45 protein-coding genes, 1 tRNA gene and 1 pseudogene (1 of these 47 running past the window's edge) are annotated in these 57,671 nt (G+C 67.7%); 30 read left to right on the top strand and 17 right to left on the bottom strand.

Annotated features, from left to right (window positions below; translation table 11 throughout):
- The first annotated feature begins 131 nt into the window (after positions 1-131).
- The 6 genes from FHS55_RS16970 to FHS55_RS16995 all read left to right on the top strand — a co-directional run bounded on the left by FHS55_RS16970 (position 132) and on the right by FHS55_RS16995 (position 4,080).
- Positions 132-554: a tripartite tricarboxylate transporter TctB family protein gene (locus FHS55_RS16970; RefSeq protein ID WP_343056260.1), complete on the top strand. Its 423-nt coding sequence runs from the start codon at positions 132-134 to the stop codon at positions 552-554.
- Between the two features lie 16 nt (positions 555-570).
- Positions 571-2,070 carry a tripartite tricarboxylate transporter permease gene (locus tag FHS55_RS16975; RefSeq protein ID WP_183190981.1) on the top strand — a complete coding sequence of 500 codons (1,500 nt, stop codon included), beginning with the start codon at positions 571-573 and terminating at the stop codon, positions 2,068-2,070.
- Between the two features lie 107 nt (positions 2,071-2,177).
- Positions 2,178-2,253, top strand: a tRNA-Lys gene (locus FHS55_RS16980).
- A 379-nt stretch (positions 2,254-2,632) separates the two neighbouring features.
- A complete protein-coding gene (locus FHS55_RS23755) occupies positions 2,633-2,761 on the top strand; it encodes a hypothetical protein (RefSeq protein ID WP_281379715.1) in 129 nt (42 codons plus the stop codon).
- A 70-nt stretch (positions 2,762-2,831) separates the two neighbouring features.
- Complete coding sequence (locus FHS55_RS16990; RefSeq protein WP_183190982.1) at positions 2,832-3,116, top strand: hypothetical protein; 285 nt, start codon at positions 2,832-2,834, stop codon at positions 3,114-3,116.
- Between the two features lie 73 nt (positions 3,117-3,189).
- Positions 3,190-4,080: a transglutaminase family protein gene (locus tag FHS55_RS16995; protein WP_183190983.1), complete on the top strand. Its 891-nt coding sequence runs from the start codon at positions 3,190-3,192 to the stop codon at positions 4,078-4,080.
- Between the two features lie 69 nt (positions 4,081-4,149).
- Here the strand turns inward: FHS55_RS16995 and FHS55_RS17000 are convergent, their stop codons facing one another.
- Positions 4,150-5,247: an alkene reductase gene (locus tag FHS55_RS17000; protein ID WP_246340227.1), complete on the bottom strand. Its 1,098-nt coding sequence runs from the start codon at positions 5,245-5,247 to the stop codon at positions 4,150-4,152.
- A gap of 315 nt (positions 5,248-5,562) precedes the next feature.
- Between FHS55_RS17000 and FHS55_RS17005 the strand changes: the two genes are divergently transcribed.
- The 8 genes and pseudogenes from FHS55_RS17005 to FHS55_RS17045 all read left to right on the top strand — a co-directional run bounded on the left by FHS55_RS17005 (position 5,563) and on the right by FHS55_RS17045 (position 17,796).
- Positions 5,563-6,855 carry a nicotinate phosphoribosyltransferase gene (locus FHS55_RS17005; protein ID WP_183190985.1) on the top strand — a complete coding sequence of 431 codons (1,293 nt, stop codon included), beginning with the start codon at positions 5,563-5,565 and terminating at the stop codon, positions 6,853-6,855.
- 369 nt (positions 6,856-7,224) lie between these two features.
- On the top strand, positions 7,225-8,721 hold the full coding sequence (locus tag FHS55_RS23845; RefSeq protein WP_183190986.1) for an SH3 domain-containing protein: 1,497 nt from the start codon (positions 7,225-7,227) through the stop codon (positions 8,719-8,721).
- Between the two features lie 133 nt (positions 8,722-8,854).
- Complete coding sequence (locus FHS55_RS17015; RefSeq protein ID WP_183190987.1) at positions 8,855-9,856, top strand: Gfo/Idh/MocA family protein; 1,002 nt, start codon at positions 8,855-8,857, stop codon at positions 9,854-9,856.
- Positions 9,857-9,869: 13 nt separating this feature from the next.
- Positions 9,870-11,039, top strand: a complete 1,170-nt coding sequence (locus tag FHS55_RS17020) for a DegT/DnrJ/EryC1/StrS family aminotransferase (protein WP_183190988.1) — start codon at positions 9,870-9,872, stop codon at positions 11,037-11,039.
- A gap of 79 nt (positions 11,040-11,118) precedes the next feature.
- A pseudogene (locus FHS55_RS23545) lies at positions 11,119-11,688 on the top strand (Uma2 family endonuclease).
- Between the two features lie 33 nt (positions 11,689-11,721).
- Positions 11,722-13,266, top strand: a complete 1,545-nt coding sequence (gene murJ / locus FHS55_RS17035) for a murein biosynthesis integral membrane protein MurJ (RefSeq protein ID WP_183190991.1) — start codon at positions 11,722-11,724, stop codon at positions 13,264-13,266.
- Between the two features lie 139 nt (positions 13,267-13,405).
- Positions 13,406-14,611, top strand: a complete 1,206-nt coding sequence (locus FHS55_RS17040) for an efflux RND transporter periplasmic adaptor subunit (protein WP_183190992.1) — start codon at positions 13,406-13,408, stop codon at positions 14,609-14,611.
- Between the two features lie 17 nt (positions 14,612-14,628).
- Complete coding sequence (locus FHS55_RS17045; RefSeq protein WP_183190993.1) at positions 14,629-17,796, top strand: efflux RND transporter permease subunit; 3,168 nt, start codon at positions 14,629-14,631, stop codon at positions 17,794-17,796.
- Between the two features lie 104 nt (positions 17,797-17,900).
- Here the strand turns inward: FHS55_RS17045 and FHS55_RS17050 are convergent, their stop codons facing one another.
- Positions 17,901-18,521 (bottom strand): helix-turn-helix domain-containing protein, encoded by a 621-nt coding sequence (locus FHS55_RS17050; protein ID WP_183190994.1) that lies wholly within the window; start codon positions 18,519-18,521, stop codon positions 17,901-17,903.
- 151 nt (positions 18,522-18,672) lie between these two features.
- Between FHS55_RS17050 and FHS55_RS17055 the strand changes: the two genes are divergently transcribed.
- Positions 18,673-19,662, top strand: coding sequence for a threonine ammonia-lyase (locus tag FHS55_RS17055; protein ID WP_183190995.1), 990 nt, complete (start codon positions 18,673-18,675; stop codon positions 19,660-19,662).
- Between the two features lie 27 nt (positions 19,663-19,689).
- On the opposite strand, the gene FHS55_RS17060 is transcribed toward FHS55_RS17055, so the two are convergent.
- The 3 genes from FHS55_RS17060 to FHS55_RS17070 form a co-directional block, all read right to left on the bottom strand.
- Complete coding sequence (locus FHS55_RS17060; RefSeq protein WP_183190996.1) at positions 19,690-20,748, bottom strand: glycosyltransferase family 4 protein; 1,059 nt, start codon at positions 20,746-20,748, stop codon at positions 19,690-19,692.
- Positions 20,748-21,554, bottom strand: a complete 807-nt coding sequence (locus FHS55_RS17065) for a metallophosphoesterase (protein WP_183190997.1) — start codon at positions 21,552-21,554, stop codon at positions 20,748-20,750. Before FHS55_RS17065 ends, FHS55_RS17060 begins: the two co-directional genes overlap by 1 nt.
- 323 nt (positions 21,555-21,877) lie before the next feature.
- Positions 21,878-22,693 (bottom strand): universal stress protein, encoded by an 816-nt coding sequence (locus tag FHS55_RS17070; protein WP_183190998.1) that lies wholly within the window; start codon positions 22,691-22,693, stop codon positions 21,878-21,880.
- 233 nt (positions 22,694-22,926) lie between these two features.
- Between FHS55_RS17070 and FHS55_RS17075 the strand changes: the two genes are divergently transcribed.
- The 3 genes from FHS55_RS17075 to FHS55_RS17085 all read left to right on the top strand — a co-directional run bounded on the left by FHS55_RS17075 (position 22,927) and on the right by FHS55_RS17085 (position 25,097).
- Positions 22,927-23,364, top strand: coding sequence for a c-type cytochrome (locus tag FHS55_RS17075; protein ID WP_183190999.1), 438 nt, complete (start codon positions 22,927-22,929; stop codon positions 23,362-23,364).
- Positions 23,365-23,369: 5 nt separating this feature from the next.
- Positions 23,370-24,089, top strand: a complete 720-nt coding sequence (locus tag FHS55_RS17080) for a cytochrome b/b6 domain-containing protein (RefSeq protein ID WP_183191000.1) — start codon at positions 23,370-23,372, stop codon at positions 24,087-24,089.
- Between the two features lie 84 nt (positions 24,090-24,173).
- Positions 24,174-25,097: a DMT family transporter gene (locus FHS55_RS17085; protein WP_183191001.1), complete on the top strand. Its 924-nt coding sequence runs from the start codon at positions 24,174-24,176 to the stop codon at positions 25,095-25,097.
- A 19-nt stretch (positions 25,098-25,116) separates the two neighbouring features.
- Here FHS55_RS17085 and FHS55_RS17090 read toward each other — a convergent pair whose 3' ends face one another.
- Positions 25,117-25,353 carry an Lrp/AsnC ligand binding domain-containing protein gene (locus tag FHS55_RS17090; RefSeq protein ID WP_183191002.1) on the bottom strand — a complete coding sequence of 79 codons (237 nt, stop codon included), beginning with the start codon at positions 25,351-25,353 and terminating at the stop codon, positions 25,117-25,119.
- 285 nt (positions 25,354-25,638) lie between these two features.
- On the opposite strand from FHS55_RS17090, the gene thiD reads away from it, so the two are divergent.
- The gene (gene thiD, locus FHS55_RS17095; RefSeq protein ID WP_183191003.1) at positions 25,639-26,445 is read left to right on the top strand and encodes a bifunctional hydroxymethylpyrimidine kinase/phosphomethylpyrimidine kinase; all 807 of its coding nucleotides are present in this window, start codon (positions 25,639-25,641) and stop codon (positions 26,443-26,445) included.
- Between the two features lie 190 nt (positions 26,446-26,635).
- A complete protein-coding gene (locus FHS55_RS17100; RefSeq protein ID WP_343056226.1) occupies positions 26,636-27,760 on the top strand; it encodes an MFS transporter in 1,125 nt (374 codons plus the stop codon).
- Here the strand turns inward: FHS55_RS17100 and dgcA are convergent, their stop codons facing one another.
- Positions 27,761-28,750: an N-acetyl-D-Glu racemase DgcA gene (gene dgcA, locus FHS55_RS17105; RefSeq protein WP_183191004.1), complete on the bottom strand. Its 990-nt coding sequence runs from the start codon at positions 28,748-28,750 to the stop codon at positions 27,761-27,763. It lies immediately after the preceding gene.
- A 274-nt stretch (positions 28,751-29,024) separates the two neighbouring features.
- On the opposite strand from dgcA, the gene FHS55_RS17110 reads away from it, so the two are divergent.
- From FHS55_RS17110 to FHS55_RS17125, 4 genes are all read left to right on the top strand, one after another.
- Positions 29,025-30,173 carry an MlaE family ABC transporter permease gene (locus FHS55_RS17110; protein WP_183191005.1) on the top strand — a complete coding sequence of 383 codons (1,149 nt, stop codon included), beginning with the start codon at positions 29,025-29,027 and terminating at the stop codon, positions 30,171-30,173.
- Positions 30,174-30,261: 88 nt separating this feature from the next.
- Complete coding sequence (locus FHS55_RS17115; RefSeq protein WP_425485830.1) at positions 30,262-31,053, top strand: ABC transporter ATP-binding protein; 792 nt, start codon at positions 30,262-30,264, stop codon at positions 31,051-31,053.
- A 9-nt stretch (positions 31,054-31,062) separates the two neighbouring features.
- Positions 31,063-32,109, top strand: coding sequence for an MlaD family protein (locus FHS55_RS17120; protein WP_183191007.1), 1,047 nt, complete (start codon positions 31,063-31,065; stop codon positions 32,107-32,109).
- A gap of 126 nt (positions 32,110-32,235) precedes the next feature.
- Entirely contained in the window at positions 32,236-32,841 is a 606-nt protein-coding gene (locus tag FHS55_RS17125; RefSeq protein WP_183191008.1) for an ABC-type transport auxiliary lipoprotein family protein, read from the top strand.
- 738 nt (positions 32,842-33,579) lie between these two features.
- On the opposite strand, the gene FHS55_RS17130 is transcribed toward FHS55_RS17125, so the two are convergent.
- Positions 33,580-39,984 carry an apolipoprotein A-IV repeat region-like domain-containing protein gene (locus FHS55_RS17130; RefSeq protein WP_183191009.1) on the bottom strand — a complete coding sequence of 2,135 codons (6,405 nt, stop codon included), beginning with the start codon at positions 39,982-39,984 and terminating at the stop codon, positions 33,580-33,582.
- A gap of 390 nt (positions 39,985-40,374) precedes the next feature.
- Here FHS55_RS17130 and FHS55_RS17135 point away from each other — a divergent pair, with 390 nt between their 5' ends.
- Positions 40,375-40,695: a 2Fe-2S iron-sulfur cluster-binding protein gene (locus FHS55_RS17135; protein ID WP_183191010.1), complete on the top strand. Its 321-nt coding sequence runs from the start codon at positions 40,375-40,377 to the stop codon at positions 40,693-40,695.
- Between the two features lie 157 nt (positions 40,696-40,852).
- On the opposite strand, the gene FHS55_RS17140 is transcribed toward FHS55_RS17135, so the two are convergent.
- From FHS55_RS17140 to FHS55_RS17150, 3 genes are all read right to left on the bottom strand, one after another.
- Complete coding sequence (locus tag FHS55_RS17140; protein WP_183191011.1) at positions 40,853-41,911, bottom strand: YcjF family protein; 1,059 nt, start codon at positions 41,909-41,911, stop codon at positions 40,853-40,855.
- A gap of 55 nt (positions 41,912-41,966) precedes the next feature.
- Entirely contained in the window at positions 41,967-43,430 is a 1,464-nt protein-coding gene (locus FHS55_RS17145; RefSeq protein ID WP_183191012.1) for a YcjX family GTP-binding protein, read from the bottom strand.
- Positions 43,431-43,491: 61 nt separating this feature from the next.
- Complete coding sequence (locus FHS55_RS17150) at positions 43,492-44,004, bottom strand: SixA phosphatase family protein (RefSeq protein ID WP_183191013.1); 513 nt, start codon at positions 44,002-44,004, stop codon at positions 43,492-43,494.
- Positions 44,005-44,206: 202 nt separating this feature from the next.
- On the opposite strand from FHS55_RS17150, the gene FHS55_RS17155 reads away from it, so the two are divergent.
- Complete coding sequence (locus FHS55_RS17155) at positions 44,207-45,073, top strand: MipA/OmpV family protein (RefSeq protein WP_183191014.1); 867 nt, start codon at positions 44,207-44,209, stop codon at positions 45,071-45,073.
- A gap of 250 nt (positions 45,074-45,323) precedes the next feature.
- A complete protein-coding gene (gene dksA / locus FHS55_RS17160) occupies positions 45,324-45,740 on the top strand; it encodes an RNA polymerase-binding protein DksA (RefSeq protein ID WP_183191015.1) in 417 nt (138 codons plus the stop codon).
- A gap of 539 nt (positions 45,741-46,279) precedes the next feature.
- Here the strand turns inward: dksA and FHS55_RS17165 are convergent.
- Positions 46,280-47,290 carry a hypothetical protein gene (locus FHS55_RS17165; protein WP_183191016.1) on the bottom strand — a complete coding sequence of 337 codons (1,011 nt, stop codon included), beginning with the start codon at positions 47,288-47,290 and terminating at the stop codon, positions 46,280-46,282.
- 470 nt (positions 47,291-47,760) lie between these two features.
- Between FHS55_RS17165 and cckA the strand changes: the two genes are divergently transcribed.
- From cckA to FHS55_RS17180, 3 genes are all read left to right on the top strand, one after another.
- A complete protein-coding gene (gene cckA, locus FHS55_RS17170; RefSeq protein ID WP_183191200.1) occupies positions 47,761-50,274 on the top strand; it encodes a cell cycle histidine kinase CckA in 2,514 nt (837 codons plus the stop codon).
- Positions 50,275-50,306: 32 nt separating this feature from the next.
- A complete protein-coding gene (gene pgi / locus FHS55_RS17175) occupies positions 50,307-51,950 on the top strand; it encodes a glucose-6-phosphate isomerase (RefSeq protein ID WP_183191017.1) in 1,644 nt (547 codons plus the stop codon).
- Positions 51,951-52,073: 123 nt separating this feature from the next.
- Complete coding sequence (locus tag FHS55_RS17180; protein WP_183191018.1) at positions 52,074-53,702, top strand: alpha-D-glucose phosphate-specific phosphoglucomutase; 1,629 nt, start codon at positions 52,074-52,076, stop codon at positions 53,700-53,702.
- Between the two features lie 274 nt (positions 53,703-53,976).
- Here FHS55_RS17180 and FHS55_RS17185 read toward each other — a convergent pair whose 3' ends face one another.
- From FHS55_RS17185 to FHS55_RS17205, 5 genes are all read right to left on the bottom strand, one after another.
- Positions 53,977-54,534, bottom strand: a complete 558-nt coding sequence (locus tag FHS55_RS17185) for a MarR family winged helix-turn-helix transcriptional regulator (RefSeq protein WP_183191019.1) — start codon at positions 54,532-54,534, stop codon at positions 53,977-53,979.
- Between the two features lie 369 nt (positions 54,535-54,903).
- Positions 54,904-55,860: an agmatinase gene (locus tag FHS55_RS17190; protein WP_183191020.1), complete on the bottom strand. Its 957-nt coding sequence runs from the start codon at positions 55,858-55,860 to the stop codon at positions 54,904-54,906.
- The gene (speB, locus tag FHS55_RS17195) at positions 55,860-56,816 is read right to left on the bottom strand and encodes an agmatinase (protein WP_183191021.1); all 957 of its coding nucleotides are present in this window, start codon (positions 56,814-56,816) and stop codon (positions 55,860-55,862) included. Before speB ends, FHS55_RS17190 begins: the two co-directional genes overlap by 1 nt.
- A 19-nt stretch (positions 56,817-56,835) precedes the next feature.
- Positions 56,836-57,612, bottom strand: coding sequence for a creatininase (locus FHS55_RS17200; protein ID WP_183191022.1), 777 nt, complete (start codon positions 57,610-57,612; stop codon positions 56,836-56,838).
- Positions 57,613-57,638: 26 nt separating this feature from the next.
- Positions 57,639-57,671 carry the 3' portion of an SDR family NAD(P)-dependent oxidoreductase gene (locus FHS55_RS17205; RefSeq protein WP_183191023.1) on the bottom strand. It continues 720 nt past the right edge of the window, so the window shows 33 of its 753 coding nt (coding positions 721-753); the start codon falls outside the window, past its right edge; its stop codon occupies positions 57,639-57,641.

Raw genomic sequence — 57,671 nt, forward strand, 5'->3', positions numbered from 1 at the left:
CGGGCCACCCACCCGGCGACGCGCGCGTCGCCGGGTGGGCTTCATTCGTGACGATCTCGGGGAAAGTCCGCGCATGACGCGTTTCGTGAAGAATCCGAAAGGATGTCGCCAGCGGCCTCCTGCTGATCGGGCTGGCCGCATTCTTCGCCTGGCAGGCGATGGACCTGCCAATGGGCCGGGCGATCCGCATGGGGCCAGGCTATTTTCCGATGATCCTGGCCGGCCTGCTGGCGCTGCTCGGCCTCATCGTGCTCATAAGCGGGCTGGCGGTGCCCGCCGGGGAAAGCCACGCGATCAATTTTGCCGGCTGGCCGTGGCGCTCGCTGGCGCTCGTGACGCTGGCGGTGGTCATTTTCGGGCTCGGCATCCGCCCGCTGGGGCTCGGCCCGTCCATGGGGCTGGCGGTTTTCCTCTCCGCGCTGGCGAGCCGCAAGTTCAACCTCCTCACCGGCCTCGCCTCGGCGCTGATCATGGTCGCGTTCTCGTGGGCGGTGTTCATCAAGGGGCTCGGCCTGCCGCTGCCCCTGCTCGGGCCCTGGCTCGGCGGCTATTGAATCGGGAGCGGGTATCTTGGAAATCTTCGATAATCTCGCCCTTGGCTTCTCCGTCGCCTTCACCTTCCAGAACATTTTCTACTGCTTCCTCGGCGTGCTGCTGGGCACGCTGATCGGCGTGCTGCCCGGCCTCGGGCCGGTGCCGACCATCGCCATGCTGCTGCCGATCACCTTCGGCCTGCCGCCGGTGGCGGCGCTCATCATGCTGGCGGGCATCTATTACGGCGCGCAGTATGGCGGCTCGACCACGGCGATCCTCATCAACCTGCCGGGCGAGAGTTCCTCGGTCGTCACCGCCATCGACGGCTACCAGATGGCGCGTCAGGGCCGCGCGGGCGCGGCGCTGGCCACGGCGGCGATCGGCTCGTTCGTCGCCGGCTCGGTGGCGACATTCCTGCTGGCGGTGTTCGTGCCGCCGCTGGCCGACCTCGCCTTGAAATTCGGTCCGCCGGAATATTTCGCGCTGATGGTGCTCGGCCTCGTCGCCTCGGTCGCGCTGGCTTCCGGCTCGGTGGTCAAGGCGCTGGCGATGGTGGTGCTCGGCATCCTGCTCGGCCTCTCCGGCCAGGATGTCTATACCGGAGCGCCGCGTTTTACCTTCGACATGCTCGAACTGGCCGACGGCATCGAGTTCGTGGCGCTCGCCATGGGCGTGTTCGGCATCGGCGAGATCGTGCGCAATCTGGAGGACGAGCATACCCGCACCGTGATGGTGCAGAAGGTGAAGGGCCTGCTGCTGTCGAAGGACGATATCAAGCGAATCATCGGGCCGATCCTGCGCGGCACCTTCCTCGGCTCCTTCCTCGGCATCCTGCCCGGTGGCGGGGCGATTCTCTCCTCCTTCGCCGCCTATTCGATCGAGAAGAAGATCTCGCGCCATCCCGAGCAGTTCGGCCGGGGCGCCATCGAAGGCGTGGCGGCGCCGGAATCGGCCAACAATGCCGGCGCGCAGACCTCGTTCATCCCGATGCTGACGCTGGGCATCCCGTCCAACCCGGTCATGGCGCTGATGATCGGCGCGCTGATCATCCAGGGCATCGTGCCGGGCCCCAATGTGGTGAACGAGCAGCCGAGCCTGTTCTGGGGCATCGTCGTGTCGATGTGGCTGGGCAATCTGATGCTGGTGGTGCTCAACCTGCCGATGATCGGCATATGGGTGCGCCTGCTCACCGTGCCCTACCACATCCTGTTTCCGCTGATCGTCGGCTTCTGCTGCATCGGCGTCTACAGCGTGAACAACAACTCGATCGACGTGTTCACCATGGCCGTGTTCGGCCTCGTGGGCTACGTGCTGGTGAAGCTCGACTGCGAACCCGCGCCGCTGCTGCTCGGCTTCATCATCGGGCCGATGCTGGAGGAATATCTGCGCCGCGCCATGCTGATCTCCCGTGGCGACCCGACCGTGTTCTTCACCCGGCCGATCTCCGCCACCATGCTGGCCCTCGCCATTCTGGCTCTTGTCGTTGTGCTGTTGCCGTCGGTCCGCAAGAAGCGCGAGGAGGCCTTCAAGGAATAGGTATCCACAGGCACGTTGGGGAAAGATGGATCGCCTGGCCGGTCCCTATGGACAGGCCAGAATCCCTTTGCTACATGACCACTCGTTCGCGAGGCCACGGCCCGCGAGGGCGCATAGCTCAGTTGGTAGAGCAGCTGACTCTTAATCAGCGGGTCCTAGGTTCGAGCCCTAGTGCGCCCACCATCATTCGGTTCTCCGGATCTGGTGGATTTTCGGTGGGATGGCATTGCGTCCCATAATTCACTCCCCGAACGAACGTGCTTGCGAATATACAAGCCTTGTCGCGCTGGTGCAGCGAACGGGCCTTCCGTAGCGCCGGGCCTTCCATAGCGCGAGGAAGGCGGGCGCGCCCGCATCGTGGCCGTCGGGACACGCGCACTGCCTTCACGTGCATCCGGGGACCATCGTTCCCATATAGGCAGACGGGCGGCGGCGGACGACGCTCCGGAAAACCCGCCCGCCCCAGGAGGATCGCACCATCAACCATTCTCTTTCGCTGATCTGCGCCCATTGCCACCGCTGCGGCCGTCGCTCGGCATTAGGACAGGGCGACGCGAAGCTGTTGCCTGCCGCCGATACGGCCGAGCCGCCGCCGCGGCTGCGCTGCGACATGTGCGGGGGGCGGCGTGTGACGCTGTTCAACGCCAGCGGCCCGGTGGAGATGCTGGCCTTCCTTTCCGGCCGCATCTGAGCCCGCCGCCGCGAACCAATCCTGCACTGGTGCGTTTAACACCGGATATCCGGGTTCATGGAGCGCGATCATGGCAGACGAAGAAGGCATTCCCAACGGTCTGGGCACGGCATCGGGCGAGACGCCCGAACACCCCGCTCATGTCCCACATTCGGAGCCGGGGCCGGCGCAAGCGGCGAGCCAAGCGGCCAGCAAGGGGCGCGTGAACGCCGTCCGCAGTCTGATCCAGATGTCGCAGCGCTCGCATTCCGCCGCCGGTACGATGGCGGTGGGCACGCAGCGGCGCTATTCCTTCAAGATGATCCTTGCCGCCGCGCTGGCCGGCTATGCCGTCGGCCGCCTGATGACGCGCTGATCGACTCAACCATCCACGACGTCAGCCCGCCCCGATGGCGGGCTTTCGCCTGACTAGACCTAGGAAAACGCGCATGCAGACCCTCGTGGTGCGTCACGTCACGCAGTATAATTACGCCAACCCAGTCGATTTCCAGCGCCATCGCCTGATGCTGCGCCCGCGTGACAGCCATGACCTGCGCCTTGTCGGCGCGGAACTGTCATTGTGGCCGCATGGCAATGTGCACTGGTTGCACGATGTGTTCGGCAATTCCGTCGCCGTGGTCGATTTTCTTGAGCCGTCGAACCAGCTGAAAGTGGAAAGCGTGCTGACGCTGGAGCGCTTCGGGCTCGGCGGGCTTGCCTTCGAAATCGAGCAAAACGCGAAGGAATATCCCTTCGTCTATTCGCCCGATGATCGCATCGATCTCGGCCGCATGCTCGATTGCCACTATCCCGACCCCGGCAACGACCTTGCCGAGTGGGCGAACAGCTTCGTCGCCGCACGCCCGACCGATACGATGGCGCTGCTGAGCGACATGAACACCGGGATCTTCAAGGGGTTCGCCTATCAGCTGCGCCACGAGCAGGGCACCCAGACCCCGCTGGAGACCCTGCGGCTGGGCAGCGGCTCCTGCCGCGATTTCGCGCTGCTGCTGATCGAGGCGGCGCGCGCGCTCGGCTTCGGCGCGCGCTTCGTCACCGGCTATCTCTACGATCCGGCGCTCGACAGCGATGCGCCCTCGGTCGTCGGCGCGGGGGCCACCCATGCCTGGGCCGACATCTACCTGCCGGGCGCGGGCTGGATCGAGTTCGATCCCACCAATGGCACCATCGCGGCCGATAATCTGATCCGCGTCGCGGTGACGCGCGATCCCAGCCAGGCTGTGCCGGTGGCCGGCGGCTTCACCGGCCTGGTCGGCGATTATCTCGGGATGACGGTCGACGTCTCGGTGCGCGCGCATCACGAACCGCTGGCGGCGTGATCCGTCGTCAAGAGCTGCGTTAAAAAGGGCCGCCTCTAAAGGGCGGCCCTTTCCATGTCGGGGCGTGCGTCAGGCGTCGGTCGTCTCAAGGGTGGGGTAATCGACATAGCCCTTGGCGCCGCCGCCATAGAGGTGGTCGCGGTCCAGTTCGTTGAAGGCGACGCCACGGCGCAGGCGCTCCACCGCATCCGGCGAGGAGATGAAGGGCTTGCCGAAGGCCACGAGGTCGGCCTTGCCGGCGGCGATCACTTCCTCCGCGAGCGCCTTGTCGTAGCCGTTATTCACCATCCAGGTTCCGCTGAAGCGTTTGCGCAGAGCCTCGAAGTCGAAGTCCGGCGCAATGTCGCGCGGGCCGCCGGTGGCGCCCTCGATCATGTGCACATAGACCGGGTGGAGGCTCTCCACCACATCCAGCACGTGGTTGAACAGCGGCTGCGGGTCGCTGTCCGACAGGCCGTTCGCCGGGGCGACCGGCGACAGCCGGATACCGGTGCGGGCCGCGCCGATTTCGCCGACCACGGCGGTCAGCACTTCTTTCAGGAAGCGCGTGCGGTTCTCGATCGAGCCGCCATAGGCATCGGTGCGCTTGTTGGCGCCATCGCGCAGGAACTGGTCGATGAGGTAGCCATTCGCGCCGTGGATCTCGACGCCGTCGAAACCGGCGCGGATGGCGTTGGCAGAGGCCGTGCGGAAGTCGTCGACGATGCCGGGAATCTCTTCCAGCGTCAGGGCGCGGGGTTCGTCGACCTCGGCGAAGCCATTATTCACATAGGTCTTCGTCGCGGCGCGGATCGCGGACGGGGCGAGCGGGGCGGCCCCGCCGGGCTGCAGCGAGCTGTGCGACACGCGGCCGACATGCCAGAGCTGCACGAAGATGCGCCCGCCCTTGGCATGGACCGTGTCGGTGATGCGCTTCCAGCCCTCGACCTGAGCTTCGGTGAAAACGCCGGGCGTGTCCTGATAGCCCTGGGCGGTAGCGGAGATCTGCGTCGCCTCGGTGATGATGAGGCCGGCGCTGGCGCGCTGGCCGTAATATTCGACGGCGAGCGAGGAGGGGACGAGCCCGGCTGCCGCGCGGTTGCGGGTGAGCGGGGCCATGACGATGCGGCTCGACAGCGTGATGTCGCCGAGGCGATACGTGTCGAAGAGGGAGGGGGTGGCAACCAAGATCGGCTCCTGTCCGTTGTGCATCTGTTCCGTAGCCCGATACGGGCTTTCCCCCTGCCACTTAAGCACTGACGCCGAGGTTCCAAGGGGCAAACGCACGCTGTCGTGGTGCCGACATGAATGGCGGGTGGCCTGCCCCAGCGGAAGATCGGGTGCGCCGGGCTCCTGTGTGCCGTGGCGGCCGCCCCGCGCCGGAGCGTCGTTTGGAATTATGCTCAATCCATTGAAACGAGAGCATTTTCCTGTCGTCCGGGTGATTTCGCCCGCGCGCAAAAGGTTCTAGAAGGAGTTCTCGGGCAACGGGGCCTTCTGTGCATGATCGACATCGCGACGCGCGTCTATAATCACACGTGGAAGATCGACCCGATCGTGCGTTCGGTGCTCGATACGGATTTCTACAAGCTGCTGATGGCGCAGACCATTTACCGGCGCCACTTCAATACCCGCGTCACATTCGGCATCATCAACCGCACGCAGACCGTGCGCATCGCCGATTTCGTCGACGAGGGCGAGTTGCGCGAGCAGCTCGACCATGTGCGCTCGCTGACGCTGACGCGCGGGGAATCCACCTGGCTGCGCGGCAACATGTTCTACGGCAAGCGGCAGATGTTCTCGCCGGACTTCATCGCCTGGTTCGAGCGCTTCCGCTTTCCCGCCTATCATCTGGAACGGCGTGAGGGGCAGTACGAGCTCACCTTCGAGGGGCCGTGGATCGAGACCACGCTGTGGGAAATCCCGGCGCTCGCCATCATCAACGAGCTGCGCTCGCGTGCCGTGCTGCGCAGCATGGGCCGGTTCGAACTGCAGGTGCTCTATGCCCGGGCGATGACGCGGGTGTGGGAGAAGGTCGAGCGGCTGAAAAGGCTCGGCGAGGTGAATGTCGCCGATTTCGGCACCCGCCGCCGCCACGGCTTCCTGTGGCAGGACTGGTGCGTGCAGGCGATGATGGAGGGATTGGGCGAGCGCTTCATGGGCACGTCCAACTGCCTCATCGCGCTGCGCCGCGAGGTGGAGGCGACCGGCACCAATGCCCATGAGCTGCCGATGGTCTATGGCGCGCTGGCCGATTCGGACGCCGATCTGGCCGAATCACCCTACAAGGTGCTGTCCGACTGGCAGAAGGACTATGAGGGCAATCTGCGCGTCATCCTGCCCGACACATTCGGCACCTCGCATTTTCTCGCCCACGCGCCCGACTGGGTCGCCGGATGGACCGGAATCCGCATCGACAGCAAGGAACCGATCGAGGGTGGCGAGGAGGCGATCGCCTGGTGGCGGGCCCGCGGGCAGGACCCGACGCGCAAGCTGGCGATCTTTTCCGATGCACTCGACATTGGCGACATCGAGCGAATCTATCGCCATTTCGACGGCCGCATGCGCATGGGATTCGGCTGGGGAACGCTGCTGACCAATGATTTCCGCGGCTTCGCGCCGGAAGGCCGGCTCGATCCCATCTCCATCGTCTGCAAGGTGATTTCCGCCGACGGACGCCCGACGGTGAAACTTTCTGACAATCCGACCAAGGCCATGGGACCGGCCGACGAAATCGCCCGCTATCAACGGGTTTTCGAGGCGTCGCCGCAGAACGCCCGCGCCCAGACGGTGTGAATAACACCTTAAACGGGAGGTAACCCGATAAATACCAGGCGGAGGTTGTGCAATCGGGCCCATAGTTGCCGCAATCGGTGGCCAATTTGAAAAATCAGTGTTGTGGCTTTCTTGCATCAAGCCCGGATCTGCCGTTAGTGTGGTGTTCGGAGCGTGCGAGTCAGCAAGGTGAGTATTGGTGAGGGGTTCCGATGCGGCCCGTCCCAGAACCGGAAAGTAACGCATGCGAAGTGTTGATCCGCGCGTGACCGAGAGGGCGATCTTCGGCGCAGCGATGCGTCAGCGGTCGGCAGCCCGATCCGAGGCCGAGACCTTCCAGGCGAAGCGTATGCGTTTCTGCCCAATCGTTTTTTCCGAAACGCCGGTAGAGTGATCAGCGCCATGTCGATGTCGTCGCAGGAGCCGCGCGGTCAGGGTCTTTCGTCATCGCTTGTCAGCGATTTCCGGGCCATTTTGAACTCTCTCGAGCAGGAGAAGGTTTCCCGCTCCACCGAGCCCGCCGCAGAGCCGCCCGCGCCGGAGAGCGGCGAACCGCAAGCCCTCTCCGCACATTCTGCTCCGGCAGAGCCCGCGCCCGCGCTGGCCGCTGAACCCGTTCCGGCCCGGCCGGCTGCCCAGCCGCCGCGTCGTTACGCACCGAGCGAGCGCCCCGCACCGATGGCCTATTCGGAGTTGCGCAGCCGGATTGCCGCGCTGGGCGACGTGAAAGACATGTTCCCGGCCCGCCCCGCCGCCGAGGCCGCGCCCGTCGTGGCGCCCGCCGCGCGAATCACCGAGCCGGCCCCGCGCGTCGTCGAGGAATTGCGCGCGCCCGAGCCGCGGCCGGCGGAAGCCCATCCGCCGGTAGCGCCGGCCCCCCGTGCCGCCCCGTCGGCCCCGCGTGCCGCCCCCGCCGCTGCCCTGTCCGAAGCGTTGGAGCCGCGTCGGCGCGGCTTCGGCGCCGCCCGCCGGAGCGATTGCGACGTACCGGCCCGTCGGCGTCGCAGCGCCAATTCGAGCGAGGCTATCACCTGGCAGCGCGTGGGTGTGCTGGTGGCATGCATGGTGGTCGTCGGCGGCGGTGCCGTCGCGCTTCAATCGGTGGTTGGGCGAGACGAGACGAAAGTCGCCGCCGACGCGATCGGCAATGCCGCCATCGCCAGCGTCGCCCCTTCCAGCGGGGCCAGCCTGATCAGCCCGGCGGTCGCCGCTTTCGATCCGGTGTCGCCGCCGGCCGAGCCGAAACCCGAGCCCGCTATGACGGCGGTGGCTGCCGCACCGGATGTCGAGCCGGAATATGAGCCCGAGACCGATGCGGAGAGCGCCGCCGATGCTCTTGCCTCCGTGCAGAAACCGATGCTGCGCAATGCCCGGCCGGTGTTCAATTCCTCGGATCTTCCCGAATTACCGGCCAGCGTGACCGCCTTCGCCCCCGGCGGGGCCAACATTGCCGGCGCGGCGAGCGAGCCAGCGGACGCCGCCACGATCGCCGCGCCGCCCAAGCGCGCGCCCGTTCCCCCTCCCGCCCCGGTCAAGCACGCCGCTGCCAAGCCTGCCGCGAAGCCGGCCGAGACGGTCGCGGCGGCGGCTGGCGCGCCGGCGGATGCCGCGGGCGAAGAGCCGGATGTATCCGGCGACGCGGCCGACTCTCAATCCGCTTTTGGCGGCGATCCGGTTGGCGTGGTGGCACTGCGCTCGTCCGTCTCCATGCGTACCGCGCCGAAGCGAAACGCTTCGGTGATCTCGAACCTGCCGGCGGGCCAGAAGGTGGAACTGGTGGGCTGCACCAGCTGGTGCGAAGTGATCGTCGAGGGCAAGCGCGGCTACGTCTACAGGAGTTACGTCGACCAGAAGTCACTCCAGCAGGCCGACGCCGCGCCGGAATGAGCGGTTTCGCCGTAACATCTTGAATCATTTATTGAAGCGACGTCGGCGGTGAATGCGCCGCCCGCGCTCGCCTCCCTCCGGACCGCGTGTTAGACCCCGGTCACGGTAAATTACCCACTCAAGGAAACGATTCATGGCTCAAGGCGAGGCTGCGACGAGCGCTCCCATTCGCATCGGCGTCGTCGGTGTCGGCGTCATGGGTTACAACCATGCGCGTGTGCTGAACGACCTTCCCGGCGCGCAGCTCGCCGGCATCGCCGACCCCGATGTGGTCCAGCGCGGCAAGGTCGCGGCGATGCTGGGCTGCCCGGCTGTGGCGGATGTGGACGAGCTGTTCGCCCTCGGCGTGGATGCTCTGGTCGTGGCGGCGCCCACCCATCTGCACCACGATGTCGCGATTGCCGCCATCGCCGCGGGCAAGCATGTGCTGGTGGAAAAGCCGATCGCGCCAACCGTGGCGGAGGCGCGGGCCATTGTCGACGCCGCCGAGCGGCAGGGCGTCGCCCTGATGGTCGGCCATGTGGAGCGCTTCAACCCGGCGGTCGAGGCGATCAAGAACGCCATTCGTGGCGAGGAAATCCTCTCCATCGGCATTACCCGCGTCGGGCCGTTTCCCCCGCGCATGTCGAATGTCGGCGTGGTGATCGACCTCGCCGTGCACGACATCGACCTGATCTGCCATTTCACGGGATCGCAGATCGCCGAGATCCAGCCGCAGGTGAAGGCGGCGGTGGCGGACCGCGAGGATATCGCGCTGCTGCAGTTCCGCACCGCCAACGGTGTGCTGGCGCATATCAACACCAACTGGCTGACGCCGTTCAAGGCGCGCACCGTGCATGTGGCCACGCGCAACAAGTATGTCATCGGCGACCTCTTGACCCGGCAGGTCACGGAGTGCTTCGACTACAAGCCCGATGGCAGCTATTCGATGCGCCATCTTCCCGTCGCCTATGCCGAGCCACTGCGCGTGGAACTGACCCGCTTCCTGGAAGCGGTGCGTGGCGAGCGCGGGCCGGCGGTGTCCGGCGAGGATGGCGTCGCCGCCATCGCCACCGCCATTCGATGCCTGGAAAACTTCCCGACTGCGAAATCGGTCGCCGACCCCACGCCGCTGCGCGTGGTCGCTGCCGGCTGAGCGAGGAACCGACATGAACACGCATGTGAAGACCGAGAGCGCCCCCGTGTCCCTCGCGCCGATTCCCTTCATCGATGTCGCCTCTCAGCGCGCCCGGCTCGGCTCGCGCATCGACGAGGCGGTGACGCGGGTGCTGAACCATTGCCGCTTCGTGAACGGCCCGGAAGTGACCGAGCTGGAGACCAAGCTCGCCGCCTTCGCTGGCGCCAAGCATGCCATTTCCTGCTCCAGCGGCACGGATGCGCTGGCCATGCTGCTCATGGCCTGGGGCGTGAAGGCCGGGGATGCGGTGTTCTGCCCCTCCTTCACCTTCTGCGCCACCGCCGAGGTGGTGCCCTGGGTCGGTGCCACGCCGGTCTTCGTCGACGTGCTTGAAGATACCTTCAACATGGACCCGCGCAGCCTCGAGGCGGCGATCACGGTGGCGAAGGAAAAGGGCCTGACCCCGAAAGTGGTGATCCCGGTCGACCTGTTCGGCCAGCCGGCCGATCTCGACGCCATCGAGGCGATCGCGCGGGAACACGGGCTGAAAATCCTGTGCGACACCGCACAGGGATTCGGCGCCACCTGGAACGGCAAGCGCACCGGATCCTTCGGCGATGCGACGGCCACCAGCTTCTTCCCGGCCAAGCCGCTTGGCTGCTTCGGCGATGGCGGCGCGGTTTTCACCGAGGACGACGACCTCGTGCCGGTGCTCAAGAGTGTGCGCGAGCATGGCCAGGGCGTCGACAAATACGAGAACGTGCGCATCGGCATGACCGGCCGACTGGATACGATCCAGGCCGCTATCCTGCTGGAGAAGCTCAGCATTTTCGAGGACGAGATCATCGCTCGCCAGCGCGTGGCCGCGCGCTACAACGAGGCGCTGGCCGATGTTGCCATCGTCCCGTCGGTGGATCCGCGCGCGACCTCGATCTGGGCGCAGTACACGATCCGCCTGCCGGAAGGTGTGCGCGACGCTCTCGGTGCGGCGCTGCAGAAGGAAGGCGTGCCGACGGCGGTCTATTACCGCATCCCGATGCACCGCCAGCCGGCCTATGCGCACTATCCCTCCGCCGGCAACGGTCTGCCGGTTTCCGAACGCCTGTCGGGCGAGGTGATCAGCCTGCCCATGCACGCCTATCTCGACGAGGCGAGCCAGGACCGGGTGATCGCGGCGGTGCGGCGCGCGCTGGGGAAATAGCTCTTCCCCCCTGCATTTTTGGTACGATGAACCGGAACCCTCCAGGAGCCGGTCGATGGCCCCGCCCGTACTGAAGCGCATGACGCCGGAAGAGTTCTATCGCTGGCCGGGAGAGGAAGGCGTCCGCTATGAATTGGTGGACGGTTTCCCGCTCAAGGTGATGAAGGGCGCCAGTCAGCGCCATGACGCAATCACGCTGAACGTGTTGGCCGCCCTACGTCAAAAACTGCGCGGGTCGCCCTGTCGCGCGAATACGGCCGATATCGCTGTCGTCACTCTGTCGGGCAATATTCGGTGACCCGATGCTCTGGTCGATTGCGGCGTCCGGCTGGACACCGCCTATGAGGCGAGTTCGCCGCGTCTTGTCGTCGAGGTGCTCTCGCCCTCGACGCGGCAGACCGACCTTGGTCGCAAGCTCGAAGAATACAAGGCACTGCCCGCGCTCGCCTATATCCTGCTGGTCGAGCCGGATGTGCCGAGCGTGCTGCTGTGCTGGCGGGCACCCGGCGATGGGTGGGAGCTGGCGGCGGTGGAGGGGCTGGCGGGCGTCGTCGGTCTTCCCGGCATCCGCGCCGAACTGGCCATGGGCGAGATTTACGAGGATGTGAGCTTTCCAGACCCGCTGGCGGGCGAGGGTGGGCTCCGTTAGGTTCCGCCACCTCACAGCGTGGCCGGGCCTTTCATGATTCGCAGCATCTTCTCCGTCGGTGGCTGGACGCTGCTCTCGCGGCTGACCGGCTTCGTGCGCGACATCGTCATGGCGGCCATCCTCGGCGCCGGGCCGGTGGCGGATGCGTTCTACATCGCGTTCCGCCTGCCGAACCATTTTCGCTCGATCTTCGCCGAGGGGGCGTTCAATACCGCCTTCGTGCCCGCCTATGCGCGAGTGAAGACCGTCGAGGGCGAGGCGAATGCGCGGCGCTTCGCCGATGGCATCCTCACCGCCGTCGTCCTCGTGCAACTGGCGATCCTCGCTTTGGCGCTGGTGGCGACCGACTGGGTGGTGCGCATCCTCGCGCCCGGATTGGTGGACGATCCCGAACGTTTCGCGCTCACGGTCGATTTCACCCGCATCACCTTCCCTTATCTCGGGCTGATCGCGGTGGTGACGCTGGTCGGCGGGGTGCTCAATGCCAATGACCGCTTCTGGGCGGCGGCGGCCGCGTCCATTCTGCTGAATGTCGCCATGGTCGGGACGCTGAGCGCGGTCGGCCTGTTTCCCAGCGCCGGGGATGCGGCGGCATGGGGCGTGCTGATCTCGGGATTTCTCCAGCTCGGCCTGCTGGTGTGGGATGCGCAGACGCACGGGCTCGGCCTGCGCTTCGGCCGGCCGCGGCTCGATCCGGAAATGCGCCGTTTCCTCCTTGCGCTGGGGCCGGCGATCATCGGTTCGGCGGGCACGCAGCTGGCCATCTTCGCCGATACCATTATCGCCTCCTATCTGCCGCAGGGGGCGATCGCGGCGCTGTTCTATGCCGACCGGATCAACCAGCTGCCGATCGGCGTGGTGGGCATCGCGGCGGGCATCGTGCTGCTGCCGGAAATGTCCAAGCGCATCGCCGCCGGCGATGTCGATGGCGCCCGCCATGCGCAGGCCCGCGCCATCGAACTGACCATTCTGCTGGTTCTGCCCTTCCTCGCCGCCGCACTGGTCATCCCCGAGATCATCATGCGCGGCCTGTTCCTGCGCGGCGCGTTCACGGACGAGGCGGCGACCGCGGCCGGGGCGACGCTGGCCGCCTATGGTATCGGGCTGTTGCCCTTCGTCGTGATGCGCGCCTTCATGTCGCCCTTCTATGCACGGGGCGACACGCGCACCCCGGTCATGGCGACGCTTGGCGCGGCGGCGGTCAATATCGCGCTCAAGATCTGGCTGATGCACGATCTGCAACAGGTCGGGCTGGCGCTGGCGACCTCGGCCGGCGGCTGGATCACGGTGCTCGTGCTGGCATTCCTGGCGCACCGGCGGGGCTATGAATGCGGCGATGCCGCGCTGGCGCGTGTGCTGCCGCGCCTCGCGATGATCGCGCTGGCCATTGCCGTCACGCTGTATGTAACCGGCATTTACGGGCCGATACTGACTTACCGTCTGACGCGAGGACAGGATATCGCCCTGCTGGCCTTGTGCATTGCAGCGGGCGGGGCCGTCTATGTGGGGCTTACCGGTGTGCTGATCGGGCCTGGCTACCTCAAAGGCTTGTTGCGAGCCCGCCCGACGCGCCCGTAAGGTCTCTGTTTTATTGCTTACGCGTTGCAGCAAAATTTGCTAATCGGTCATCGCCAGTCGTTTCCGTGGCGGATCGGGACGCGGCGCACGACTTCGGAGCGGGACCGGAGTTTTACCTCGCTGTCTCGGAGATGGTCGCATGTCAGGCGCGTTGCCGCGTTTTTCCTTCGTTGCTTTCGCGCTTGGTGCCCTGGCGCTGGCGGGGTGTTCCGAACAGAAGGCGGCGCAGCCGGCGCCGCAGGCTGTGCCGGTCACCGTGGCCAAGCCCTCTACCCGCGAGATCACCGACTATGACGAGTATGTCGGCCGCTTCGCGGCCATCGACTTCGTCCAGGTCTATGCGCGCGTTTCGGGCTATCTTCAGAGCATCAATTTCACGGACGGCCAGCTGGTGAAGCAGGGCGACCTGCTGTTCACCATCGACAAGCGGCCCTTCCAGGTGGCGCTCGACCAGGCGCAGGCCAATCTGCAGAAGGCGCAGGCCGATCTCGACTTCGCCCAGTCCGACCTGCAGCGCGCCCAGACGCTGATCGACGACAAGACCTCCAACGCCATCTCCAAGCAGGCCTACGACCAGCGGCTGCAGACCGAGCGCACCGCCCGCGCCAGCGTGACGGCCGCGGAGGCGGCGGTGCACGCCGCCCAGCTCGATGTCGAGTTCACCGACCTGCGCTCGCCCGTGACCGGGCGCATCGGTGATCGCAAGGTCTCCGTCGGCAATCTCGTCACCGGTGGTGCCGGCGGCGCCAACACCAACACGCTGCTCGCCACCATCGCCTCGCTGGATCCGATCTATTTCGAGTTCACCTATGACGAGGCGTCCTACCTGCGCTACCAGCGCATGGCGAAGGCCATGGGCGATGCCAGCAAGGCGATCCCGGTGCGGCTCGGACTGATCGACGAGAAGGGCTTCCCGCATGAGGGCGCGCTGAACTTCGTCGACAACCAGATCAGCGAGACCACCGGCACGATCCGCGGCCGCGCGCAGTTCGCCAACCCGGACGGCGTGTTCACGCCGGGCATGTTCGGCCGCATCCAGGTGCCGTCCTCGGCGCCGCATGAGGCGGTGCTGGTGCCGGATGTCGCCATCGGCACCGAGCAGACGCGCAAATTCGTCTACGTGATGCAGCCCGGCGACGAGCCGCAGGTGCCGCAGATGAAATACGTCACCCTCGGCCGCGTCTATGACGGCCAGCGGGTCATCGTGAGTGGCATCAGCAAGGATGATCTCATCGTGGTCAACGGCCTGATGCGCATCCGCCCGGGCGCCAAGGTGATCGGCAAGCCCGATCAGCCGGCAGCGGCCGCTGCGGCTGCCCCCGCCGCCGCCAAGCCCGCCAACTGAACGCGGGAGCTTCGGCCATGAAATTCTCGCACTTCTTCATCGACCGACCGATCTTCGCCTCGGTCGTGTCCATCGTGGTGATGATCCTGGGCGGCGTCGCGTTCTTCGCGCTGCCCGTCGCGCAATATCCCGACATCGCCCCGCCGGTGGTCAATGTCAGCGGCCAGTATCCCGGCGCCAGCGCCGAGACGGTGGCCGACACGGTCGTCTCGCCCATCGAGCAGCAGATCAACGGCGTGGAAGGGATGCTCTACATCTCCTCCAACTCCACGGCCGACGGGCGCTTCTCCATCGCCGTGACCTTCGACATCGGCACCGACCTCGATATCGCGCAGGTTCAGGTGCAGAACCGCGTCGCCACCGCCACGCCGCGCCTGCCGCAGGAAGTGCAGCAGATCGGCGTCACGGTGACGAAGTCGTCGCCCGACATCCTGATGGTCGTCAGCCTGTTCTCGCCCGACGATTCGCGCGACTCGCTGTTCATTTCCAACTACGCCAACCTGCAGATCAAGGATCAGCTCCAGCGCGTTCCCGGCGTCGGCTCGATCACCGTGTTCGGCTCGCGCGACTACGCCATGCAGGTGTGGCTCGATCCGCTGAAGCTGCAGGCGCTGAACCTCACCGCCACCGACGTCACCGCCGCGCTGCAGGCGCAGAACCTGCAGGTCGCCTCCGGCGTGCTGAACGCGCCACCCGTGGAAAAGCAGCTCGCCTTCCAGGTCGCGGTGCGCACGCTCGGACGCCTGTCCACGCCCGAGGAGTTCGGCAATGTCGTCGTGCGCCAGGACAGCAACGCCGTGGTGCGGCTGCGCGACGTGGCGCGCATCGACATCGAGGCACAGGACAATTCCTCGATCTCCTATTTCGACTCCAAGCCCTCCGTAGCGCTGGGCATCTTCCAGCTGCCGGGCTCGAACGCGCTGGCCACGGGGCAGGCGATCGAGGCGGCGATACGGGACATCGCCAAGAGCTTCCCGGCGGGCGTCGCCTATTCCACCGCGTATAATCCCACGCAGTTCATCGCGGAATCGGTGCGCGCGGTGGAGCACACGATCCTCGAGGCGATCATTCTGGTCGTGATCGTGGTGATCCTGTTCCTGCAGAGCTGGCGCGCGGCGATCATTCCCATCCTCGCGATCCCGGTCTCGCTGATCGGCACCTTCTTCATCATGAGCCTGTTCGGCTTCTCGCTGAACAACCTCTCGCTGTTCGGCCTCGTGCTGGCCATCGGCATCGTGGTGGACGACGCCATCGTGGTGGTGGAAAGCGTCGAGCACAATATCTCGACCGGTCTCTCGCCACGGGATGCCGCCTACAAGACGATGGACGAGGTGGGCGGCGCGCTGGTGGCGATTTCGCTGGTGCTCGCCTCGGTGTTCATCCCCTCGGCATTCATTACCGGCATATCCGGCCAGTTCTACCGCCAGTTCGCGCTGACCATCGCCGGTTCGACGCTGATCTCGCTGCTGGTCTCGCTCACCCTCTCGCCCGCGATGTGCGCGCTGCTGCTCAAGCCGCACAAGGGGCCGGAGCACAAGCCGGCCTGGTTCCTGCGGCCGATCACCGGCTTCTTCCACTATTTCAACAAGGGCTTCGACGCCGTCTCGCGCGGCTATGGCTGGCTCACCGGCAAGCTGGTGCGCTTTGCCGTCATCGTGCTGCTGGTTTATGCCGCCATCCTTGCCGGCGGCTTCAAGCTGTTCACCGAGACCCCGCAGGGCTTCATCCCGGCGCAGGATCGCGGCTACCTGATTGTCGCGGCGCAGTTGCCCGGCGGCGCGGCGCTGGCGCGCACCAACGAGGTGATGACGCGGGCGGCCAAGATCGCGCTCGCCCAGCCGGGCGTGGCGCATGTGGTGAACATTGTCGGCTTCTCCGGCGCCACCTTCACCAACGCGCCCAATGCCGGCGCGATGTTCGTCATCCTCGGTCCGGCGGATGAACGGGCGCTGCATCCCGGTCAGTCGGCCCCGGCGATCCAGGGGGCGCTGTTCGGCAAGCTGGCCTCGATCGAGGAAGCCTTCATGATCGTCGTCATGCCGCCGCCGGTGAACGGCATCGGCAATGCCGGCGGCTACCGCATGATGATCGAGGATCGCGGCGGGCGCGGCTATGAAGCGCTGCAGGGCGCGGTCTATGCCATGATGGGACGCGCCGCGCAGACGCCGGGGCTCAAACAGGTCTACTCGCTGTTCGAGACCTCGACGCCGCAGCTCTTCCTCGACATCGACCGCACCAAGGCGCAGCTGCTCGGCGTCAACATCGCCGACGTGTTCTCGACGCTTCAGACCTATATCGGCTCGTCCTATGTCAACGACTTCAACCTGTTCGGCCGCACCTACCGCGTGCAGGCACAGGCCGACGCGCCCTATCGCCTGACCTCGGAGGACCTGCTGCGGCTGCGGGTGAAGAACGACAAGGGCGAGACCGTGCCGCTCGGGTCCTTCACCAAGGTGAACGACATTTCCGGGCCCTACCGCGTGCCGCGCTACAATCTCTACCCGGCGGCGGAACTCGACGGCGACGTCAACGGCATCTCGCAGGGGCAGGCCATCCAGCTCATGCAGAACATCGCCGCCGAGACGCTGCCCGACGGCTTCTCCTTCGAGTGGACGACGCTGGCCTTCCAGCAGCAGCGCGCGGGCAACACGGCGATCTTCGCCTTCGCGCTCGGCGTGGTGTTCGTGTTCCTCGTGCTGGCGGCTCAATATGAGAGCCTGACCCTGCCGCTGGCGGTCATTCTCATCGTGCCGATGTGCCTGATCGCCGCCGTGGCCGGCATTCTGTTGCGAGGGCAGGACAACAACATCCTCAGTCAGGTCGGCTTCATCGTGCTGATCGGCCTGGCGGCGAAGAACGCGATCCTGATCGTGGAATTCGCCAAGCAGCTGGAGGATCGCGGCGAGAACCGCTTCATGGCGGCGACGCATGCCGCGCAGCTTCGCCTGCGGCCGATCATCATGACCTCGTTCGCCTTCATCCTCGGCGTGGTGCCGCTGGTGCGGGCGACGGGAGCGGGTTCGGAACTGCGCCAGGCGCTGGGCACGGCGGTGTTCTCCGGCATGATCGGCGTGACCATTTTCGGCCTGCTCTTCACGCCCACCTTCTACGTGGTGAGCCGCTGGATCGCCGGCTTCGGCGAACGCCGGCGGGAGCGGGCGCGCGTGGCCGGCTCTTCGCACTGAGCGGATGGCCGCCGGGCGCGGCCATCCCCCGACAAACCAAACGACCCCACCCAAGGCGCCCCTCGCGGGGCGCCTTCTTTATGGGCGCGGGGAGGCGAGGGACCTCAGTCCAGCACGGCCGCCTTCAACAGGCACACCATGGTCGCGTGCGCCGGGGTACTGCCGAGATTGCGGATGACATGGCGCCGGTCGCAGCGGTAGCGCAGAGTTTCACCGGCGCGGGCGGTCTCGGTCACGTCGCCGCATTCCACCTGCAACTCGCCGGACAGCACGGACAGGCATTCCACCGAGCCGCGCTGATGGCCATCGGAAATCAGCTCGCCGCCGGGTTCGGCGAGGAAGTCGAACCATTGCAGCCATTCCACCGTCTTGATCCAGCCGGTAATGGTGAGGCGGCACTTGCCATCCTCCGAGAGCAGGATCGGCGTGTCGGCGCGGGTGAGGTGCTCGACGAAGGGCTCGTCATCGGTCGCCGACATGAAGCGGTCGATCGACATGTCGAGCGCCTGCGACAGGCGCCAGACGGTGGCCAGCGTCGGATTGGTCTCGTTGCGCTCGATCTGGCTGATGATCGACTTCGCCACGCCCGACTGTTCGGAAAGCTCGGACAGCGAGAGATTATAGGCTTTGCGCAGCCGCTGGATGGTGCGGCCGAGCTGTCCGGTAATGGCCTGCGCTCCGGCTTCCATGCCGTTGCGATCCAGGCTGCGCGTGCGTCCCGACATGGCGTCTCCAACCGAACCAAAGTCGGAATTTAGGTTGCCGGAAGGCGACGGCGCAAGCATGACAGGGGCGGCAGGCCTGCCGATTCACGGCTAAAGCCGCCCCCATCGGATAATGGATGCGCGCCGCGCGCGGCCGCACTAGAGTTTGCCAATGATGCAGACCAACGCTCTCCCGACCATCGACGACATCGCCTCCGCCGCCGAGCGGCTGGCCCCCGTGGCGGTACGCACGCCGCTGATCACCTCTGCCAAGCTCAACGAACTGACGGGCGGGCGGGTGTTCCTGAAGCCGGAGCCGCTGCAGCGCACAGGATCCTTCAAGTTTCGCGGCGCCTATAACCGCATCTCGCGCATTCCGCCGGACCAGCGCGCCGGGGGCGTGGTGGCCTGTTCCTCCGGCAATCACGCGCAGGGCGTCGCGGCGGCCGCGACGCTGATGGGCATGCGCTCGGTGATCGTGATGCCGAAGGACGCGCCGGCGGTGAAGCGCGCCCGCACCATCGCCTTTGGCGGTGAGGTGGTCGAGTATGACCGCGAGACGGATGACCGCGACGCCATTGCCGGCGCCATAGCGCGCGAGCGCGGCGCGGTGTTCGTGCCGCCCTATGACGATTTCTACATCATTGCCGGGCAGGGCACGGTCGGACTGGAAATCGCCCAGGACCTCGCCGCGCTTGGCCTCGCCCCCGATATCGTGGTTGCCAATGCCTCGGGTGGCGGGCTCGTTTCGGGCATCGCGCTGGCGGTGAAGGACCGCTTCCCGGAAGCGCGGGTGATGACGGCGGAGCCGGCCGGCTTCGACGACCATGCCCGTTCGTTCCGCTCCGGCGGGCGCGAGCGCAACAACCAGGTGTCCGGCTCGATCTGCGATGCGCTGCTGGCGGCGACGCCGGGCAAGCTGACCTTCGAGATCACCTCGCGCATGGTGGGCGAGGGGGTCTCGGCCACCGATGAGGAAGTGGCGCGCGCGGTCGCCTTCGCGTTCGAGGAACTGAAGATCGTGGTGGAACCGGGCGGGGCGGTCGCGCTGGCCGCCGTGCTCGCGGGCAAGCTCGACCTCAAGGACAAGGTGGGCGCCATCGTGCTGTCGGGCGGCAATGTCGACGCCCGTGTGTTCGCGCGCTGCCTCGGCATCGCCTGAGACCGGCGCAGACGATGATCGCAGCCGTCAGCCGGCCGCTTGCCGGGGCGGCTGCGAGCGCGCCTGCGCGGTCTCGATATTGGTGAGGAACTGCTCCGTGCAGGCGCGCCAGCTATAGCGCTGGGCATAGGCGCGCGCGGTACCGCGATCGAGATCCACTGCGGCGAGCGCGGCACGTCGCAGGTCGTTGTCCAGCACACCGACCGGCGCGTCGGCCGGCGCGTCGCCGATCACATCCATCGGCCCGGTCACCGGGAAGGCGGCGACCGGCAGGCCGCTCGCCAGCGCTTCCAGCAGCACGATGCCGAACGTGTCGGTAAGGCTGGGGAACACGAAGACATCCGCGGCCGCATAGACCCGCGCCAGTTCCTCGCCCTGCTTCAGGCCGACGAAATGCACGGCCGGATACCGCGCTTCCAGCTCGGCGCGCGCGGGGCCTTCGCCGACCACGACCTTGGAGCCGGGCAGATCGAGCGCCAGGAAGGCGGCGATGTTCTTTTCCACCGCGACGCGCCCGACTGACAGGAAGATCGGGCGGGGCAGGTCGCGCACCAACGCATCCATGTCCGCGCGCTCTCGCGGGCGGAACAGCGTGGCATCCACCCCGCGCGACCAGCGCATGATGTTGTGGAAGCCGCGCCCGCGCAGTTCGGCATCCAGCGTCGGGGTGGAAATCATCACGCCCGCGCCGGCATTGTGAAAGCGGCGCAGCCACGCATAGGACAGCGCCTGCGGCACGGGTGCGCGGGCGGCCAGATATTCCGGAAAGCGGGTGTGGTAGCTGGTGGTGAACACCCGCCCGCGCTTCAGGCAGATGCGCCGGGCCATGATGCCGAGCGGCCCCTCGGTGGCGATGTGCACGAAATCCGCGCCGATCTCGTCCATCCGGCGGCCCACCATGGAAGGCGTCGCGAGGGCGAGCCGGATCTCGGGATAGGTCGGCATCGGCACGGTGCGGAAATCCCCAGGGGTGAGGAAATCGATATGGGCGCCCAGCGTCCGCGCTTCCCGCGCCGTGTTCTGCAGCGAGCGCACGACGCCGTTGACCTGCGGGGTCCAGGCGTCGGTGACGATCAGGATCCGCATCACGCGGCCACCTTGGGCCTTTCGAGGAGCAGCGGGGTCTTCAGCCGCTCACGCGCCTGCCGCGCCCAGTCGATGAGTTCGAGGCGCCCGTCGGCATGCTCGACGATGGCCGTGCAGCTTTCGACCCAGTCGCCGCAATTGACGTAGTCCACGCCGTAGCTCTTGTGCATCACCGCGTGGTGGATATGGCCGCAGATGACGCCATCGACCTTGTGGCGACGCGCCTCGGTCGCCACGGCTTCCTCGAAGCGGCCGATGAAGTTGACCGCGTTCTTCACCTTCATCTTCGCCCACTGGCTGAGCGACCAGTAGGGAAAGCCGAGTTTGCGGCGGATATAGTTGAGATAGGTGTTCACGCCCAGCGCGGCGGTGTAGGCGCCATCGCCCAGGAAGGCGAGCCATTTGGCGTGGCGCACCACCACGTCGAACACGTCGCCATGGATGACGAGATAACGCCGCCCATCGGCGGCCTCGTGGATCGCGGTCTCGACCACCTCGATGCCACCGAAATGGGTGCCGTAATAGTCGCGCAGGAATTCGTCGTGATTGCCGGGGAGATAGACGATGCGCGCGCCCTTGCGGCCCTTGCGCAGCAGCTTCTGCACCACGTCATTATGCGATTGCGGCCAGTACCAGCCGGAGCGCATGCGCCAGCCATCCACGATGTCGCCGACCAGATAAATGGTCTCGGCGTCGTGGTAGCGCAGAAAATCGAGCAGCAGCTCGGCCTGGCAGCCCTTGGTTCCGAGATGGACATCGGAAAGAAAGAGGGAGCGATAGCGGCGCTCCTCAGTCGTGTCGTTCACCGCGGAAGCCCTCCCCGTCAGACCGCAAAGGGTTCATCGATGGGTTTATAGGCGCGAGATAAGCCCGACTCGCATCACCGTTTTATGACGATGCTGCAGTGCAGCGTCACACGAATAGCATGTGAATACTAGCGCCGATGCCGCCGGCCCCGCCGAAATCGCGCGACAGCCGCCGAGGCGGCATCCAACGCTCCGGCAGGTTGTGCCAGATCTGCACGACACCGGGCCCCTGCCGGGCAGGCGCTGCGGACCGTCTCCCTCGCGGGCACCTATGACAAGGCCGGCCTCGGGGGAGGCCGGCCGGGCAGATCCAGGGGGATACGTCAGTGCGCGATGAGGAGCGGCACCGGCGGATTGTCCAGCAGCGAGGCGGTCACGCCACCCAGCACCAGTTCGGCAAGGCGCGAGCGACTATAGGCGCCGAGGACAAGGAGATTCGCACCGAACGCGTCGACTTCCGCGACGATGCCGGCGGCTGCATTCACCTCGGACAGGTGTTTATGCGTGGCCTTGACCCCATGCGAGGCGAGGTACGCCGTCAGGCGCGCGCCCGAGGCGGCCGCCTTCTCCGAGCCCTCGGCGATGGTCAGCACTTCCACCGCGTCGGCACCGGCGAGCACCGGCAATGCGAAGCGCACCGCATGCCCGGCCTCACGGGAGGGCTTCCACGCCACCACGACCCTGCCGATGCGGGCGGGCACCGGCTTGCCGGTCGGCACCACGATCACCGGGCCGTTGGAGGCGAGGGCGAGATGCTCGGGCAGGGTGGCAGCCAGTTCGTCATCCACCGTGCCGTAGCGGGTTTCGCTCACCACGGTGACATCGGCGAAGGTCACGGCGTCGCGCAGCGCGCTCGCCACGTCGCCCTCGATCCTCTCCCAGGCGCCGGAAACGCCGGCGGCTGCGAGCGCCTCGTCGAACCGGGCCTTGAGCGGGGCCTCCTTCTCCTTCGCCTCGCGGACGAGTTCGTTGACATAGATCGAGAGGGCGCGCCCCACGCGCGGAACGCCGGTGGGATAAAGAGTGTAAAGCGCCGTGACGGAGGCCCCGAACTGGCGGGCGAAGGCGACCGCAAAGCTCAGCCGGTCGTTGAATCCGCTATCGGCGGAGGCGTGAAGGAGAACGGTTCGGATAGCCATGGCGTGACGTCTCTCCCCTTATGGGCGGTTTGGATTCGTGTGACCTTAAGTCATCCGGCGGTATCGCAAATCGGGGAAACCACCATGGGTACGCTACAGGGCAGCCGATATTCCGTAAGGTAATATCCGCTTCACAAACGTTTGAGATCGCTGCATCGCCGATTGTACCGCCTCCAAGGTGCCAGCAAGGTGGCGCAGGGGCGGCCATCGCCCCGATGCCGTGGGGAGTTTTGATGCGCCTTCGCCTTGCCGTCTTTGCCGCCTTTGCTTCCGCCCTTGCCGCAACCGCCGTCATGGCCCAATCCGACGTCATCGCCCAGCGCGAGGCGCTGATGAAGGAATTCGGCCGCGCCACCCGCCCCGTCGGCGGCATGCTGCGCGGCGGCACCCCTTTCGACCTGGCGGCCGTGCAATCCGCGCTCGACGTCTATGCCAGGAATGCCAAGGCGCTCGTGCCACTGTTCCCGGAAGGTTCGGGCGGGGGCGAGACCGAGGCCCTGCCGTCGATCTGGCAGAAGAAGGCGGAGTTTGACGGCCTGTTCGACAAGTTCGCCGCCGATGCCACGGCCGCGCGGGCAGCCATTACCGACGAGGCCAGCTTCAAGGCGATCTTTCCGGGCGTGATCCGCACCTGCGGCACCTGCCACGACAGTTTCCGCAAGAAGAGCTGAGTCTCGTGGACGCACCGCTCTCCCGCAGCGCGGCCACGACGCCGCCCGCCACCGTGCTGGCCTGGGATCTGCCGACCCGCATCGCCAAATGGCTGCTCGCGGTTCTGGTGGGGCTGGCCTTTGCCAGCCGCTACTGCGGCGATGGCGCTCTGGTCTGGCACCAGTGGAACGGCCTCGCCATTCTCGTCGTGCTGGTCTTCCGCGTGCTGTGGGGACTCGTCGGCGGCAGTACGGCGCGGTTCTCCCGCTTCCTGCGCGGGCCGGGGGCGGTGCTGTCCTATGGGGTGGCGATGCTGCGGGGCCGGCCGCCGCATTTCCTCGGCCACAATCCCGCCGGCGGGTGGATGGTGATCGCCCTGCTCGGGGTGGTCGGCGCGCAGGCGCTGACGGGGCTGTTCACCACCGATGACATCGCAGTCTACGCGCCGCTGACCAATGTCGTCAGCGACGAGACCATGGCGCGCGCCTCCGCCTGGCACCAGCAGATCTATCCGATCCTGCTGCTACTGCTCGGGCTGCATGTCGCCGCCAACCTGGCGCACTCGTTTCTGGGCAGCGACAACCTCATCGCCGCGATGATCACCGGACGCAAGCCGCGCGGCACCTTCGCCGACCGCGACCCAGCCACGCCGGGGTCGGTGGCGCGGGCGGTGGGGTGCCTTGTCGTCGCGATCGCCACCGTGTTCGGCGGCATAGCGCTGGCGGGGGGCAACCCCTTCCCCTGAGGCGGCGGCGCGGGGCGATCCCTGCCGTGCAATTGAGCACCCGGCCGGCTTGCGGGCGGGCCAGACTCATGATCCAAGGCGCGCATGAACGCGCTCAAGGGCATCGCGCTGCAGATCGGCGCGACGTTCCTCTTCACCATCATGTCCGCCATGGTGCGCATGGTCTCGGAACATGTTCCGACCGGCGAGGTGGTCTTCGCGCGCTCGTTTTTCGCGCTGTTTCCGCTGCTGGCCATGCTGACATGGCGCGGAGAGATCAGCGCGGCGGTGCGCACGGCCCATCCGGTGGGGCATATCGTGCGCGGCACCATCGGGGTGGTGTCGATGATCCTCAGCTTCTCGGCGCTCGCCCGCATCCCGCTGGCGGACGCCACGGCGATCGGCTTCACCGCGCCGCTGCTCACCGTGGTGCTCGCGGCGCTGGTGCTGGGCGAGCGGGTGCAGATCTATCGCTGGATCGCGGTGCTGATCGGCCTGTGCGGCGTGGTGGTGATGCTCTGGCCGCACCTCACCGGCAATTTCGACACGGTCGAGCACAAGCTGGGGGCCATCATGGCGCTGGCGGCGGCCGGCTTCACCGCCGGGGCGATGATCCAGGTGCGCCGCCTCACCGGCACGGAGACCACGGCCGCGATCGTGTTCTATTTCCAGGCGCTGGCGGCGGTCGCGGGCCTTGCCACGGCGGCGTGGGGCTGGGTGGTGCCGAGCCCGCGCGAGGCGATCATGCTGCTGGCCATCGGCATCCTGGGCGGCATCGCGCAGATCCTGCTGACCGAGAGCTATCGCTGGGCGCCGGCTTCCGTTGTCGCGCCCTTCACCTATTCGGCGATGCTGTGGTCGCTTCTGCTCGGCTTCGCGCTGTTTTCCGAGGTGCCGCCGCTGCTGGTGCTGCTCGGCGCCGCCATCGTCATCGGCGCCGGCCTGTTCGTCATCTGGCGCGAGCGCCGTTCAGGCATCGAGCGGCGGCTGGAGGAGGCCGCCATCACGCCGCCGGGGCCTTCCGCCTGAGCGCGGAACGGGCGCGCGGTCAGAATGCCTTGAAGGTGATGATGGTGCGGGTGTCCTGGATGCCGGCGATCTGCTGCACCTTCTCGTTCACGAAATGGCCGATATCGGTGCTCTCGGGCACGTAGAACTTGACCAGAAGGTCGAACTCGCCGGCGGTCGAGTAGATTTCCGAGGCGATCTCGGCATCGGCGAGGGCGTTGGCCACCTCATACGAGCGGCCGAGCTGGCATTTGATCTGGACGAAGAAGGGGACCATGTCTGGCCTTCCGGGCACGGGACGGGAGCGCCAAAGGACCAGAACCGGCGCACGCGCGCAACCCCCGCTTCGGGTGTGGCGGCACGCGCTGCCTTGAAAGCGCGTCGCGCATCGCCTATTCCCCATGCTGTCGATCACGTTGGGGTGCCGCAAGGCTGAGAGGCGACGAGCCAACCCACGAACCTGATCCGGGTCATGCCGGCGGAGGAAACGGGTCGCGCGCGCCGGGCCAGCCACGTCCGGCGGAGAACGCGCCCGCTCTCGCCGGCCAGGGAGGCGAAGAGAATGGCGGCATCCACGGCGATTGCGGTGACCATTGCGGGCTCGGATTCCGGCGGCGGCGCCGGTATCCAGGCGGATCTCAAGACCTTTTCCGCCCTCGGCGTCTATGGCGCCTCGGTGATCACCGCCCTGACCGCGCAAAATACACGCGGCGTCAGCGGCATCCAGGACGTGCCGCCCGCCTTCATCGCCGCGCAGATGGACGCGGTGTTCGCCGATCTCGCGGTGAACGCCGTGAAGATCGGCATGCTGTCCCGCCCCGAGGTCATCGAGGTGGTGGCGGAGGGGCTCGACCGGCACGGGCTGTCCACCGTGGTGCTCGATCCCGTGATGGTGGCGGCCTCCGGCGATCGGCTGCTCGTGCCGGAGGCGATCGAGCAGCTGCGCGCGCGCCTGCTGCGACGGGCCCTGCTGATCACCCCGAACCTGCCGGAGGCGGCCGCGCTGCTGGACGAGGCGCCGGCGACCAGCCTTGAGGCGATGCGCCGGCAGGCGAGCGCGCTGCGCGCCTTCGGGCCGCGCGCGGTGCTTATCAAGGGCGGGCATGGGGAGGGGCCTTCGAGCATCGACGTGCTGCTCGACGATGAGGGCTTCCTTGAACTCTCGGCGCCGCGTGTGGCCACGCAGAACACCCATGGCACCGGCTGCACGCTCTCCTCCGCCATCGCCGCCGGCCTCGCGCGGGGGCAGAGCCTGCGGGCGGCGGTGAGCGGCGCCAAGGCCTATCTCACGCTGGCGATCGAGGCGGCGGACGGGCTCACCATCGGCCATGGCCACGGGCCGGTGCATCATTTCCACGCCTGGTGGTGAGCCGGAGCGTTTTGCGCGAAAGGTGATCCACTTTCGCGGTTCGAAAACGCTCCAGCTTGTTGAATCGAGAGCCCTTTCTTTCCGATCGGGTTGTTCTGCCTGATGGATAGGGGCTCTGGCGGCTCGCCGTGGGCGAGCGGGGCTGCTATCGAAGCGGCGCACCGACCTCCAGCCCCGCAGCGTCGCCGCCGTGCCCGTCCTCGCCCCCCGCCATGCCATCTCGCTCGCCTATGCCGGGCTGTTCTTCGGCATCGGCATCTATCTGCCGTTCTTTCCGGTCTGGCTGGAGGGGCGCGGTTTCGACGCGGCGATGATCGCCTATGCGCTGGCGGTGCCGTTCGGCGTGCGGCTGTTCACCATGCCGCTCGGCGGGCTGGCGGCCGATCGCAGCGGGCGGCCGCGGGCGACGCTCATCGTCTACGCGCTGATGACGGCTCTGGCCTTCTGCGCCGTCGCGCTGGCGCCGAGCGCCGCTCTCATGCTGGTGGCGCTCGCGGTGGCGGCGAGCTTCTGGCAACCCAGCCTGCCGGTGCTCGACGCCTATACGGTCGCGCGGCGCGCGGAGGGGCTAGTGGATTACGGCCGGGTTCGGGTGTGGGGATCGCTGTCCTTCATCGTCGGCAATTTTGCCGGCGGCTTCCTGCTCGGCGGCCTGCCCGGGGATGCCGTGGTGTGGTTCATCGTGGCGGGCAGCCTGATGGCGGCGCTGGCCGCGCTGGCGCTGGACGAGGTGGAGCCGGCGCCCCGCACGGCGGCGGCGCGCGGCTGGCCGAAGGTCTCCGCCGTGCTCGCGGTCGCCATCATCGCGGCGGCGCTGGTGCAATCCTCGCACGCGACGCTCTATGCCTTCGCCTCGCTCAGCTGGCGCGCGCAGGGCCTGTCGGATGCGATGATCGGCACGATGTGGGCGACCGGCGTGATCGCCGAGGTGGTGCTGTTTCGTTATGCCACCCGCGTGACACGCGCGTTCGGCCCGGCGCTGCTGCTCGCCATTGGCGGGCTTGGCGGGGTCATCCGCTTCGGCGCGATGAGCCTCGACGCGCCGCTCGTTCTGCTGCCGGTGCTGCAGGTGCTGCATGCCGCCACCTTCGGCTGCACCTATCTGGGCACGGTGGAAATGGTGGCGCGCCATGCGCCGGCCGGGCGCGGCACGGCGGTGCAGGCACTGGCGGCGTGGGCGACCACCATCGCCATGGCGCTGGCGACGCTGGCCTCGGGCCCGCTCTGGCAGGCCTATGGCGCGCACGCCTTCCTGTTTTCGGCCGCGCTTGCCGGTGCCGGCGGCATCATCGCGCTCCTCGCGGCGCGGCGCTGATCAGCCCCAGAGTTCCGGCCCGGCCGGATGGACGCGGCTGCCGGCATAGACCAGCCCCGGCTCGCGGTCGCGGGCCAGCAGCAGCGGCCCGTCGAGATCGACGAAACGTGCCTGTGCGGCCAGCAGCAGGGCGGGCGCCATGGCGAGCGAGGTGCCGACCATGCAGCCGACCATGATGTCGAGCCCGGCGGCGCGCGCATCCGCGGCGAGCGCCAGCGCCTCGGTGAGCCCGCCGGTCTTGTCCAGCTTGATGTTGATGGCGTCGTAGCGCCCCACCAGCCGGTGCAGCGTGTCGCGCCCATGCGCGCTCTCGTCGGCGCAGACGGCAATCGGCCGCGTCATGTCGCCCAGCAGCGCGTCCGCGCTGGCCGGCAGCGGCTGCTCGACGAGCTCGACGCCGGCCTTCGCGCAGGCATCGAGATGGGCGGCGAGGTTATCGGGCGTCCATCCTTCATTGGCGTCGACGATGAGGCGCACCTGCGGCGCGGCGGCGCGGATCGCCCGCAGCCGCTCCATGTCACCCTCCGCGCCGAGCTTGAGTTTGAGCAATTCGTGACCCGCTTGCCCGGTGGCCTCGGCCGCCGCCCGCGCCATCGCCTCGGGCGTGCCGAGGCTGAGCGTATAGGCGGTGACGACCGGCTCGGGCGCGGCCAGCCCGGCCAGCGCGAAGGCGCGCCGCCCGCTGCGCTTGGCCTCAAGGTCCCACAAGGCGCAGTCGAGCGCGTTGCGTGCCGCGCCGGCCGGCATCCGCGCCTGCAGCGCGGCGCGGTCGAGACCGTCCGCCACCGCATCCGCCTGCTGGGCGATCGCCGCGGCGACGCCATCCACGCTCTCGCCATAGCGGGCATAGGGCACGCATTCCCCGCGTCCGATCGCCGTTCCGTCGCGGATCGTGGCGGTCACCACCACCGCCTCGGTCTTGGAGCCGCGGGCGATGGTGAAGGCGCCACGGATGGGGAAGCGTTCGATGCTGGCGGTCAGCTGGGGCATACGGAAGAACGGGTCCATCCTGGTGGGCGGGTCGCGCGAATCGGTCGGTGAGTTTACGATCACCGGCGGGCGAGGGCGAGGCCGCCCGCGTCACAAGGAAAGCACAGTGCGCGACGGAGCATTGTATAAGTGTAACATGGTACCCCTATAGAGGGCTGCCCGCTCGACAGAGCTTGAGGCGTAGGGGTATGAAATAAAACGATGAAACGTTTCCGCCTGCCATAATCCATTGGGCCGGCGGGTCCGCACGCGGACGGGAGAGGGAGAGCCGGTCTTGGGAGTTGCTGAGGCGCCGCTTCTGGCGACGGCACGCAACGGGCGGGAACTGGTGTTTGTCGGCAATGGCCGGTGGGCGGCGGTGCAGGCCCGCGCGCTGGAAGGCGCCGTCGAAGCGGGCCTTGCCGAACTGGGCAACGGCCCCGTCGAGACCGCGCGGCTCGATTTTTCCGGTGTGCGCCGTATCGATACGGTCGGCGCCGTGATGGTCGACCGGCTGCAGCGCGGGCTGGAGGCGGCGGGCGTGCGCTACCAGATGGTCGGACTCGATCGCCGCTTCCAGCCTCTTCTGGACGAGGTGGCGCGCGGCTGCCATCAGGTGCCGCCGGTGCGGCGACATGACAACGCGTTGACGGGCGGGCTCATCGTGGTCGGCCGCACGGTGGCGGATACCGGCCAGGACGCGCTGTTCTTCCTCTCCTTCATCGGCGCGGTCGCGAGTTCGCTGGCGCGCGTGACCCTGCGCCCGCACACGTTCCGGTGGACCTCCATGGTCTATCACCTGGAGCGCACCTGCCTGCGGGCCGTGCCGATCATCGCGCTGATCACCTTCCTCATCGGCTGCATCATCGCCCAGCAGGGCATTTTCCATTTCCGCAAGTTCGGCGCCACGACCTATGTGGTGGACATGGTCGGCATCCTCACGCTGCGCGAACTCGGCGTGCTGATCGTCTCGATCATGGTAGCCGGCCGCTCGGGCAGTGCCTTCACCGCCGAGCTCGGCTCCATGCGCATGCGCGAGGAAGTGGACGCGCTGCGCGTGATGGGGTTCGATCCCAACGAGGTATTGGTGCTGCCGCGCCTCGTCGCGCTGGTCATCGCGGTGCCGCTGCTCACCTTCATCGGCAATATGTGCGCGCTGTTCGGCGGCGGACTGGTGGCGTGGATCTATGGCAGCATTTCGCCGGAAATCTTCATCAGCCGGCTGCAGGAGGCGATTTCGCTGTCGACCTTCGAGGTCGGCATGATCAAGGCGCCGTTCATGGCGGCGATCATCGGCCTCATCGCCTGCATGGAGGGCATGCGGGTCGGCGGCAGCGCCGAATCGCTGGGTGCCCACACCACGGCGGCGGTGGTGAAGGCGATCTTCCTGGTCATCGTGGTGGACGGCCTGTTCGCCATGTTCTTCGCCGCGATCGACATGTGAGGCGGCTCCGGTGACCCAACCCCAACCCGTTCAGAGCCCATCGCCGGGCCGCCCTCCGGTCGCCGCCGCGATTGAGCCGATCATTCGCGTGCGCGACATCGTCGTCGCGTTCGGCGAGCGCACCGTGCTGAAGGGCCTGTCGCTGGACGTGATGCCGGGCGAGATCATGGGTTTTGTCGGCGCCTCGGGCGGCGGCAAGTCGGTGCTCACCCGCACGATTCTCGGCCTGGTGCCCAAGCGCTCGGGCACGGTGGAGGTGTTCGGACAGAATCTCGACGGGCTGTCCTTCTCGCAGCGCCGGGAACTTGAGCAGCGTTGGGGCGTCTTGTTCCAGCAGGGCGCGCTGTTCTCCTCGCTCAGCGTCCGGCAGAACATCCAGTTCCCGATGCGGGAATATCTCGATATCTCGCAGGGGCTGATGGACGAAATCACCGTCGCCAAGATCGAGATGGTCGGCCTGCAGCCGGACGTCATCGAGAAGATGCCCTCGGAGCTTTCCGGCGGCATGATCAAGCGCGTCGCGCTGGCGCGGGCTCTGGCGCTCGATCCGGAGATCCTGTTCCTCGACGAGCCGACCTCGGGTCTGGACCCGATCGGCGCGGGCGAGTTCGACGAGCTTATCGCCACCCTTCAGCAGACTTTGGGCCTGACCGTATTCATGGTAACGCACGATCTCGACAGCCTTCACACGGTTTGCGACCGCATCGCCGCGCTCGCGGACGGGAAGGTCGTTGCCGTTGGGCCGATAGAAACCATGCTTGAATCGAAGCATGCCTGGGTTTCCGCCTATTTCCACGGAAAGCGGGCGCGGGCTGCGGGATTTGGACCGGCCGCGGGTATTGGACCGGCGGGCGGGCACGGACGGGAAGGGGCGCGCTAAGGCCGGATCATGGAAACACGCGCCAATTACATCATTATCGGCCTTTTCACGCTCGCCGTCATCGCCGCGGGCTTCGGCTTCGTGTGGTGGTTCAACGGCTCGAACAGCCGTGGGCCGCGCGCCTCCTATGACGTGGTGTTCAGCGGCCCGGTAAGCGGGTTGCAGACCGGCTCCGCCGTCACGTTCAACGGCATTCCCGTGGGCGAAGTGACGCGGCTGCGGCTCGACAAGGAAGACCCGCGCAAGGTTGTCGCCACGGTGGCGGTGCAGCCGGATACGCCGGTCAAGTCCGACACCCGCGCCGAGCTTGACGCCCAGGTGCTGACCGGTCTCGCCTCGGTTGGGCTGATCGGCGGTTCCGCCACCGCCACACCGCTGCCGACGCCGACCGAGGGCCAGCTGCCGCGCATCGAGGCGGATGCCAGCGCGGTGCAGGACCTGATGCAGGGCGCCCGGCAGGTGATGGGGCGGGTGGACGACATTGCCCGCCGCGTCGACGATCTGTTGCGCGACAATGAGGGCAAGATTTCCTCGGTCATCGACAATGTCGACAAGTTCACCACCGTGCTCGGCAATAATGCCGATACGATCAACGGGCTGATCACCGATGTCGGCGCGGCGGCCCGGCGCATCGACCAGCTCGCCGGCAATCTCGACAAGACGGTCACGTCCGTCGAGCCGGACAAGGTGCGGGCCATTGTCGACAACGTCGCCCAGTTTTCCACGCAGCTGGAGGGCATGACCAGCAAGGTGAACGCCATTCTGGACAACGTGAACGGCCTGACCTCGGGCGAGGAGGGCAAGGGCATGTTCAACGAGATCGCCGCGGCGGCGGCCGAGGTGCGCAAGCTGGCGGCCAATCTCGACACGCGCACCGCCGAGCTGACCGCCAACCTGAACGAATTCACCGGGCCGGGGCTGCGCCAATACCAGGCGCTGGCCGTGGACGGGCGGCGCACGCTCGCCGAAATCGAGCGCGTGTTCCGCAAGCTGGAGAGCAACCCGCGGCAGTTCCTCTTTGGGGGCTCTTCGGTTCCCGGCTACACTGGCCGGTAGGACCATGAAGGGCCGGTGAGAACATGCGCCGATAAGAAAATGGGCCGCTAAGAACAGGCGGGCGCGGGGGCATCGGGCGCCTGGGTTGATATCGACGACGGGGGTGCGTGCGTGAAGGGCAAGCAAATGGGGTTCAGGCTCGTCGGCGTGGCGGCTGCCATGGCGATCGCCGTGGGGACGAGCGGCTGCGCGCAACTGCTCGGCGGCGGTGACAAGGCGGTTCCCACTTTCGACCTGACGGCGCCGTCCGATTTTAAGGCGCCGCGCTCCAGCACCGCGCAACTCGTGGTCGCCGCGCCGAGCGCGCTGCAGGTGCTCGACACCGAGCGTATCGTGGTCGAGCCGAAGCCGGGGCAGGTTGCCTATCTCGAAAAGGCGCAGTGGAGCGACCGGTTGCCGGCGCTGTTCCAGGCGCGGCTGATCCAGTCCTTCGAGAATGGCAGCCGCGGCCGTGCGGTGGGCCGTGCGGGCGATGCGATCACGCCCGACTACACGCTGCTGACCGACATCCGCACCTTCGGCATCCAGGCCTTCGATGGCTCTCCCGAAGCGGTGGTCGAGGTCTATGCGCGCATTGTCGGAAGCGCGTCCGGCCGGATCGTCGCCGGTCGCCTGTTCACCGCCCGTGTCGCCGCCGCCGGCACGGCCGGCCCCGACGCCACACAAGCCCTCGACACGGCCTCCGACAAGATCTTCGTCGAGATCGTCGACTGGGCTTCCGGCCGCTACTGACCTGTTCGCGGAGCCGGCAGGCGCCCGCTTTGCCGACCCTTGACATATGGATCGGCAAGAGCAAATCGCGCTGGTGTCGACGACCGCACCGATGTTCCGGAGCGCGCGACACGCCATGAACTTGCCCGAGCCGGCGTGGGGAAGGCGCTTCCTCACGGCGGATCCGCGGATGGTCACGCTCCGTTCGCTGCTGGAGGAAGGTTACCCACCGGCGCACAGCCGGTAGGATCCGGCTATACGGCCTGGCGGAGGTCAGCGGGGGCAACGCCCCGGACGATATTGGAATTTGCAGTGTCTTTCCGGCGGAAGATGGCCGCCAAAAGCCGGGGTCGGCCGGCGGGGTGAGGGATGGTCGTCGATGGCGGCATCCCCCGCAGCCGCATCGTCCTCCGCCCGAGGTGCCGCCGCAGCGACAGGCCGATCTCCTTTGTGCGGCCGGAATGCAGGCTCTCTCGCTACGGCGCGGTCGTGTCGCCTTGCGCTGTTGATCGGATCGTCCCCGCTACCGCGCCGGTTTGGAAACTGTCTCGCCCGCAGCATGGCGGACAGACCGAAGACCCTTTGCGAAGTGGTGACCCTACCATGGTGGACGATCCCAACTGGGCCCCCGCTTCGGCCGGGCTGACAGTCTTCCGAAGGATCATTCCAACAGACGGTTGGCGCGCAAAAGCAAACGGGCGCCACTGGGGCGCCCGATGCGAAACATTTCCGATGCCGCGTTGAGCGCAGCCCGGTCGGTCAGTCGAGGCGGCCGGCCGCGTGGGCGAGCAGCGTGTAGACCTTGCCGGTGTCCGATGTCAGGTAGGTGTTGGTCATGGCCTGGCCCCGCTCATCACGCCCGACCTGCTCCAGCAGCCGCTCGAATTCGGTGATGTAACGGTCCACCGTATCGCGGAATTCGAGATCGCGCCGGTACTTGCGGCGGATTTCCTCGAAGGTCTGCTGCCCCTGCATCGTGTAGAGGCGGCGCGTGAACACATTGCGCTCGCCGCGCTTGTAGCGATCCCACAGCTCCACCGCGGCTTCGTGGTCGATCATCCGGGCGATGTCCACCGAGAGCGAGTCGAGCGATTCGATCGCATGGTGAACCGGGCGCTCAGGCTGCGTCGGCCGGCTGGCAGCGTTGCGTGCCCGCGGTGTGCCGGGAGCGGGCGCCTCACTGTCGGCGCGAGCCAGCAGGTCGGTAAGCCAGCCCCCCTGGCCTTCCTGCCCATTGCCATTGCGAGGGGCGGGCGGCGCCGTCTCGCGGCGGGCAGCCGAAGGCGAGGCGGAGGCTGAAGGCGGGGTGCCAGCGGCCGGACGGGTGGTGCCCGCCGCACGCGGCTCGTAGCGCGGCGTCTCCTGGCGAGGCGTCTCCTGGCGAGGCACCTCCTGACGCGGCGCATCCGGCCGGGCCACCGGGGCGCGGGGCAGCTCGGTGCGAACCGGCTCGCGGCGCGGCGTGAGGCCGGGACGCGCGAACTCGGTGCGCTGCGGCGTGGCACTTGCCGGCCGCGTGGTGCCGGCCTGAACCGGCGCGACCTCGTCGGAAGTCTCCGACTCCGGCGCGGGGAGGGCATCGGGCGTCACGGCAGCGACCGGGGCGGGAGCCACCGGCGGGGCAACGGGAGCGGCGGCGCGGTTGCGGGTGCCGGCATCCACGTCCAGCGCGCGGCCATGGCGACCGACAATCTCGTTCAGCTCGGCCAGCGCCTTGATCTGGTCGGCGATGGTGCGGCGCATGACCGCGGCGTTCGCCTCGGCCTCCTCGGGCAGTTCCATCACCCCGCGGCGCAGTTCCTCGCGGGTGGTATCGAGCATCGTCTTGATGTCGGCCACCGAGCTGCGCAGTTCCTGCGCGGTACCCACGAGGCCCTTGTTCGCCTCGCCCATGAGGGCGTTCACTTCGCGGACCGCCTGCTCATACGTGTCGCGCAGCATGGCCAGCGTCTGCTCGCGGCCTTCCTCGGTCGCGACGCGGATCTTTTCCTGCTGGGTGATGATCGTCTCGGCCGACTGGTTGGCCGTGTCGAGGATCGAACGCGACAGCTCGCTCGCGCGCTGTTCCGCCGTGTCGAGCGTCTGCTGCAGCGACTGGGTATACTGCGCCAGGCGCGTGTCCAGCTCGGTCGTGCGGCTGCCGATCTGCTCGGTGAGCGCGAGCAGTTCCTCGTGGCGACCGCCGAGCGTCTCGTCGAGATTCTCGTGCGCCGCACCCAGTGCCGTGGCGACGCTGCTGATGATGCCAGCCTGCTCGCCGAAGCTCTGGCCGAGCGAGGTGACGTCCTGCAGCACGCTGGTCGAAACCGTGCGCAGTTCGCGGATCTGCTCGTCCATGTGGCTGGAGGCGAGGCGGCCGGCCTGCTCGACATTCTCGACCAGCCCGTCAAAGGCGGCGAGGCGATCGCTGATGGCCTGCTCGATCGCGCCGAGACTTGCGGAGGAGCCGGACAGCACGTCCTGCAGCTGGACGTTCATGTCGCCCAGGCGTTCCAGCAGGGTAGCGACGTCGCCTTGCAGGGCCTCGTTGGTGGCGGCGATTTCCGCCGCCGCGCCGCGCCCGCTCTCGGCGATCGAGTCGATGAGCCCGGCACCGCGTCCGTCCAGTGCCTGCACGAAATCCTCGGTGAGGCGGGACAGTTCCGTCGAGGCGAACTCGGTCGTCTGCCGCGCCGCATCGACAATGTTACCGCTCCGTCCTTCGAGCGTGTCGACGAATTCCTGGGTGAGCCGGTTGAGTTCGCCCGCGGTAAGCTCGGCGGATTCACGGGCGGCGTCGACGATGGTGCTGCCACGCCCTTCGAGCGCGCCGACGAATTCCTGCGCGAGCCGGGTAAGCTCGGCCGCGGTAAGTTCGGCGGATTCGCGGGCGGCATCGACGATGCTGCCACCGCGTCCATCAAGCGCGCCGATGAATTCCTGCGTGAGGCGCGTCAGTTCGCTCGAGGTGAACTCGGCGGTCTGGCGGGCGGCGTCGACAATATTGCCGCCGCGCCCTTCCAGCGTGCCGACGAATTCCTCGGTAAGCCGCGCGAGCTCGCTGGCGGTGATTTCGGCGGATTCGCGGGCGGCGTCGACAATGCTGCTGCCGCGTCCGTCGAGCGCACCGATGAATTCCTGCGTGAGGCGGGAGAGCTCGGTGGAGGTGTAGTCGGCGGTCTGGCGGGCGGCGTCGATGATGCTGCCGCCACGGCCTTCCAGCGTGCCGACGAACTCCTCGGTGAGCCGCGACAGCTCGCCCGAGGTAAGCTCGGCACTTTCGCGCGCCGCGTTGACGATGTCGCTGCCGCGACCTTCGATCGAACCGACGAATTCCTGCGTCAGGCGCGACAGTTCGGTCGAGGCGAATTCGGTCGTCTGGCGGGCGGCGTCGACAATGTTGCCGCCGCGGCCTTCCAGCGTGCCGATGAACTCCTCGCCGACGCGCGACAGTTCCGTCGAGGCATATTCGGCGGTCTGGCGGGCGGCGTCGATCAGCGTCGAGCCGCGCTCGTCGAGCGTGCGGACGAAGTCCTCGGTCAGGCGGGTGAATTCGGCGGACGTCACATCCCCGGTGTTCCGCACCGTATCGACGAGGCGCGAGCCACGGCCGTCGAACTCGGCGACCAGCGCGTCGCTGGCGCGGGAGATTTCCTCCACCACCTGCCCGCTAACATGGCGGACGGTCTCGACCAGGTTGGAACCGCGCCCGTCGAACTCGCCGAGCAGGGCATCACCGGCGCGGGCGATCTCCCCCGTCACCTGCGTGCTGAGCTGCTGCAGCGCGGTGACGACATCGCCACTCTGGTTGTTGAGGTTGGCCAGAAGGTCGTCGCTGACGCGCGCCATCTCGCCGGCCGTGCTCTGGCTGGAGCGCTGGAAGGCTTCCAGCATGCCGCTTGTGCGCTGCTCGACGCCGTTCAGCACCTCGTCGCTGATCTGCATGATCTGCTCGGCGCGCCCGCTCGTCGACTGCTCGAAGGCGGAGACGATCGCATCCGTGCGCGAGGTCAGCGTATGGAGCAGGTCCTCGCTGGCACGCAGAACATCTTCCACCGCGCCGACCCGGGTATTGTCGATGGCGCGGACCAGGCTGTCGCGGTGATCGTCGATGGAGGCGAGCAGGCTGGCGCTGGTGCGCGACAGTTCCGTGGCGATGCCGACGCTGCGGTCTTCCAGGGCCGAAACCAGCCCGTTGCCGCGCTCGTCGAACATCCGCGCCAGTTCCTCGGTGCGGGCGTCGAACAGCACGGTGACTTCGTCCGCCCGGTCGGCCAGCGTGCGGCTGACATTGTCGGCCAGCGAGGTGAGCGAGTGCTCGATATCGCCGGCTTCGCTGCGCAGCTGGCCGGCGACGGCACCTATGCGCTCGCCGATGAGCTCGGCCAGCGCGGTGCCGCGAACCTCGACGGCCGCGGCGACATGGTCCATCCGCCCGACCACCGTCTCCTCGAAGCGGTTCACCCGCAGGTCGAGGATCTCGGCGATTTCCAGCGCGCGGGAGGCGAGGGCCCGGTCGGCCTGCTCCAGCCGCTCGGTGAGCTGCTCGGTCACGCCTGCCGCGCGGTCGTCGAAGAACTTGCCGAGAACGTCGACGGAGCGGCTCATCGAGTCGTTGGCCTTCTGCGCGCCGTCTGTCAGCGCGCGGGCGGCACGGTCGATATGGTCGCTCAGGTCGGCGGTAACGCTCTGCGCGTGCTGGGTGAAGAAGCCATCCAGCACGACCAGCGACTTGTCCATCGCCTCGGTGGCGAGGCGGGCGCCGTCGGTCATGGTGACGGCGAATTCCTGCGTGCGCCCGGCCAGCGTCTCGTTGAGGCCTTCGACGCCACGGTCGAGCACGCCCTCGATATTGGCGATGCGCAGGTCGAGCGAGGCGGCGATCTGCTCGGACTTGGCGGTCACCTGATCGTCGAAGCCGGACATGTTGTCGTGCATCGCGCGGGTAATGGCGTCGACGCGCTCGGTGATGCGCTGCACGATATCGCCGCCCTGCACCTGCAGAACGTTGTCGAAATCGTTCAGGCCGTCGCTGATCTGGCGGGCGAGAAGGTTGGAATCGGTCGAGATGCGGTTGGCCAGCTCGCCGCCATTGACCGAAATGGTCTCGTCCAGCGCCTTCAGCCGGGAATTGAGCATCTCGCGCACGGATTCGGCGCGGGTGCCGAGGGTGGCGGTGAGTTGCTCGGCCGTCTCGCGGAACTGGTCCGTGACCTTGACGCCACGGGCGGCGATCGATTGCGCGACCTCCGCGCCGACATGGGCGAACTGCTCGCTCAGCGCCGTGCTGCGATAGCCGATATCCTGCGACAGCCGCTCGGCGGCCTCGGCGAGCGTGTCGTGCACGCCGGCCCCGGCCTGCGACAATTCGTGGACAACGCGCTGGCCGGTCTCGCCCAGCAGACGCTCCAGCTCGCCGCCGCGCACCGCGATCGTGTCATAAATGCGGTTGCCGGTGTCGTCGATGCGGTAGGCGAGGTCATCGCCGCGCACGGTGATGGTCTCGGCGACGCGGTTGCCGGTTTCCTCGAGCTTACGCACCACTTCGCCGCCACGGGCGGAGAGGTCGAGCACCAGCGAATCGCCGGTGGACTTCAGCGTGCGATTGACCTCGTCGGCGCGGATGGCGATCTCGTCGGCCAGGCGCGTGCCGGTGCCGACCAGGGCATCGGTGATCTCGTTCGAGCGGGCCGAGAGCGTCTCGGTGAGGTTGAGCGTGGTCGCGGTCAGCCGCTCACCCATCTCCTGGGTGCGGGACGTCACGACATCCGACAGATCGGACGCGGTCTTGAGCAGCCGATGGCCGATCTCGTCGGTGCGGCTCGCCAGCGTCTCCGTCAGCTCGGTGGTGACACCCGACAGGCGCTGGGTGATTTCCTCGGTCTGCGAGGTGAGGGTGGTGATGAGGTGGTTGCTGGCGTCCGACAGGTTGGTGTTGACGTCGGTGCCGGTGGCCTGCAGGCGGTCGATCAGGTCGCCGCCCTTCTCGGTCAGCGCGTCGATGATGGTGTCGCCCACCCGGCCGAGCGCCAGGGTGATGTGCTCGCCCTTGTCGGACAGCGTGTTGGTAACGCGGTCGGCCGCCTCGGTGACGGTGTTGGCGATGCGATCGCTGACCCCGTCGACCTCGGAGGAGAAGGAGAATTGCGCGCCGGCGATTGCCTCGCGGATGTGCTCCGCGTGCGACATGATCACCTCACGCTCGGCCTGAAGCCGATCGATGAGATGGCGCATGCGCGTTTCGTTTTCCTCATAGGCACTTTCGAGCGAGGAAATCTCGGTGCGGACCATGGCTTCAAGCTCGCCGGCGCGGGCAATGGTGCGCTCCACGCCATCGCCCATCGCGGCGACCTCGCGGCGCACGACCTGCCCGACATTGCCCACGGCGTCGGTCGCGGAATGATCCGGTTCTGCCAGACGGATGGCGACCTGTGCCATCGAATGGGCGACGATCCGCATCTCCTGCATGCGCGCGACCATGGCCGCCAGCACGCCGAACAGCATCGGCGGCAGGATAAGGCCGCCAGCCGCCGCCATCAGCGCGGAGGGCGATACGCTGCTGAGGCCGATCTGGCTGAAGTTGAAATAGGTGAGCATGCCGCCGAGGCCGAGCCAGGCGCCCGAGCCGATGGCCGCGAGGTAATAGGGCGTGGGCGAGGGCCGGCGCTGCAGAGCGCCGAGCAACTGCCCGATGGTCTGGCGGTCATCATTGGCGGCGCGGCGGTTCTGGGGCAGCGCGCCGGCCGGGGCCTTGGAGCGGCGCGGTTCGGCCGGAGCCGCGGAGGGGGCGGCCGACGCCGTGGCGACCACATCGGGGGCGGGGGCGCCCTTGGGATCCGCGTGGCCGGCGGACGAATGGGCCGGCGCGACGCTGGGCGGCGGGATGGCGGGCGGCAGGTCGAAGGCGGGCTCGTCGAAATGAAGCGCGGAATCCGCGTCGCGCGCTATCTGCTTGTCGCCGATGAAGGACGCGTCATCGTCCAGCGGCTCGTCAAAGCCGCCATGCGCCCGCTCCTCGATGCGCGGAGCCAGAGGCTCGCGCGGAGGCGGCAGGTCGAACGCGTCGGCCCCGGACGGGGCGGCGTTGCCGTCATCGTGCGTCAAGTCAAGGCTCAGAGCCTCCTCGATGGCCGACAGCGCGGCCTCGGTGGGATCCTCGTGAACCTTCTTCGTATTCGTCGACATAGGCGCCTGCCTCCGGTCCGTACGCTACTCCGACCGGCTTGCGCCGTCGGGCCGGGGTTCCACGGGTGGCTGACGCATCCCGTGCCGGGGACACCAAAGGGATTAACCGCTCGAGGCGCCACCCCACCGCACTCTTATCCTACGCTCTTGGGGGCGAAAAATGGAACTGGGGTTAACGTATTGATTGAGGATATCGTTAACGACCTGTTCACCATGTCCGTTAGGTGACAGTTGACGCATGGTTCGGGCCGCCCCCGGCGGAGGCGAGGCTGCGCGGCCCGAGGCGGAATTCTCGTCGGCCGATGCTGCACCGCGCTGGCGTTCGCGGGCGGCCTTGTCTATCTAGTTCCCGCCTCCCTGTAATCCTTCCACATCATTGAAGCCGCCGCCATGCCCAGGATCACCTATATCGACGCCGCCGGAACCGAACGCACCGTGGAGGCCCAGGCCGGCGCCACCGTCATGGAAGCGGCGATCCGCAATGGCGTGCCGGGCATCGACGCGGAATGCGGCGGCGCCTGTGCCTGCGCGACCTGCCATGTCTATGTCGACGAGGCGTGGGTGGCGCGGGTCGGCGAGCCGGGGCCGATGGAGGAGGACATGCTGGATTTCGCTTCCGAGGTGAAGCCCAACTCGCGCCTGTCCTGCCAGATCAAGCTGAGCGACGCGCTGGACGGGTTGATCGTCCGCACGCCCGCGCATCAGGGCTGAGGCGTCGCCGGATCCTCCGGCTGCCTGGAAGATTACCGAGTCCGCTCAGGTCGTTACCGGGATGAGCTGATAAGCTTGCTCATCTTCTCCGTCGGTGGGCCCGGCATGTTCGGCGCAGGCCGGGCCATCCGGTCGCCGCGCCATTTCAGACGTCGAGTCACGTTCCCGGCATAGTCGGTTGTTTCAGCGGCGTTTTCGGCTCCTCTTCCTCGCCACGGCTGATGAGGCCCGAGGCGACATCCCTCAGCGCCGGGGCTGGCAGGGCGGCGAAGGGCAGCGGGCGCGTCACCTCGATGGCGGCGAGGCCGAGCCGGGCGGTGAGCAGGCCGTTCACCACGCCCTCGCCGAGCCGGGCGGAGAGCTTGGCGGCGAGGCCATGGCCGACCACCTGCTGGATCAGCGAATCGCCCGCCGCCATGCCGCCGGTGACGGCGAGATGGGCCAGAACCTGCCGGAACAGCCGCAGCATTCCGAGCGCGCCGGGCCGCCCGCCATAAAGCTCGGCCAGCCGCCGCACCAGCCCGATGGCCGTAATCAGCACGAAGATGAGATCCACCGCCGCGCGTGGTGAGACGGCGGTGACGACCGAGACGCGCTTGGCCGCGCCGGACACCAGACGCGTCGCCTCCGCGTCGAGCGGCGCCATCAGCTGGCGCTCGGTCAGCCGCACGAGATCCGCTCCGTCGATGATGGCGTCGAGGTGGGCACCGAGCTCCGTGCGGGCGCGAAACAGCCGCGGCGAGGATTTGGTCAGCGCCAGCAGTTCCTGCGTCACCGCGGCGGCGAGGGCGCGATCGTCCTTGAGGATCGCCAGCGCCGCCTTCTCGCGCACGCGGTTCAGCGTGTTCAGCCGCAGCAGCCCGAACAATTCGCGGCCCAGTATGGCGAGCGTGGCAACCGCCAGCGCGGCGGCGAAGGCGAGGCCGGTATAGCCGAGCCAGTCGGCCCGGGTGAACAGGTCCTCGATCAGCTTCGACACGGCAAGGCCAAGCCCGAGGCTCACCAGCCCGCCGAGCCCGCCCCAGAACAGCTTGCCCCAGACGGAACTGCGCGGCGGCGGCGTGGGCAGCGGCACATCCTCCGCCGCCTCCGGTATCGCGGGCGCGGGGGTGACGACGATGGCCCCGCGCGGCGCGGCGCGGCCTTCTTCGGCCAGCACGACGCCGGGATCGTCGAGGCGGAAGGCCTGGGGGCGGCGAGAGGTGCGGTCGGTCATGGCATGTCCGGTGTGGGGGCGCGGCGCGGGGGTCGCGGCAAAGGGACAGGGTGGCTCATGTCAGCCGGTCGCCGAGAAGGAATTCCAACGCGCGATCGAGACGAATGTGCGGCAGCGCCAGCGCCTCGCCCTCGCCATTGCGCAGGACCGGCGGCGGGCGGAAGCGCAGGAAGCGGAAATCGCCGCCCGCCGCATCCGACAGGCCCTTGAAGCCGAGCGCGGGGTCGAACAGCGCCGCCGGGTTTTCCGGCAGGTCGCCGGGGAAGACCGCGGCTTCCGCCAGCCCGTCAAATGCATCGGCGCCGTGCTGGCCAGCTTCCGGCACGCCGACAATGGCCGGCAGGTGGGCGCGGCCGCGCTTGACCATGGCCTCGCGCGTGGCGCGCACGGCGGCCAGCGCGACGACGTCGATCTCCGCGCCGGCGCCCTCGGCGCGGGACAATGCCCGCTCCACGAGGCGGCGCAGGATCGCTTCCAGCGGATCATGGCTCGTGTGGTGCAGGTGGTCCGCCTTGGTGGCGGCGAACAGCACCTTGCCGATGCGGTGGCGGAAGAGGGCGGACAGCCACGAATTTCGGCCGATGCGGAAGGCCCGCAGAATGCCGTCCAGCGCGGATTCCAGGTCGGCCAGCGCGGCCGGCCCGGCATTGAGCGCGGCCAGCACGTCGATCAGCACGATCTGCCGGTCGAGCCGGGCGAAATGATCGCGGAAGAAGGGCCGGACGATGGTGTCCTTGTAGGCCTCATAGCGGCGCTGCATCATCGCGTGCAGCGAGCCCGGCGCGGGTTCCCCGGCGCCGGCAATGTCGAGCGGGGCGAAGGTGAGGGCGGGCGAGCCCTCGAGATCGCCGGGCATCAGGAAGCGGCCGGGCGGCAGCAGGCTCATCGACACCGCCTCGGCGCGGCAGGCGGCGAGATAATCGGTGAACAGGCCGGCGAGCTGGCGCGCCTTGGCCTCCTCGGCCGGCGCGCGCGGATCGGTGGCCGCCAGCGCCGCGAGGAAGGGAGCGGCCAGCGGCAGCCGTGCCGGCGCGCGGGCGAGCGCGAGGCTCGCGCTGGCAAACGCGGTGTAGTCCTGGTCGAGCAGCGGCAGGTCCAGCAGCCATTCGCCGGGATAGTCGACAATGTCGAGAATGAGCGTGCGCCGCCCGCCACGAGCCGGGGCATAGTCGATGGCCAGCCGCAATTCGCTGATGCGGCGCGTCGATTCCGGCCAGCGGCGATCATCGACCAGCGTCGCCAGATGGCCCTCATAGTCGAAGCGAGGCACGTCGTCATCGGGCTGCGGCTCCAGCCGCGCGCCGGCAATGCGCCCCTCATGCATGGCGCGGAAAACGGGCAGGCGCCCGCCGCGGATCAGCGCGTGCACGAGCGCGGTGGTGAACACCGTCTTGCCCGCGCGCGACAGGCCGGTGATGCCGAGGCGCAAGGTCGGGTTGGCGAGGTCCTCGGCCCGGTCGAGCAGCGTCTGCGCCGTCAGCCGGGCCTCGTCGATCAGGTCTGCGTACCAGGAGGGCAACGCCAAATCCTTCTATGATTTCAGCCCGCTACGATTTTCATCTCGTCTCGTGGGGCGGCCCTCAATCCTTGGCGACGCCGAGCGCGCGGGGCGTGACGAAGCGCTCCAGGTTGCCTTCGCCGGTCGCTACCTGGCTCCAGTCATCGACCGGCAGGTCGATCACGGCGAGGGCCCCGGTCGGGTATTTCGGCAGCACCTTGGCCCGGTGGGCGCGCTTCAGCAGCAGCGCGGCGAGGCCTTCCAGCCCGGGATTGTGGCCAAGCAGCAGCAGCGGCGAGCGGGCGCTCTGGCCACGGATGACACGGAGCAGGGCATCGGATGAGGCCTCATAGATGGCGTCCTCGAAGGCCGGCGGCTGGTGGACGGGCCAGTCCCGCGTCGCAATGTCCCAGGTCTCCAGGGTGCGCCGCGCCGGAGACACCAGCGCATGGGCGGGAATGAGGCCCTGCTCGGCCATGTAGGCACCCATCGCCGCAGCGCCGCGCTCGCCGCGCGGGGCCAGCGGGCGGTCACGATCGCGGACACCCTCGGGCCAGGCGGATTTGGCATGGCGGAGCAGCAGGAGGCGAAGCATCGGTTACTCACGGTCGGCGAGAGGAGGGCGGATATCGTCCCCTATATGGTGAGTGGGACCTAGATCGGCGAGGTGGGATGATGAGGCGCACGCGATTTGAACGCGGGGGATGCATGCACTGAACGAAAGTGACTTTTCGGCAACCAATGATGCGTCATCCTCATGTAAGAAATGGGCGATGGGAATTCACGGGGTCTGGACCATGCGATCGCTGAATGTATCGAGTGTTGTGACGATCGCGGGCCTGATCGGTTTTTCGGTGGCGGCGCAGGCGGCCGACGTGGGCTCCGCGCCCATGGTCACGAAGGCGCCGGTCGAAGCCTCGACCGACCAGGAATGGACCGTCACGGTCGGCGCGTACATGTTCGCCCAGCCCAATTATTACGGCTCCGACGATTACGAGTTCGCGGCCCGGCCGCTGTTCAGCATCGCGCGCGCCAACAAGCTGAGCGAGTTCAACAGCTTCAAGGACAACCCCAGCATCGCGCTGTGGGATACCGGCCCGGTCGAGCTGGGTATTGTCGGCTCGATGAACTGGAAGCGCGACGCCTCCGATTCGGTGAACCTGCGCGGCCTCAAGGATATCGACTACGCCTACCAGATCGGTGGCTACGGCCAGTGGTATCCGGTGGACTGGCTGCGCCTGCGCGGCGAGGTGCTGTACGGCTTCGGCGGGTTCGAGGGCGTGGTGGCGAATCTGGCCGCTGACGGAATCTACTTCAGTGATTCGCTGGGCGGGGCCACCTTCTCGGCCGGCCCGCGCATGACGCTGGCGAGCTCCGGTTTCATCGACACCTATTACGGCGTCACCGCGGGCGAGGCCGCTATTGCCCAGCAACTCGGCAACAACCTCACGCCCTACAAGGCCGGCGGCGGCATCTATTCGGTCGGCTTCGGGGGGCAGATTTCCAAGCGCTTCACCCAGAACATCACCGGCTCGGTGTTCGGCGAGTACTCCTATCTCCTCGACGATGCCGGCAACAGCCCGATCGTCGCGGTGAACGGCGACCGCAACCAGTTCCAGGCCGGCGTGTCGCTCTCCTACACCTTCTTCCTCGGCTTCCAGTGAGGCGCGGCGCGTTGCCGCGCCGTTGAGGCGCAAGGCAGCGCGCATCTGCGGTTGTGCGGCGCGGAGCCACGGACGGATCCGCGCTCGGGCACCGTCCCGCTCTCCTCTGCTCGTTTTCGGCGCGCAAGATGCTGAAAAATCCAGCATTTCATGTCGTGGTGATGACGAGGAGAAATGTTGTACGGGGGCTTGGGTGACGCTATAAGCACCGCCCAAGGCGGGTACCCCCCGAACACGAGGACGAGGGCCGATGTCGGTAGAGATCGACCAGGAATATCGCCCCCGCGAGGACGAGCCTTTCATGAATGAGCGGCAGCGGGAATATTTCCGCCAGAAGCTGCTGCATTGGAAGGACGACATCCTGCGCGAGGCTCGCGAGACGCTTCAGCACCTGCAGGACGAAAACCAGAACCACCCGGATATCGCCGATCGCGCATCGTCTGAAACCGATCGCGCCATCGAATTGCGGGCCCGCGACCGGCAGCGCAAGCTGATCGCCAAGATCGATTCCGCGCTCGAGCGCATCGACGATGGCAGCTACGGCTATTGCGAGGAGACGGGCGAGCCGATCACGCTCAAGCGGCTGGAAGCCCGCCCGATCGCCACGCTCTCGATCGAGGCGCAGGAGCGGCACGAGCGGCGCGAGCGGGTCTACCGCGACGATTGATATCGTCCGGCCGGCACGCGTTCGCGGATGTATCGACGATGTATCGACATGGCGGCCCGCTCCAGCGGGTCGCCATTTTCTTTGCGCGACGCCGCAGGCGGGACGGGGGAGCCTTGGCGCGGAACGTCGGTCCGTGTGGCAGGCCCCATCTTTTCCAGGCCCTATCTTGGCCAGGCCCCATGCTGTGCAGAGTGCCGCCGGCCGGCCGGGCAGGTGTGACGGGCCCGCGCGGCCCCGCCATCGGGTGCGGTCGGTCGGCCGGCTAGTCACCGGGGCGCGTTGGCTTCATGGCGCGCGGGACGTGGCACAGCCGTGGCCGGGAAGCCCGATGGAAATCGTCAGGCGGGTGTGGCGGGCCGGTCGGGCCGGGATCTAGTCCCGCATCCCGGCGTAGCGACGCGACTCGCACGCGGGGCGGCTCGGGCCGAGTGGCCCGCGTCGAGTGGGCCGCCGTTGGCGCAAGCCAGCGTCGCGCGATAGAGCGCGGCCGGCGGGAGCGGCGGATCGCTCCGTCCCGAACAGTTGAGAGCGCCGAGGCCTCAGGTGCCGCGACGGGCGCGGCCGAGGAGACTGGCCATCTCGGCTTCGAACGAATCGTCGATCGGGCCGGCCGGGCGGTCGATCGCCGAGGGGGACAGCACCTCGGGCGTGCGGCTTTCCGGCAGGCCGGCGGCCGCCGGCGGCAGCACTTCCGGGATCGGCGCGCCATCGCCCTCCGGCCCGGCCGTGATTGGCGGGATTTCCGGCGCGACCCGCGCCTGCGTCACGGGCGCGGCCGCGGCTCCGGCCGCGGCCAGTCCACGGAGCGGGTTGGGCAGGTTGGTCGGACGGCGCAGCGCCTCTTCCAGTTGCTCGGCCATGCCGCCAGACTGGGGATCAACCTTGATGGCGACGCGCACCACCTGATCGGCTGGCGGGGGCGGAGGAGCCTCCAGGGCCGGTTCGCCACGCGTGGCCGGTTCCGGTCGCGCCTGAGGGGTCGCGCGCTGGCGCACGATATCCGGCCCCGAGGGGGCGCGCGGGGCGGCCGGTGTCGCCGAGGCGGGGACGAGCGGCATGGGCATCACGTCGAGCGGCCGGGCGGCTGGCTCGGCAGAGCCAGCCCGTGGCGGAGCGGGGCGGACGGGCGCGGGCCGCGCAAATTCGGGCGTAGGATCGACAGGGGTGACCGCCGGGATCGGGGCAGGCGGCTGGGCAACCGGCTGGGCAGGCGGCTGGGCATGAGCCGGGGCGGCTGGATGGCCCGCATCATGGATCCGTGCCGCTGCATGGGTGCGGGCGGTGGGAATGCCGCTTTCCACCAGAAAATCGCTGCCGCCACCCAGAATGACGAGGTGCTGGATGTCGTCGCGCTGGATCAACACCAGACGGCGGGTCTCATCGATGGGAACCTGGTCGACAATGGCCAGGCGATGACCCACCGCCAGCGTGTGGGCCTGCCGCCGCTTGCGCCGGCCGAGCAGCACCACGAGCAGGATCAGCAGCAGCACGCCGCCGGCCACCAGCAGCAGCCCGCTATTGCTGTTCGCCGTCATCAGGGAGTCCAACATCAACGCGCTCTCCTGCCCGAGCCCTCTCCGTCCGGACAGATCCTGCCGAACGACGCAAAAGCGCTCTCAAACCCTACGCCCGACACATCTTCCTGGAACGCCATAGGCCTGCGGAGGACTTGCTTGCCCGATCCGCTGGCGCTCCACGCGGCGGAGGCGCCTGCGCGCATTCCCCACCAAACTCCTTTGTCTCCCGGATGGTCGCGCACGGCAAGTGCGCACGGCAATCGCGCCGGCGATGGGCATCGGGCTCGGGGCGTCCATGTTGAGGCGCGCGGGGTTCGGGCGCGCCGGGATTGCGTGGATGCACGGGCGCGGCGGTCGGGTGCGCGATCCTTCCGCCGTTCCCGCATTTCCGGGCATGCCGGCCGAATCGCCCCTTGCCCCGCTGTTCCGCCTCGGGCACCAAGAAGGGTAGTTGAATCGTTCCGCGCAGGCGGCGTTGCCGGGCGAAGCCGGCCGGCATGGATATGGCGCACAGCGGACCCGACGATCCCACGATCAACCGGCTGGAAATCGGCGGCAGCATAAGGCTGGTGCTGGTGGTCGCGCTGGCGCTGGTCGGGGCGGTCGCCTCGCTGCTGGTGCTCGGGCGCGGCAAGGCGGACCCCTGGATCATCGGCCTTCTCACCGGGTTCGCGGTGATCGGCGTGTTCGCGCTGTTCGCCTATGCCACCGGCCTGCTGCGCTTTGGCGCGCCGGATTCGCGGGACGAACTGGCCCGACGCATCGTCGACAGCGCCGGCGAGGGTATGAGCCTTGTCGACCCGCTGGGGCGCGTGCTCTATGCCAATCCGCGCTATTGCGAGATCACCGGCGCCGCCGAGGCGCAGGAGGCGCGGCCGGTCGAGCGGCTGTTCACCAGCGATCCCGATGCCTCCGAGGCGGTCTATCGGCTGTCGCAGGGCATTCGCGAGGGCAAGGCGCTCTCCGAGGAGGTGCGCATCGCCGTGCCCGGCCAGCCGGTGCGCTGGCTCCGGCTCTCCGCCCGCCCCGCCGTGGCGGACCCGCGCGGGGGCAAGGCCACGGTGTGGACGATGAGCGACCTGACGCGCGAGCGCGAGCGGCAGGAGACGGCCTTCCTGGAATTGCAGCACGCCATCGATTATCTCGATCATGCGCCGGCCGGCTTCTTCTCCGCCGCCGGCGGGGCGATCCACTATATCAACGCCACGCTGGTCGACTGGCTGGGCTACGATCTCGCCGAATTCGGTCCCGGCGGGCTCACCGTTGCCGATCTCGTACCGGGGCCGGCGGCCGCGCTCCTGACCAACATCGCGCCGGCGCCCGGCGGGGTGCGTACCGAGGTGCTCGATCTCGACCTCAAGCGCCGCAACGGCCAGACGCTGCCGGCGCGCATCTGGCACCGCGTCGCCTTCGCCTCCGACGGCACGCCGGGCGCGTCGCGCACGCTGGTGGTGAGCCGCACCCGCGAGGACAATGCGGCCGACCCGGCGCGCGCCGCCGAGGTGCGCTTCGCGCGCTTCTTCCACAATTCGCCCATCGCCATCGCCACGGTGGACGGCGAGGGGCGCATCGTGCGCGCCAATGCCGAATTCGCGCGCCATTTCGGCGGGCGCGAGGGCGAGCGGCGGCGCATTTCCGACGTGGTGACGGGCGCCTCGCGCGTCGCGCTGGAAGCGGCTGTCGCCAGCGCCGTCACCGGTCTTGCTCCGGAGGCGCCGGTGGACACGACGGACGGGCGCGAGGGCGGCCGTTCGGTGCGCTTCTATCTTTCGCCGGTGCAGGACGGCGAATCCGGCAGCGAGGCGGCGATCGTCTACGCCATCGACACGACCGAACAGCGGGCGCTGGAAGCGCAGTTCGCGCAGTCGCAGAAGATGCAGGCGGTCGGCCAGCTGGCGGGCGGCGTGGCGCATGACTTCAACAACGTGCTCACGGCCATTATCGGCTATTCCGACCTGCTGCTGGCCAATTCGCGACCCACCGATCCGTCCTTCCAGGACGTGATGCAGATCAAGCAGAACGCCAACCGCGCCGCAGGGCTGGTGCGCCAGCTGCTCGCCTTCTCGCGCCGGCAGACGCTGCGCCCGCAGGTGCTCAGCCTCGGCGAGGTGATGAGCGACCTCTCCATGCTGCTGCGCCGGCTGCTGGGCGAGACGATCAAGCTGGAGGTGAAGGAAGGGCGCGACCTCTGGCCGGTCAAGGCGGACCTCAACCAGTTCGAGCAGGTCATCATCAACCTCGCGGTCAATGCGCGCGACGCCATGCCGGAGGGCGGGGCGCTCACCATCCGCACTGCGAACGTGCCGGCCGTGGATGCCGCCCGCTACGCCGAGGCCGGGCTGCCGCCCGCCGACCATGTGCTGGTGGAAGTGGCCGATAACGGCACCGGCATTCCCCCCGCCATCATCGACAAGATCTTCGAGCCGTTCTTCTCGACCAAGGAAGTCGGCAAGGGCACCGGGCTCGGCCTCTCCACGGTCTATGGCATCGTCAAGCAGACCGGCGGCACGCTGCAGGTGGAGAGCGAGGTCGGCCGCGGCTCAGTGTTTCGCGTGTTCCTGCCGCGCCACGTGCCCGATATCCTCGAACTCGCGCCGAAAGTGGTCGAGCCGGAGCCGCAGCCCAAGACCGCGGACCTCACCGGGCGCGGCACGCTGCTGCTGGTGGAGGACGAGGATGCGGTGCGGGCCTTCGCGGCGCGCGCGCTCGCCTCGCGCGGCTATCAGGTGCTGGAGGCGGCCTCCGGCGTGGAGGCGCTGGAGGTTCTGGCCAAGCATGGCGGGGCGGTCGATCTCGTCCTGTCCGATGTGGTGATGCCGGAAATGGACGGGCCGACGCTGCTGCGGGAATTGAGCCGCACCCGACCCGACATCAAGGTGATATTCATGTCGGGCTATGCCGAGGAGGCCTTCGCGAAGAATCTGCCCGAGGGTGCCGATTTCGGCTTCCTGCCGAAGCCGTTCACGCTCAAGCAGCTGATCGAGGCCGTTAAGAAAAGCATGGGCCGGAGCGAGTAGGCTCGGGCCCTCATCGAGGTTTGGAGAGACTCATGGGCGCAGCGATCGAGGACGTCTTCAAGGCTCTGGCCGACGACCGCGCGGCACGCGGCGGGCAAAAGGTGGCGGATCTGTTCGCCGCTGACCCGGGCCGTTTCGCGGCTTTTTCCGCCGCCTTCGAAGACATGCTGCTGGATTTCTCGAAGTGTTCGCTCGATGCCAGCACGCTCGGGCTGCTGCTGGACCTCGCCCGCACTGCCGGCGTCGAGGAAAAGCGCGCGGCGATGTTCGCGGGCGAGCATATCAACCTCACCGAGGACCGGGCGGTGCTGCACACGGCGCTGCGCGACCGTAGCGACACGCCCTTCACGATCGACGGGCAGGACGTGCGCGCCGACGTGAAGAAGGTTCTGGCCGACATGGCCGTGTTCACCGACGGCATCCGCTCGGGCGCGCTGAAGGGCTGGACCGGCAAGCCGATCACCGACGTGGTGAATATCGGCATTGGCGGCTCGGATCTCGGCCCCGTCATGGCCACGATCGCGCTCTCGCCCTATCATGACGGGCCGTGCGCGCATTATGTCTCCAATGTCGACGGCGCCCATCTGTTCGATACGGTGAAGCCGCTCGATCCGGCCTCGACGCTGTTCATCGTGGCGTCCAAGACCTTCACCACGCAGGAGACGATGGCCAATGCCGCCAGCGCCCGGCAGTGGATCGTCGAGGCGCTCGGTGAGGCGGCGGTGTCCAACCACTTCGCGGCGGTGTCGACCGCGCTCGACAAGGTGGCGGCCTTCGGCATCGCGCCGGACCGGGTGTTCGGCTTCTGGGACTGGGTCGGCGGGCGCTATTCGGTGTGGTCGGCCATCGGCCTGCCGGTCATGATCGCGGTGGGATCGGTGAATTTCGGCCGCTTCCTCGATGGCGGCCATGCGCTGGACGTGCATTTCCGCACCGCGCCGCTGGAAACGAACCTCCCCGTCCTGCTGGCCCTTGTCGGCATCTGGCACCGCGACGTGTGCGGCTACGCCACGCGGGCGGTGATTCCCTACGACCAGCATCTCGCCCGCCTGCCGGCCTATCTCCAGCAGCTCGACATGGAGAGCAACGGCAAGCATGTGACACTGGACGGCGAGCGGGTGGCGCACGATACCGGCCCGGTCGTGTGGGGCGAGCCGGGCACCAACGGCCAGCATGCCTTCTTCCAGCTGATCCATCAGGGCACCAGCCCGATCCCGGTGGAATTCCTCATCGCCGCGCGGGGCCATGGCGAGGATGAATGGCCAGGGCTGAAGCGCCAGCACGCGATGCTGATCGCCAACTGCCTCGCGCAGTCCGAGGCGCTGATGCGCGGGCGCACGCTGGAGGAGGCGACGGCGCAGCTGCTAGCCTCCGGCCACAGCGAGGACGCGGCGGCAAAGATCGCGCCGCATCGCGTGTTCACCGGCAGCCGGCCCTCCGTCACCATCGCCTATGACAAGCTCGATCCCTACACGCTCGGCCGGCTGATTGCGCTCTATGAGCACCGCGTCTTCGTCGAAGGCGCGATCTGGAACATCAACAGCTTCGACCAGTGGGGCGTCGAACTCGGCAAGGAGCTGGCCAATACGCTGCTGCCGGCGGTGGAGAGCGGGCAGGCGCCAGCCTCCCTCTCGGCCTCGGCCGCCGGGCTCCTGCATCATCTCGTCGGCCAATAGTCGCGCGCCGTCATCCCGGATGCCGGCGCTGCCGGCAGGCCGGGATCGCTCGCCCATTCCATGTGCGATCCCGGCTCGGCCTGCGACTGTCCGGGATGCGTTTCAGAAAGTATCGGGGGTAACATGATCCGTGTCGTCGCCACCACGCCCTTCGACGGCCAGAAGCCCGGCACGTCGGGCCTGCGCAAGAAGGTGCAGGTTTTCCAGCAGCCGCATTATGTCGAGAACTTCGTGCAGTCGCTGTTCGACAGCCTGAAGGAGTTCGAGGGCGAGACGCTGGTGGTGGGTGGCGACGGGCGCTATTTCAACCGCGAGGCGATCCAGACGGTGATCAAGATCGCCGCCGCCGCCGGCTTCGGCCGGGTGCTGGTGGGGCAGGGCGGCATTCTCTCCACGCCGGCCGCCTCCGCCGTGATCCGCAAGCACGAGGCCTTCGGCGGCATCATCCTCTCGGCCAGCCACAATCCGGGCGGCGAGCATGGCGATTTCGGCATCAAGTACAATATCGGCAATGGCGGCCCCGCGCCCGAGCCCGTGACCGATGCCATCTTCGCCCGCTCGCAGGCGATCACGCAATACCGCATCTCCGACGCGCCCGACGTCGATCTCGACACGCAGGGCATCACCCGGGTCGAGGACATGGTGGTCGACGTGATCGACCCGGTCGAGGACTATGCCGAACTGATGGGGACGCTGTTCGACTTCGACGCGATCCGCGACCTGTTCGGCGCCGGCTTCACCATGCGCTTCGATGCGATGAGCGCGGTGACGGGCCCCTATGCGCGGGCGATCCTGGAGGAGACGCTGGGCGCCGCGCCCGGCACGGTGGTGCATGGCCAGCCGCTGCCCGATTTCGGCGGGCACCATCCCGACCCGAACCTCGTCCACGCCAAGGACCTCTATGATCTCCTGATGTCCGACCACGCGCCCGATCTCGGCGCGGCCTCGGATGGCGATGGCGACCGCAACATGATCATCGGCCGCGGGCGCTATCTCACCCCCTCCGATTCGCTGGCGATCATCGCCGCCAACGCTCATCTGGCGCCGGGATATGCGGCGGGAATCGCCGGCATCGCCCGCTCCATGCCGACCAGCGGCGCGGCCGACCGCGTCGCCGAAAAGCTCGGCGTCACCTGCTATGAGACGCCGACGGGGTGGAAATTCTTCGGCAACCTGCTCGATGCCGGCTTGGCCACGGTGTGCGGCGAGGAGAGCTTCGGCACCGGCTCCAACCATGTGCGCGAGAAGGACGGCCTGTGGGCCGTGCTGATGTGGCTCAACATCCTCGCCGTGCGCCGGCAGAGTGTCGCTGCCATCGTCGCCGATCATTGGGCGACCTATGGGCGCAACTACTACACGCGGCACGATTATGAGGAAGTGGATGCGGCGGCGGCGGAAGGCCTGGTGGCGGATCTGCGCGCCCGGCTCGACACGCTGCCCGGCAGCGTCCTCGGTGGGCTCACCGTGGAGAAGGCGGATGATTTCGCCTATCACGATCCGGTCGACGGCTCGGTGACGACCAAGCAGGGGCTGCGTGTGTTCTTCACCGATGGCTCGCGCATCGTCTACCGGCTGTCGGGCACCGGCACGGCCGGGGCGACGCTGCGGGTCTATATCGAGCGTTTCGAGCCGGATGCGGCCCGCCACGACCTCGATACGCAGGCGGCCCTGGCCGACCTGATCGCCATTGCCCGCTCGCTGCCGGACATCGAGGGCCGCACCGGCCGCAGCGAGCCGAGCGTCATTACCTGATCGGCCGAATCGGGTGCTGGGAGTGCGGGTGTTGAAAAAGCGGGGCGGTGCTCCGCGCACCGGCAACGGGGGCGAGAGCTGCCCGCCTTCAGGCCGAGCCAAGAGGTCTTGCCGGCTGCGGTGGCGAGCATGAAGCCGAATACGGCCGAACGAACGCCTCGTAGGAAAAAAAGCGCCGCCTCCGGCCGGAGGTCGCGATGCTATCGCTCGGCGGTCCGTGGAGGCGCTGAGCACCTTTCGTACCGCCCGGCACGCGGGCGGTACGTTCCGTCAACTAGCCGTTTTCGCCGTAGCGCAGCATGCCGGTCCAGAGGATTTCGAGCCGGCGCAACACGCTATAGGTCACCGACATGTCCTGCGCGTCGGGTTCGTCACGCGAGCCGGTGCGCGTGCCCTGCTCATGCACCGAGCGGATGGCGTCGCACAGTTGCACGGCCTTGGGCGTCAACCGCAGGCGGGCGGAGCGCCGATCGCGCAGCGACGGCGAGCGGTGCACATAGTCCGCCTCCACGAGCTGCTTGAGATTGTACGAGGCATTCGAGCCGAGATAGTGCCCGCGCTCCAGCAGGTCGCGCACGGAGAGTTCGTCGCTGCCGATGGTGAACAGCAACATCACCTGCGACGGGCTGATGTCGTCGATTCCGAAACGAGCCAGGTCGATTCGCAGCAGATCGAGAAAGCGACGATGCGCACGCTCGATCAGCCGGGCGATCTCCAGATGAGTAATGACCTGTTCAGCGTTAGCCTCGTTCGTTGATGGAGCGAGGGATGGTAACTGCAGTCCTTCGCCGTTTTCGGCGCCGTCAATTTCAGTCGCCGGCTTGCTTGCCATGCGCAGATGCCCCTAATCCCCAAACAAACGCGCGAGCCCGGCCGCGAACGTCCAGACTCGATTCATAGTTTATTATGCTACACATGCCGCCAGAAGAAGGCGATTTTCGTTCAGCTCTAAAGTTTTGGCGAATAAAACGGAAATAGACCGTTTCCGGATACCTTTGCAATGCTGGTGCCCGGCGCGTGCGGCCTGGCCTTGACTTCGGCACCGATATCCTCCCGCAACTGGCAGGGTGACCCTCACACGGCAGCGTTGAGCCAGGCGAACGACGGGTTGTCGGCGATGCCTGCGATCTGTTGCAACAACCCTGTTTCACGCATCGCGATGGTCGGCGCCCCCTCTGTTCATGCGGGTTCGCTGCCGCCGTCACGGGTGCCGATGGTGCAGGATGCGACCGATGAAGTTGAGCAGAACCTGCGCGGCGAGGATCGCGGTGGTGCCGGCAGGGTCGTATTCGCGCGCCACTTCTACCAGGTCGATGCCCGCCACGGTGCCGCGGCGGGCCAGCCCGTCGAGCAGTTCCAGCACCTCGTAATAGGTGAAGCCGCCATGGCTCGGCGTGCCGGTGCCGGGGGCGATGGAGGGATCGAAGCCGTCAATGTCGAGCGTCACGTAGTAACGCTTGCCCTCGGGGATGCGCGCCAGCACCGCCTCGGTGCCCAGCTTGCGGATCTGGCGCACGCTCAGAATGTCCGAGCCCATGGCGCGCGCCGCCTCATAGCCCTCCCGCGCGGTGGAGGAGACGTTGCGGATTCCCAGTTGCGTGAGGCCGGTGACATAGGGCTTCTCGGCGGCGCGGCGCAGCGGGTTGCCATGGCCGCGGGTGACGCCGTGCCGCTCGTCGACGAAGTCGAGATGCGCGTCGAACTGCACGATGTGGATCGGCTCCTGTTCCGAGAAAGCCTCGATGCAGGGGATGTTGATCGAATGATCGCCGCCCAGCACCACCGGGAGGGCGCCGGCCGCCAGGATCTTGCGCACGGCATATTCGATATTGGCGTGGCTGGTGAGCGTGTCCGTGTGGACCATGTCGGCATCGCCGATATCGACGATGCGCGTCGATCCGGCGGGAAGGTACGTGATGTCGTCCTCATGGTCATAGGCGCCGGAATGGCCGAACGAAAACAGTGTCGAAGCCTCGCGAATGGCGCGCGGACCCGAGCGCGCGCCCGAGCGCCACTGCGTGCCGAGGTCGAACGGCGCGCCCAGCACCGCGACATCGGCATCGATGGCGTTCCAGTCGAGTTGCAGCGGGTATTTGCCGAAAGTGCAGATGCCGACGAAGGGCAGATCAAGCCGGCCCGCTTCATAACCGTGCGACATCAGCGCGCTCCCTTCCGCTCGACGACGCCGGCGAGCACGCAGAGCAGTTCAAACAGGATGGTGGCGCCCGTCAGCGCGGTGAGGCCGGAGGGATCGAAGGGCGGAGCGACTTCGACAAGGTCGGCGCCGATGATGTCCAGCCCGTCGAGCAGGCGCACCATGGCCTGCGCCTCGCGCGTGGAGAAGCCGCCGATTTCCGGCGTGCCGGTGCCGGGCGCCTGCGAGGGGTCGATGCCGTCAATGTCGAAGGTGACATAGGTGGGCGCGTCGCCGACGATGGCCCGTGCTTCCGCCATCACGTCCTCGACGCCGCGCGCGACCAGTTCCTCGATGAAGATGATGCGCACCCCGACATCGCGGGCATAGTCGTAATTGCCGGCATCCGAGATCGCGCCGCGCAGGCCGATCTGCACGAAGCGCTTGGGGTCGACCAGCCCTTCCTCGATGGCGCGGCGGAACGGCGTGCCATGGGTGTAGCGACTTCCGTTGAAGAAACTATCGTAAGTGTCTGAATGCGCATCGAACTGGATGAGGCCGACGGGGCCGTCTTCCGCCAGCCCGCGCAGGATCGGCAGGCTGATGAGATGGTCGCCGCCCGCCGTCAGCGGCCGCGCCCCGGCCGCGCGCACGCTCGCATAATGGGCGCTGATGAGGTCGAGCGAGCGCATCAGGTCGAACGGGTCGATGATGACATCGCCGCAATCGGCCACCCGCGCGCGGTCATAGGGCGACAGGCCGGTGACGTGATGCACGCGGCGCATCAGGCTCGACTGGTTGCGCAGCTCGCGCGGTCCGTGGCGGGTGCCGGCCCGGTTGGTGGTGCCGAGATCGAAGGGCACGCCGAGTATGGCGATGTCGACCTCCGATGGCTCGGCGACCGGCAGCCGCATGAAGGTCGGAAGGCCCGCAAAGCGCGGGACGGTGCCGGAATCGAGCGGCTCGAACTTGCCTGTCATGGGATACCTCGCGAGCCTCTCAGAGCCCGAATTCCTTGGTGATGGCGGCGGATATGCGGGTGATGTAGTCGCCCATCAGCAATTCGCCCTTCTGTGCCGTGGACCCGACAGCGACCGCCAGAACGCCGGAAGGCGGCAGGCCGAAATCGTCCGGCACGGGAAACTTGTCATAGGTCGGGAACGTGGCCGGCCCGTCGTTCGGCACCTTGTCCATCTCGACGAGGTCGGGCCGCAGCACCAGCATGAGCGAGGTCTCCAGGAGGCTCGCATGTTCAAGGTCGATGCCGGGGAAGCCGTCCGGGAACAGCTGGTCGAGCGTGGCGCGGGTGGCGAAGTCCCAGTATTCCAGCCGCATCACCTGCATGTCGGTAATGCCGTCGCGGCGCAGTTCGCGCAGGGCAAGGTCCAGCCCCTCCACCGAGGGCCAGCAATTCTCGTAGTGGCCGTTGACGATGACCAGCCGGCGCACACCCTGGCGGCCGAGATTGCGGATCACGTCACGCAGCACCAGCGCGAACGTGTGGGCATCCAGGCTCAACGTGCCGGGAAACACCTCGCCGCCGCCCGAGCGCGGCATGGACTTGCAGCCGTAATTGAGCGTCGGCGCGACGATGCCGCCGATCTCGCGTGCGACGCGCTCGCACACGCCGGTCGGCAGCACGACGTCGACATTCAGCGGCAGGTGGGGGCCGTGCTGCTCGGTGGAGCCGAGCGGCAGCAGCACGGGCGCACCGGCCGCCACCTTCTGCGCGAATTCCGGCCAGCTCAGTTCGTCGAGCCGCACGCTGTCGACCATGGTCTTTTCCTCTGATGTCGTTGGATTCAGTGCATTGCCGCGCCGCCGTCGACGCTGAT

This window comes from Ancylobacter tetraedralis (assembly GCF_014195655.1).
GTDB lineage: Bacteria > Pseudomonadota > Alphaproteobacteria > Rhizobiales > Xanthobacteraceae > Ancylobacter > Ancylobacter tetraedralis.

What these genes read in the sequence shown, in the direction of transcription:
- FHS55_RS16990 (WP_183190982.1), top strand. Translation starts at nt 2,832, where the DNA reads ATGGCAGACGAAGAAGGCATTCCCAACGGTCTGGGCACGGCATCGGGC.
- FHS55_RS16995 (WP_183190983.1), top strand. Translation starts at nt 3,190, where the DNA reads ATGCAGACCCTCGTGGTGCGTCACGTCACGCAGTATAATTACGCCAAC.
- FHS55_RS17005 (WP_183190985.1), top strand. Translation starts at nt 5,563, where the DNA reads ATGATCGACATCGCGACGCGCGTCTATAATCACACGTGGAAGATCGAC.
- FHS55_RS17015 (WP_183190987.1), top strand. Translation starts at nt 8,855, where the DNA reads ATGGCTCAAGGCGAGGCTGCGACGAGCGCTCCCATTCGCATCGGCGTC.
- FHS55_RS17020 (WP_183190988.1), top strand. Translation starts at nt 9,870, where the DNA reads ATGAACACGCATGTGAAGACCGAGAGCGCCCCCGTGTCCCTCGCGCCG.
- murJ (WP_183190991.1), top strand. Translation starts at nt 11,722, where the DNA reads ATGATTCGCAGCATCTTCTCCGTCGGTGGCTGGACGCTGCTCTCGCGG.
- FHS55_RS17040 (WP_183190992.1), top strand. Translation starts at nt 13,406, where the DNA reads ATGTCAGGCGCGTTGCCGCGTTTTTCCTTCGTTGCTTTCGCGCTTGGT.
- FHS55_RS17045 (WP_183190993.1), top strand. Translation starts at nt 14,629, where the DNA reads ATGAAATTCTCGCACTTCTTCATCGACCGACCGATCTTCGCCTCGGTC.
- FHS55_RS17050 (WP_183190994.1), bottom strand. Translation starts at nt 18,521, where the DNA reads ATGTCGGGACGCACGCGCAGCCTGGATCGCAACGGCATGGAAGCCGGA.
- FHS55_RS17055 (WP_183190995.1), top strand. Translation starts at nt 18,673, where the DNA reads ATGATGCAGACCAACGCTCTCCCGACCATCGACGACATCGCCTCCGCC.
- FHS55_RS17060 (WP_183190996.1), bottom strand. Translation starts at nt 20,748, where the DNA reads ATGCGGATCCTGATCGTCACCGACGCCTGGACCCCGCAGGTCAACGGC.
- FHS55_RS17070 (WP_183190998.1), bottom strand. Translation starts at nt 22,693, where the DNA reads ATGGCTATCCGAACCGTTCTCCTTCACGCCTCCGCCGATAGCGGATTC.
- FHS55_RS17075 (WP_183190999.1), top strand. Translation starts at nt 22,927, where the DNA reads ATGCGCCTTCGCCTTGCCGTCTTTGCCGCCTTTGCTTCCGCCCTTGCC.
- FHS55_RS17085 (WP_183191001.1), top strand. Translation starts at nt 24,174, where the DNA reads ATGAACGCGCTCAAGGGCATCGCGCTGCAGATCGGCGCGACGTTCCTC.
- FHS55_RS17090 (WP_183191002.1), bottom strand. Translation starts at nt 25,353, where the DNA reads ATGGTCCCCTTCTTCGTCCAGATCAAATGCCAGCTCGGCCGCTCGTAT.
- thiD (WP_183191003.1), top strand. Translation starts at nt 25,639, where the DNA reads ATGGCGGCATCCACGGCGATTGCGGTGACCATTGCGGGCTCGGATTCC.
- dgcA (WP_183191004.1), bottom strand. Translation starts at nt 28,750, where the DNA reads ATGCCCCAGCTGACCGCCAGCATCGAACGCTTCCCCATCCGTGGCGCC.
- FHS55_RS17120 (WP_183191007.1), top strand. Translation starts at nt 31,063, where the DNA reads ATGGAAACACGCGCCAATTACATCATTATCGGCCTTTTCACGCTCGCC.
- FHS55_RS17125 (WP_183191008.1), top strand. Translation starts at nt 32,236, where the DNA reads ATGGGGTTCAGGCTCGTCGGCGTGGCGGCTGCCATGGCGATCGCCGTG.
- FHS55_RS17130 (WP_183191009.1), bottom strand. Translation starts at nt 39,984, where the DNA reads ATGTCGACGAATACGAAGAAGGTTCACGAGGATCCCACCGAGGCCGCG.
- FHS55_RS17135 (WP_183191010.1), top strand. Translation starts at nt 40,375, where the DNA reads ATGCCCAGGATCACCTATATCGACGCCGCCGGAACCGAACGCACCGTG.
- FHS55_RS17140 (WP_183191011.1), bottom strand. Translation starts at nt 41,911, where the DNA reads ATGACCGACCGCACCTCTCGCCGCCCCCAGGCCTTCCGCCTCGACGAT.
- FHS55_RS17150 (WP_183191013.1), bottom strand. Translation starts at nt 44,004, where the DNA reads ATGCTTCGCCTCCTGCTGCTCCGCCATGCCAAATCCGCCTGGCCCGAG.
- FHS55_RS17155 (WP_183191014.1), top strand. Translation starts at nt 44,207, where the DNA reads ATGCGATCGCTGAATGTATCGAGTGTTGTGACGATCGCGGGCCTGATC.
- dksA (WP_183191015.1), top strand. Translation starts at nt 45,324, where the DNA reads ATGTCGGTAGAGATCGACCAGGAATATCGCCCCCGCGAGGACGAGCCT.
- FHS55_RS17165 (WP_183191016.1), bottom strand. Translation starts at nt 47,290, where the DNA reads ATGTTGGACTCCCTGATGACGGCGAACAGCAATAGCGGGCTGCTGCTG.
- cckA (WP_183191200.1), top strand. Translation starts at nt 47,761, where the DNA reads ATGGCGCACAGCGGACCCGACGATCCCACGATCAACCGGCTGGAAATC.
- pgi (WP_183191017.1), top strand. Translation starts at nt 50,307, where the DNA reads ATGGGCGCAGCGATCGAGGACGTCTTCAAGGCTCTGGCCGACGACCGC.
- FHS55_RS17180 (WP_183191018.1), top strand. Translation starts at nt 52,074, where the DNA reads ATGATCCGTGTCGTCGCCACCACGCCCTTCGACGGCCAGAAGCCCGGC.
- FHS55_RS17185 (WP_183191019.1), bottom strand. Translation starts at nt 54,534, where the DNA reads ATGGCAAGCAAGCCGGCGACTGAAATTGACGGCGCCGAAAACGGCGAA.
- FHS55_RS17190 (WP_183191020.1), bottom strand. Translation starts at nt 55,860, where the DNA reads ATGTCGCACGGTTATGAAGCGGGCCGGCTTGATCTGCCCTTCGTCGGC.
- speB (WP_183191021.1), bottom strand. Translation starts at nt 56,816, where the DNA reads ATGACAGGCAAGTTCGAGCCGCTCGATTCCGGCACCGTCCCGCGCTTT.
- FHS55_RS17200 (WP_183191022.1), bottom strand. Translation starts at nt 57,612, where the DNA reads ATGGTCGACAGCGTGCGGCTCGACGAACTGAGCTGGCCGGAATTCGCG.